Annotated in this window: 52 protein-coding genes (1 of these 52 only partly in view); 24 read left to right on the top strand and 28 right to left on the bottom strand. The window is 70.8% G+C overall.

The genetic code is table 11. From position 1 onward, the window contains the following. A protein-coding gene (rfbB, locus tag AB0M88_RS28435) for a dTDP-glucose 4,6-dehydratase (RefSeq protein ID WP_364107465.1) crosses the window boundary here: on the bottom strand, positions 1-177 show its 5' end (the start). The gene continues 801 nt to the left of window position 1, outside the view; only the first 177 of its 978 coding nucleotides appear in the window; the start codon lies at positions 175-177; the stop codon falls past the left edge of the window. Positions 178-223: 46 nt separating this feature from the next. On the opposite strand from rfbB, the gene rfbA reads away from it, so the two are divergent. The 3 genes from rfbA to AB0M88_RS28420 all read left to right on the top strand — a co-directional run bounded on the left by rfbA (position 224) and on the right by AB0M88_RS28420 (position 3,534). Beyond that, a complete protein-coding gene (rfbA, locus tag AB0M88_RS28430) occupies positions 224-1,108 on the top strand; it encodes a glucose-1-phosphate thymidylyltransferase RfbA (RefSeq protein ID WP_364107463.1) in 885 nt (294 codons plus the stop codon). Further along, complete coding sequence (locus AB0M88_RS28425) at positions 1,105-1,701, top strand: dTDP-4-dehydrorhamnose 3,5-epimerase family protein (RefSeq protein ID WP_364107461.1); 597 nt, start codon at positions 1,105-1,107, stop codon at positions 1,699-1,701. The genes rfbA and AB0M88_RS28425 overlap by 4 nt, the downstream gene beginning before the upstream one ends. A 327-nt stretch (positions 1,702-2,028) precedes the next feature. Further along, on the top strand, positions 2,029-3,534 hold the full coding sequence (locus AB0M88_RS28420; RefSeq protein ID WP_364107459.1) for a sugar transferase: 1,506 nt from the start codon (positions 2,029-2,031) through the stop codon (positions 3,532-3,534). A gap of 83 nt (positions 3,535-3,617) precedes the next feature. Here the strand turns inward: AB0M88_RS28420 and AB0M88_RS28415 are convergent, their stop codons facing one another. Both AB0M88_RS28415 and AB0M88_RS28410 read right to left on the bottom strand, forming a co-directional pair. Further along, a complete protein-coding gene (locus tag AB0M88_RS28415) occupies positions 3,618-4,598 on the bottom strand; it encodes a glycosyltransferase family 2 protein (protein ID WP_364107457.1) in 981 nt (326 codons plus the stop codon). Next, positions 4,595-5,251, bottom strand: a complete 657-nt coding sequence (locus AB0M88_RS28410) for a WecB/TagA/CpsF family glycosyltransferase (RefSeq protein WP_364107455.1) — start codon at positions 5,249-5,251, stop codon at positions 4,595-4,597. Before AB0M88_RS28410 ends, AB0M88_RS28415 begins: the two co-directional genes overlap by 4 nt. A 307-nt stretch (positions 5,252-5,558) precedes the next feature. On the opposite strand from AB0M88_RS28410, the gene AB0M88_RS28405 reads away from it, so the two are divergent. From AB0M88_RS28405 to AB0M88_RS28385, 5 genes are all read left to right on the top strand, one after another. Then, positions 5,559-6,464 (top strand): glycosyltransferase, encoded by a 906-nt coding sequence (locus tag AB0M88_RS28405; protein WP_364107495.1) that lies wholly within the window; start codon positions 5,559-5,561, stop codon positions 6,462-6,464. Between the two features lie 146 nt (positions 6,465-6,610). After that, positions 6,611-8,098, top strand: a complete 1,488-nt coding sequence (locus AB0M88_RS28400) for a hypothetical protein (RefSeq protein WP_364107453.1) — start codon at positions 6,611-6,613, stop codon at positions 8,096-8,098. Between the two features lie 312 nt (positions 8,099-8,410). Further along, positions 8,411-9,451, top strand: a complete 1,041-nt coding sequence (locus AB0M88_RS28395; protein ID WP_364107451.1) for an SDR family oxidoreductase — start codon at positions 8,411-8,413, stop codon at positions 9,449-9,451. Then, positions 9,448-10,449, top strand: a complete 1,002-nt coding sequence (locus AB0M88_RS28390) for a hypothetical protein (protein ID WP_364107449.1) — start codon at positions 9,448-9,450, stop codon at positions 10,447-10,449. The genes AB0M88_RS28395 and AB0M88_RS28390 overlap by 4 nt, the downstream gene beginning before the upstream one ends. 29 nt (positions 10,450-10,478) lie before the next feature. After that, positions 10,479-11,939 carry an oligosaccharide flippase family protein gene (locus AB0M88_RS28385; RefSeq protein WP_364107447.1) on the top strand — a complete coding sequence of 487 codons (1,461 nt, stop codon included), beginning with the start codon at positions 10,479-10,481 and terminating at the stop codon, positions 11,937-11,939. Between the two features lie 96 nt (positions 11,940-12,035). Here the strand turns inward: AB0M88_RS28385 and AB0M88_RS28380 are convergent, their stop codons facing one another. Then, a complete protein-coding gene (locus AB0M88_RS28380; protein ID WP_364107445.1) occupies positions 12,036-13,421 on the bottom strand; it encodes an O-antigen ligase family protein in 1,386 nt (461 codons plus the stop codon). Positions 13,422-13,791: 370 nt separating this feature from the next. Here AB0M88_RS28380 and AB0M88_RS28375 point away from each other — a divergent pair, with 370 nt between their 5' ends. Next, a complete protein-coding gene (locus tag AB0M88_RS28375) occupies positions 13,792-15,189 on the top strand; it encodes an acyltransferase (RefSeq protein WP_364107443.1) in 1,398 nt (465 codons plus the stop codon). Between the two features lie 229 nt (positions 15,190-15,418). Here the strand turns inward: AB0M88_RS28375 and AB0M88_RS28370 are convergent, their stop codons facing one another. Continuing rightward, positions 15,419-16,297: a glycosyltransferase family 2 protein gene (locus AB0M88_RS28370; RefSeq protein WP_364107441.1), complete on the bottom strand. Its 879-nt coding sequence runs from the start codon at positions 16,295-16,297 to the stop codon at positions 15,419-15,421. 465 nt (positions 16,298-16,762) lie between these two features. Here AB0M88_RS28370 and AB0M88_RS28365 point away from each other — a divergent pair, with 465 nt between their 5' ends. Together AB0M88_RS28365 and AB0M88_RS28360 are read left to right on the top strand one after the other, a co-directional pair. Then, complete coding sequence (locus AB0M88_RS28365) at positions 16,763-18,304, top strand: oligosaccharide flippase family protein (protein ID WP_364107438.1); 1,542 nt, start codon at positions 16,763-16,765, stop codon at positions 18,302-18,304. Positions 18,305-18,335: 31 nt separating this feature from the next. Then, entirely contained in the window at positions 18,336-19,511 is a 1,176-nt protein-coding gene (locus AB0M88_RS28360; protein ID WP_364107436.1) for a class I SAM-dependent methyltransferase, read from the top strand. 42 nt (positions 19,512-19,553) lie between these two features. Here AB0M88_RS28360 and AB0M88_RS28355 read toward each other — a convergent pair whose 3' ends face one another. The 6 genes from AB0M88_RS28355 to AB0M88_RS28330 form a co-directional block, all read right to left on the bottom strand. Continuing rightward, the gene (locus tag AB0M88_RS28355) at positions 19,554-20,564 is read right to left on the bottom strand and encodes an alcohol dehydrogenase catalytic domain-containing protein (RefSeq protein ID WP_364107434.1); all 1,011 of its coding nucleotides are present in this window, start codon (positions 20,562-20,564) and stop codon (positions 19,554-19,556) included. Between the two features lie 85 nt (positions 20,565-20,649). Then, positions 20,650-21,531, bottom strand: coding sequence for a phytanoyl-CoA dioxygenase family protein (locus AB0M88_RS28350; RefSeq protein WP_364107432.1), 882 nt, complete (start codon positions 21,529-21,531; stop codon positions 20,650-20,652). A 17-nt stretch (positions 21,532-21,548) separates the two neighbouring features. Beyond that, a complete protein-coding gene (locus AB0M88_RS28345; protein WP_364107430.1) occupies positions 21,549-22,193 on the bottom strand; it encodes a PIG-L family deacetylase in 645 nt (214 codons plus the stop codon). A gap of 4 nt (positions 22,194-22,197) precedes the next feature. Then, complete coding sequence (locus tag AB0M88_RS28340; RefSeq protein WP_364107428.1) at positions 22,198-23,022, bottom strand: glucose-1-phosphate cytidylyltransferase; 825 nt, start codon at positions 23,020-23,022, stop codon at positions 22,198-22,200. A gap of 2 nt (positions 23,023-23,024) precedes the next feature. After that, entirely contained in the window at positions 23,025-24,254 is a 1,230-nt protein-coding gene (locus tag AB0M88_RS28335) for a class I SAM-dependent methyltransferase (RefSeq protein WP_364107426.1), read from the bottom strand. Between the two features lie 207 nt (positions 24,255-24,461). After that, a complete protein-coding gene (locus tag AB0M88_RS28330) occupies positions 24,462-25,475 on the bottom strand; it encodes a hypothetical protein (RefSeq protein WP_364107423.1) in 1,014 nt (337 codons plus the stop codon). Positions 25,476-25,950: 475 nt separating this feature from the next. Here AB0M88_RS28330 and AB0M88_RS28325 point away from each other — a divergent pair, with 475 nt between their 5' ends. The 3 genes from AB0M88_RS28325 (at position 25,951) to AB0M88_RS28315 (ending at position 29,904) form a co-directional block, all read left to right on the top strand. Continuing rightward, a complete protein-coding gene (locus tag AB0M88_RS28325) occupies positions 25,951-27,600 on the top strand; it encodes a fatty acyl-AMP ligase (protein ID WP_364107421.1) in 1,650 nt (549 codons plus the stop codon). Next, positions 27,597-29,042, top strand: coding sequence for an alpha/beta fold hydrolase (locus AB0M88_RS28320; RefSeq protein WP_364107419.1), 1,446 nt, complete (start codon positions 27,597-27,599; stop codon positions 29,040-29,042). The genes AB0M88_RS28325 and AB0M88_RS28320 overlap by 4 nt, the downstream gene beginning before the upstream one ends. A gap of 79 nt (positions 29,043-29,121) precedes the next feature. Continuing rightward, on the top strand, positions 29,122-29,904 hold the full coding sequence (locus AB0M88_RS28315; protein ID WP_364107416.1) for a hypothetical protein: 783 nt from the start codon (positions 29,122-29,124) through the stop codon (positions 29,902-29,904). 26 nt (positions 29,905-29,930) lie between these two features. Here the strand turns inward: AB0M88_RS28315 and AB0M88_RS28310 are convergent, their stop codons facing one another. Beyond that, positions 29,931-30,533: a dihydrofolate reductase family protein gene (locus AB0M88_RS28310; RefSeq protein WP_364107414.1), complete on the bottom strand. Its 603-nt coding sequence runs from the start codon at positions 30,531-30,533 to the stop codon at positions 29,931-29,933. Beyond that, positions 30,521-31,267, bottom strand: coding sequence for a hypothetical protein (locus tag AB0M88_RS28305; RefSeq protein WP_364107412.1), 747 nt, complete (start codon positions 31,265-31,267; stop codon positions 30,521-30,523). The genes AB0M88_RS28310 and AB0M88_RS28305 overlap by 13 nt, the downstream gene beginning before the upstream one ends. 74 nt (positions 31,268-31,341) lie before the next feature. Between AB0M88_RS28305 and AB0M88_RS28300 the strand changes: the two genes are divergently transcribed. Next, positions 31,342-31,644 (top strand): LysR family transcriptional regulator, encoded by a 303-nt coding sequence (locus AB0M88_RS28300; protein WP_364107410.1) that lies wholly within the window; start codon positions 31,342-31,344, stop codon positions 31,642-31,644. Next, positions 31,623-32,249, top strand: a complete 627-nt coding sequence (locus AB0M88_RS28295; protein ID WP_364107408.1) for a LysR substrate-binding domain-containing protein — start codon at positions 31,623-31,625, stop codon at positions 32,247-32,249. Before AB0M88_RS28300 ends, AB0M88_RS28295 begins: the two co-directional genes overlap by 22 nt. 2 nt (positions 32,250-32,251) lie before the next feature. Here the strand turns inward: AB0M88_RS28295 and AB0M88_RS28290 are convergent, their stop codons facing one another. The 4 genes from AB0M88_RS28290 to AB0M88_RS28275 all read right to left on the bottom strand — a co-directional run bounded on the left by AB0M88_RS28290 (position 32,252) and on the right by AB0M88_RS28275 (position 37,068). Further along, the gene (locus tag AB0M88_RS28290) at positions 32,252-32,644 is read right to left on the bottom strand and encodes a hypothetical protein (RefSeq protein WP_364107406.1); all 393 of its coding nucleotides are present in this window, start codon (positions 32,642-32,644) and stop codon (positions 32,252-32,254) included. A gap of 1,835 nt (positions 32,645-34,479) precedes the next feature. Then, a complete protein-coding gene (locus tag AB0M88_RS28285; protein WP_364107404.1) occupies positions 34,480-35,046 on the bottom strand; it encodes a GNAT family N-acetyltransferase in 567 nt (188 codons plus the stop codon). Between the two features lie 14 nt (positions 35,047-35,060). Next, positions 35,061-35,831, bottom strand: coding sequence for an NAD-dependent epimerase/dehydratase family protein (locus tag AB0M88_RS28280; RefSeq protein WP_364107402.1), 771 nt, complete (start codon positions 35,829-35,831; stop codon positions 35,061-35,063). A 4-nt stretch (positions 35,832-35,835) separates the two neighbouring features. Next, positions 35,836-37,068 (bottom strand): MFS transporter, encoded by a 1,233-nt coding sequence (locus tag AB0M88_RS28275; RefSeq protein ID WP_364107400.1) that lies wholly within the window; start codon positions 37,066-37,068, stop codon positions 35,836-35,838. Between the two features lie 58 nt (positions 37,069-37,126). Here AB0M88_RS28275 and AB0M88_RS28270 point away from each other — a divergent pair, with 58 nt between their 5' ends. Genes AB0M88_RS28270 through AB0M88_RS28260 form a run of 3 tightly spaced genes read left to right on the top strand, consistent with a single transcriptional unit; the run spans position 37,127 to position 41,580 of the window. Beyond that, a complete protein-coding gene (locus AB0M88_RS28270; protein WP_364107398.1) occupies positions 37,127-38,128 on the top strand; it encodes a helix-turn-helix domain-containing protein in 1,002 nt (333 codons plus the stop codon). Further along, complete coding sequence (lexA, locus tag AB0M88_RS28265) at positions 38,112-38,747, top strand: transcriptional repressor LexA (protein ID WP_364107493.1); 636 nt, start codon at positions 38,112-38,114, stop codon at positions 38,745-38,747. Before AB0M88_RS28270 ends, lexA begins: the two co-directional genes overlap by 17 nt. A gap of 49 nt (positions 38,748-38,796) precedes the next feature. Further along, positions 38,797-41,580 (top strand): FAD-linked oxidase C-terminal domain-containing protein, encoded by a 2,784-nt coding sequence (locus AB0M88_RS28260; protein WP_364107396.1) that lies wholly within the window; start codon positions 38,797-38,799, stop codon positions 41,578-41,580. Here AB0M88_RS28260 and AB0M88_RS28255 read toward each other — a convergent pair. Beyond that, entirely contained in the window at positions 41,559-42,062 is a 504-nt protein-coding gene (locus tag AB0M88_RS28255; RefSeq protein ID WP_364107491.1) for an HlyD family efflux transporter periplasmic adaptor subunit, read from the bottom strand. The two genes, AB0M88_RS28260 and AB0M88_RS28255, sit on opposite strands and share 22 nt — an antisense overlap. On the opposite strand from AB0M88_RS28255, the gene AB0M88_RS28250 reads away from it, so the two are divergent. Next, positions 41,995-42,141 carry a hypothetical protein gene (locus AB0M88_RS28250; protein ID WP_364107502.1) on the top strand — a complete coding sequence of 49 codons (147 nt, stop codon included), beginning with the start codon at positions 41,995-41,997 and terminating at the stop codon, positions 42,139-42,141. The two genes, AB0M88_RS28255 and AB0M88_RS28250, sit on opposite strands and share 68 nt — an antisense overlap. 249 nt (positions 42,142-42,390) lie before the next feature. Here AB0M88_RS28250 and AB0M88_RS28245 read toward each other — a convergent pair whose 3' ends face one another. Beyond that, positions 42,391-42,789 carry a hypothetical protein gene (locus tag AB0M88_RS28245; RefSeq protein ID WP_364107500.1) on the bottom strand — a complete coding sequence of 133 codons (399 nt, stop codon included), beginning with the start codon at positions 42,787-42,789 and terminating at the stop codon, positions 42,391-42,393. Between the two features lie 219 nt (positions 42,790-43,008). Between AB0M88_RS28245 and AB0M88_RS28240 the strand changes: the two genes are divergently transcribed. Next, positions 43,009-43,167: a hypothetical protein gene (locus AB0M88_RS28240; RefSeq protein WP_364107497.1), complete on the top strand. Its 159-nt coding sequence runs from the start codon at positions 43,009-43,011 to the stop codon at positions 43,165-43,167. A 245-nt stretch (positions 43,168-43,412) separates the two neighbouring features. Here the strand turns inward: AB0M88_RS28240 and AB0M88_RS28235 are convergent, their stop codons facing one another. Both AB0M88_RS28235 and AB0M88_RS28230 read right to left on the bottom strand, forming a co-directional pair. Next, positions 43,413-44,309, bottom strand: coding sequence for an acetoacetate decarboxylase family protein (locus tag AB0M88_RS28235; RefSeq protein ID WP_364107394.1), 897 nt, complete (start codon positions 44,307-44,309; stop codon positions 43,413-43,415). A gap of 86 nt (positions 44,310-44,395) precedes the next feature. After that, entirely contained in the window at positions 44,396-45,778 is a 1,383-nt protein-coding gene (locus AB0M88_RS28230; protein WP_364107392.1) for a PLP-dependent aminotransferase family protein, read from the bottom strand. Positions 45,779-45,825: 47 nt separating this feature from the next. Here AB0M88_RS28230 and AB0M88_RS28225 point away from each other — a divergent pair, with 47 nt between their 5' ends. After that, a complete protein-coding gene (locus AB0M88_RS28225; protein ID WP_364107389.1) occupies positions 45,826-46,974 on the top strand; it encodes an MFS transporter in 1,149 nt (382 codons plus the stop codon). Here the strand turns inward: AB0M88_RS28225 and AB0M88_RS28220 are convergent. From AB0M88_RS28220 to AB0M88_RS28195, 6 genes are all read right to left on the bottom strand, one after another. After that, entirely contained in the window at positions 46,953-48,665 is a 1,713-nt protein-coding gene (locus tag AB0M88_RS28220; protein WP_364107387.1) for a hypothetical protein, read from the bottom strand. The genes AB0M88_RS28225 and AB0M88_RS28220 overlap by 22 nt on opposite strands. Further along, the gene (locus AB0M88_RS28215) at positions 48,647-50,629 is read right to left on the bottom strand and encodes a TIM-barrel domain-containing protein (RefSeq protein ID WP_364107385.1); all 1,983 of its coding nucleotides are present in this window, start codon (positions 50,627-50,629) and stop codon (positions 48,647-48,649) included. The genes AB0M88_RS28220 and AB0M88_RS28215 overlap by 19 nt, the downstream gene beginning before the upstream one ends. Before the next feature lie 11 nt (positions 50,630-50,640). Continuing rightward, positions 50,641-51,450: a carbohydrate ABC transporter permease gene (locus AB0M88_RS28210; protein ID WP_364107383.1), complete on the bottom strand. Its 810-nt coding sequence runs from the start codon at positions 51,448-51,450 to the stop codon at positions 50,641-50,643. After that, a complete protein-coding gene (locus AB0M88_RS28205; protein ID WP_364107381.1) occupies positions 51,447-52,385 on the bottom strand; it encodes a sugar ABC transporter permease in 939 nt (312 codons plus the stop codon). The genes AB0M88_RS28210 and AB0M88_RS28205 overlap by 4 nt, the downstream gene beginning before the upstream one ends. Before the next feature lie 2 nt (positions 52,386-52,387). Continuing rightward, positions 52,388-53,599 (bottom strand): extracellular solute-binding protein, encoded by a 1,212-nt coding sequence (locus tag AB0M88_RS28200; protein ID WP_364107379.1) that lies wholly within the window; start codon positions 53,597-53,599, stop codon positions 52,388-52,390. Between the two features lie 71 nt (positions 53,600-53,670). Continuing rightward, positions 53,671-54,615 (bottom strand): LacI family DNA-binding transcriptional regulator, encoded by a 945-nt coding sequence (locus AB0M88_RS28195; protein ID WP_364107377.1) that lies wholly within the window; start codon positions 54,613-54,615, stop codon positions 53,671-53,673. A 171-nt stretch (positions 54,616-54,786) separates the two neighbouring features. Between AB0M88_RS28195 and AB0M88_RS28190 the strand changes: the two genes are divergently transcribed. Then, positions 54,787-55,869, top strand: coding sequence for an EAL domain-containing protein (locus tag AB0M88_RS28190; protein WP_364107375.1), 1,083 nt, complete (start codon positions 54,787-54,789; stop codon positions 55,867-55,869). A gap of 93 nt (positions 55,870-55,962) precedes the next feature. Next, positions 55,963-56,406, top strand: coding sequence for a nitroreductase family deazaflavin-dependent oxidoreductase (locus tag AB0M88_RS28185; protein WP_364107373.1), 444 nt, complete (start codon positions 55,963-55,965; stop codon positions 56,404-56,406). A gap of 31 nt (positions 56,407-56,437) precedes the next feature. Here AB0M88_RS28185 and AB0M88_RS28180 read toward each other — a convergent pair. Beyond that, a partial coding sequence (locus AB0M88_RS28180; RefSeq protein WP_364107371.1) for an IS5 family transposase occupies positions 56,438-57,153 on the bottom strand: 716 nt, incomplete at its 5' end.

The following is a 57,153-nucleotide window of genomic DNA, read 5'->3' as shown; positions in this document are numbered from 1 at the left end:
CTGAACGAAGCGCAGTCGGGAATCCGTCAATGGAAGGTTCGCGCGATTGCCGGAATAGGACAACAGGTCCAGAACCGTCACGGAGGCCCCCACCGCGGCCGGATATTCGTCCTGCAAGAGGGCCCGGACATAGGCCGATCCGATGAATCCGGCACCGCCGGTCACGAAAATCTGCACGACTGGGCACTCTACCTGCTTTGCCACCCCTGTTTAGGGTTCCCTGGTGCGTGGAATCCTGCTTGCCGGTGGCACCGGCTCCCGCCTCTGGCCCATAACCCTCGCGATGTCGAAGCAGCTGATGCCGATCTTCGACAAGCCGATGATCTACTACCCGCTGACCACCCTCGTGTCGGCCGGGATCCGCGAGGTCCTGGTGATCACGACCCCCGAGGATCAGCCCCACTTCGAGCGACTGCTGGGCGACGGGAGCCGGTTCGGGCTCTCCCTGAGCTACGCCGAACAGCCGAAACCGGACGGGATCGCCCAGGCGTTCCGCATCGGTGCCGATTTCATCGGGGACCAGCCGGTCGCCCTGATCCTCGGCGACAACATCTTCCACGGCGTCGGCCTGGGCCGTCAGCTGACCGACTTCCAGCAGCCGGCCGGCGGGCGCATCTTCGCCTACCCGGTCGCCGACCCGGAGCGCTACGGCGTGGTCGAGTTCGACGCGAACGGCAAGGTCCTCTCGATCGAGGAGAAGCCGGCCCGCCCGAAGTCGACCTACGTCGTGCCGGGCCTCTACTTCTACGACGCCGACGTGGTGCGGATCGCCGAGAAGCTGGAGCCCAGCGCGCGCGGCGAGCTGGAGATCACCGCGGTCAACGAGGAGTACCGCAAGCAGGGCCGCCTCGACGTGACCCCGCTCGACCGGGGCACGGTCTGGCTCGACACCGGCACTTTTCAGTCGATGGTGCAGGCGTCGGAATACGTTCGGGTGATTGAGGAGCGCCAGGGCCTCAAGATCGGATGCGTCGAGGAGGCCGCCTGGCGTAACGGTTTCATCACCGACGACGAGTTGTCGCAGCTAGCGGAGCCGCTCCTGAAAAGTGGGTACGGCGGATACCTCGTGAGACTGCTGAGCACCGGAGAGTACGGTGTTGCTCGATGAAGATCCGCCCGCTCGCCATCCAGGGTGCCTTTGAGGTGACCCCGGTGCAGCACCGTGACCCGCGCGGCACCTTCATGGAGTGGTACCGGTTCGATGCGCTGGCGGCCGCGGTCGGCCATCCGCTCGACCTGGCCCAGGCCAACCTCTCCACCTCGGCCAAGGACGTCGTCCGCGGCGTGCATTTCGCCGACGTGCCGCCCGGGCAGGCGAAATACATCACCTGCGTGTCCGGGGCCGTGCTCGACGTGATCGTCGACCTCCGTGTCGGATCGCCGACGTTCGGCACCTGGGAGTCGGTGCGGCTGGACGACGAGGACCGCCGGGCCATCTACCTCGCCGAGGGTCTCGGCCACGGGTTCTGCGCGCTGACCGAGGGCGCCACGGTGGCCTATCTCTGCTCCAGCACCTACCGTCCGGGCCACGAGCACGGCATCGACCCGCTCGATCCGGAACTGGACATTGCCTGGCCTGTAACCGTCCCACTACTGTCCATCAAGGATGCCGAAGCGCCCTCGCTCGCCGAGGCGCGCTCCAGCGGTCTGCTCCCGGAATACGGAACATGTCTCGCGTACACCGAAGACCTCGATCGATAAAACGGTCGGATGTAATACATTCCCGTTTGTCCACGACCGATTGACCGACGCAGTTCGGTGGGGTATGAGTTTGCCGCCCCGGCGGCAATTCCCACACGTTGTGCTCCGAAGTATGCGGTGCATGGCGTTCGCCCGAATTGAACACCTTGCACCAGCTTGTGAATTGGCATCCTCCGATTCGTCACCCGAGTCGAACGGAAAGATGTAGCGCAAACGAGGGACCATTCAGCAGGATTCCCCGGGTGGGGTCTCCCGGCACGGCCGGGGAGGCCGTTCCCAACCGAGTCCAGCATCATGGTTGGCCGCAGTCGATGACGGAGGCTAGGCGTGCAGACGATCGAGTCAGGGTCGACCGTCGATATCAACCAGAAAAAGCGGCAGCTCAACACCCTCCAGGAGGAGGAGCTCCGCACTACACCGGCCCGTTCCGACTGGCGCGGCAGGTACGCGCTGGGCCTGATCTTCATCGACTGGATCGTGGGTCTGGCCGCCGCGTCGGCCGCCCTCGCCCTGCGATTCCGTGGATCCAACACGGAAACGTTCCTGTTGGACTACCGACTGTTGACGTTGGTATTTCCGCTGCCCTGGATCGCGGTCCTCGCGCTCAATCGGGCCTATGAGTCACGCCACCTTTTCGTCGGCACCGACGAATACGCACGGGTGGTCCGTTCCGGTCTCGGCCTGACCGCCGTCCTGGCCATTATCTCGTTCTCGTTCGACCTCCGCCTGGCCCGCGGTTACGTCATCATCGCGGTTCCCATGGCCACGGTCGTCGATGTGGCGGCACGGTACGTGTTCCGCCAGTTACTGCACCGTGCCTGGTCGCGCGGTGATCGATTGCACCGGGTGATCCTGGTCGGTCATGCGAAGGCGGTCGCCGACATGAGCCGGCGGATGAGACACGAGAGCCACCACGGTCTCGGCATCGTCGGCGCCTGCCTGCCACCGGGCACCCACAGCGAGCCGGCGAAGGGACTGCCACCCATCTACGGCAACTTCGATCAGGTGGCCGCGGCGGTGACCGAGGCCGGCGCCGACACGGTCGTCGTGCTCAGCTGTCCCGAGATCGACGGCGCCGAACTGCGCCGCCTGGCCTGGCAGCTGGAACGCGACGAGATCGACCTGATCGTGGCCAGCACGCTGGTCGACGTGGCCGGCGACCGCACCACGATCCGCCCGGTCGACGGCCTGCCGATGCTGCACGTCGAGCACCCGCGCCTCAAGGGCAGCGCCCGCCTGATCAAGAACGCCTTCGACCGGGTCGGCGCGTTCCTGCTCCTGCTGATGTTCTCGCCCCTGCTGATCGTGGTGGCGATGCTGGTGCGGTTCGGCGCGGGCGGTCGCGGGCCGGCCATCTTCCGGCAGGAACGGGTGGGCAAGGACGGCCGCCCGTTCGTGCTCTACAAGTTCCGCACGATGGTCGTCAACGCCGAGGCCCGGCTGCAGGAGCTGCGCAACCTCAACGACAGCGACGGCGAGCTGTTCAAGATGCGGTCCGATCCCCGGGTCACCCCGGTCGGCCGCTGGCTGCGCCGGCTCTCCCTCGACGAGCTGCCCCAGCTGATGAACGTGCTGAAGGGCGACATGTCGCTGGTCGGGCCGCGCCCGCCGCTGGCCCGCGAGGTGGCCGGCTACCCCGACGACATGCGCCGGCGCCTGGTCGTCAAGCCGGGCCTGACCGGTCTCTGGCAGGTCTCCGGCCGCTCCGACCTGTCGTGGGAGGATTCGATCCGCCTCGACCTGACGTACGTCGAGAACTGGTCGCTCGCCATGGACGTGGCGATCCTGGCCCGCACGGTCAGCGCGGTCATGCGGAGCTCCGGCGCGTACTGAAAAAGGCTCGCGCGTACGGAAAAGAGCAGGAAGAAGCCCTCGGTGCCGAGCACCGAGGGCTTTCTGGTTCGGGCGATCGGCCGTCAGGCCGACGGCGTCATCGCGTCGAGCGCGCTGTGCGGAGGGCGCGGCTCGTCGACCGCGGGCCAGCCGGCCGACCAGGTCCGGCGCTCACGCCACACGGCCGGCCAGTCGACGCCACGCGACCGCTCCCGGCCCAGAACCGTCTTGCCGGCGGCCCGCAGGCCGACCCCGGCTTTCATGAGCGTGAGGGCGAGCTGAGCGCGCGGGCGCGACCAGTGCCGCCGGACGTAGGTGGCCTTGCCGCGCAGAATCTTGATGCGCTGGCCCTCCGAGCTCGACGACGCCCCGCCGACGTGGACGACCGCCGCGCCGGGGACCACGACCGGCCGGGCGCCGAGCGCGGCCGCCCGGGCGCACAGGTCGATGTCGTCGCTGTAGAGGAAGAACACCGGGTCGAAACCGCCGAGCTGGTTGAACAGCTGGCGGTCGACGAGCATGCAGCACCCGGACACCGCGGGCACCTCGCGCACCGTGCGCCGGTCGTAGCCGGGCAGGTCCTCCGGGTTGAGCCAGGAGCTGTTCGGGAAGGCGGTCGACAGCCCGGTGGCGAAACCGAGGTAGCCGCGCAGGCTGGGCAGCCCCCAGCAGCAGTACATGTCGTCGGTGCCGTCGGCGTGCAGCGTGCGGCCGGTGTAGATGCCGTGCTCGGGGTGCTGCCGCGCGAACCGGGCCAGCTCGGCGACCGGGTGGCCGGCCGGAGCCGCGTCCGGGTTGAGGAACAGCACGTGCCGGCCGGAGCTCGCGACGACGCCCCGGTTGATGGCCCGGCCCCAGCCCACGTTGACGGGCAGCCGGATCAGCCGGACCTCGGGGAACCGTTCGGCGATCGCGTCGGCCGACCCGTCGGCCGAGGCGTTGTCGACGACGACGACGTCGAAGCTGATGTCGTCGGTGCGGCTGTCGAGCAGCTGCCCCAGGCAGCGCAGGGTCAGCTCGACGGTGTTGTACGAGACGATGACGACCGAGACGTCCGGGCTCACCGGGTTCCTCCGTTGCGGCTCAGCCGGGCGCGGGCACTGCCGGCGAGCAGGCCCAGGGCGTACGGCGCGTCATCGACGAGGTAGCGGCGGACCAGCCGCCGGGGCTCCAGGAGCAGCCGGTGCACCCATTCCAGGCCGCTGTGCTGCATCCAGCCGGGCGCCCGGGAGTGCACGCCGGCCACGAAGCCGATCGCCGCACCGCAGCCCATGAACCAGGTCTGCGGCAGCCGGGGGCGCAGCCGCGCGATGACCCGTTCCTGTTTCGGGAAGCCGAAGCCGACGAAGACCAGGTCGGGCGCGGCGCTGACGACGGCGTCGCACACCGCGTCGTATTCCTCGGCGCGGGTGTCGAACCCGAACGACGGGCTGAGGTGCCCGACCAGTTTGATGTCCGGGAACCGCTCGCGCAGCTTCTCCTCGGCCATCTCGGCGGTGCCCGGCTCGCCGCCGAGCAGGTAGACCGAGCGGCCGGCGCCGGCCATCCCGGCCGAGAGGCTCCAGATCAGGTCGGAGCCGGGGACCCGGGCCGGCAGCGCGGTGCCGGCGATCTTGCTCGCCCAGATGAGCGGCTTGCCGTCGGCCACGACGATCGACGACGCGTCGAGGTGGGCGCGGGCCTCCGGGTCGCGGGCGACCCGGTGGAGGATGTCCACATTGGGCGTGATGATCTGTCCACCGCGCCCAGCCGACAATTCCGCCAGAACCAGGTCTACTACTTCATTTTCCTCAAGTGGGTCAAATCCGACACCACCCATTATTACCCGATTTGGCCGTCCGACAACGGTTTCCGGCCCGCCCTTTGATACCTGCACACCGAGCAACCTACCGACACCGGGCCACCGGACAAGAGAACGAATGGACGCCGCCACTGTCGTCTACGGGATAGCTGCTCGTACTTTCGACCGGTTGTGAGAGTTCCGATCCGGACGGAAGTATCGCAGGGTGCAGATCAGCGTCATCATGCCGGCTTTCAACGAGGAAGCCGGAATCGCCAGTACGTTGCGCGCTTTGACTGAATCGCACGGATTCGGTCCGGATCTGGAGATCATTGTCGCTGCCAACGGATGCACCGACCGCACCGCCGAGGTGGCCCGCTCCTTCGGCGTGCGGGTAGCGGAGATCACCACTCCGTCCAAGACCGCGGCGCTCAACGCGGGCGACGAACTCGCCACCGGCGACGTACGGATCTACATGGACGCCGACGTCCCGGCCGACGTGAGCCTGATCCGGGCGCTGGCCGGCGCCGTCGCGCGGCCGGGCATCGAAGCCGCCGTGCCGCGCCTGGAGTCCGACGCGTCGGCGAGTACCTGGCCGGTCCGCTCCTATTACCGCATCAACGCGCGGCTGCCGGTGTTCCGCGGCCGGCTGTTCGGGCGCGGCATCATCGCGCTGTCCGGCACGGCGCGCGCCCGCTTCAAGCGGTTCCCGGAACTCACCGCCGACGACATGTTCCTGGACGCGATCGTGGAGGCGGACGAGAAGGCGGAGATCCCGCAGTCGATCCGGGTCGTCGCCCCGCGCACCATGAACAATCTGGTACGCCGGGTCGCCCGCGCCCGCGACGGCAACGACGAGTTCTGGCGGTTCGTCGAGTCCGCGCCGCCGGAATACGACCTGAACCGCGATCCCGTTCCGGGTTCCAGTGCGACATCGTGGATGCGCGACGTCGTGCTGCGCGCGCCGTGGCTGATGCCGTCGGCGGTCGTCTACGTGTCGGTGGTTCTGCGGGCCGAGCGCAAGCGGCGCTCGCCGGACTGGGACGTCCGTTCCGGCTGGGGCAGCCGCAGCACCGCACCGGCCACGGTTCCCGCACCGCGCGGCGCCGCCGACCAGGCCGTCCCGTCGGAGCCGGCCGTCCGCGATTAGTCATTCGCACGACGAAATGGATCTCGGCAGTTCTTGCGAGGGATTCTCCATAACCGTCGGCGCTTTGCGCCGGGTGGATAGGGTCAGCCGGGTGTCCGCTTTCCCAGGGACGGCGACGCGCCGGCCACCGAGGGGGGAAATAGCAGGTGGAAAGCCAGGAATTGTCCGGCAAAGAACCTGACGGCCGGGATGTGCGCCCGGGGCGGCGTCGCCGGAGGATCCTCATCACCAGCGTCGCCACACTTGCCGTGCTGGTGCTGGGCGGCTCGGTCGCCGCATATGCGATCAATTCCGGGTCGGATACCTTTTCCTTCTTCGGCAAGACCGATGTCTCCGGCACCCAGACGCCGGGCTCCGGCCAGAAAGGCGCCGCCGGCCCCTCCGCCAAGGCGAAGGGCGCGCCCAAGCAGAGCATCGCTCCTCCGGCCGACGTCGCCGCGCTCAATCTGCCGCGCATCCCCTGGGACGGCGGCCCCGCCTACTACTCGAAGTTCCCCAAGGCGGCCAACGCCGGCTGGACCGATCCGAACTTCTTCCCGATCGGCGTCTGGTACGAGAGCGTGCTCAGCCAGGACGACATCGACAAGGACAAGGCGGCCGGCCTCAACACGTACGTGGAGCTCACCGACGACTCCGACATGGGCCTGATCAATAGCAACGGCATGCACGCGATGACCTCGAAGGTCCACAAGGGCAGCGGCGGCGAGACCATCGGCTGGCTCGTCAACGACGAGGTCGACATGTGGGGCGGCGCCGGCACGAGCACCTGGAACGGGAAGTTCCCCGAGGCGGGCATCCCTTGCACCTCGGGCAAGTACGACTGCGGCTACGACGCGATGAAGAAGCTGACCGCCGCACTCCCGTCCGGCGACGGCCGCTTCCTGTACGCGAACTACGGCAAGGGCGTCATGTTCTGGCAGGAGGACGCCGACGCGAGCAGGTTCGTGAACAGCTACACGTCGGTGACGTCCAACGACGAGTACTGGTACACCGACCCGGATCTCTGTGAGGGCTCCGAGGGGCCGACCATCGGCATCAGGACGACCGCCGCCTGCCGCCGGGCCGCCAACTACGGCCGCACGATGGACAAGATGCGCCGGCTCGACGCGCTGGACGGCAAGCTTCAGGCGATCTACGCGTTCGTCGAGGTGGGCCACCCGTTCACCGACGCGAAGGCACCGACCATCACCGCCGACCAGATCGGCGGCGCGGTGATGAACTCGCTGATCCACGAGGCGCGCGGCATCCTCTACTTCAACCACAACTTCAGCGGGTCCTGCATCAGCCAGCACGTGCTGCGCGACCAGTGCGGCAAGGCGGTCCGCCCGGCGGTGTCCGAACTGGACCGCCACATCACCAGCCTGGCGCCGGTGCTCAACACCGAGTCGTACAAGTGGCAGTTCAACAAGCAGCTCGACACCATGCTCAAGGCGCACGACGGGTCGTACTACATCTTCGCGATGCCGGGCCGCACCGGCGGCACCGGGAAGCAGCGGCTGACCCTGCCCAAGGGTGTCGCGGGCTCCTCGGCCGAGGTGATGTTCGAGAACCGGTCCGTACCGATCAGCAACGGCGCGATCACGGACAGCTTCGCCAAGGAATACTCCTACCACATTTACAAGATCACCCCGTGACGGCGGCCGCCGGCCGGGCACCCAAGTTTGTCCGAACGGCGGCGCCCACCTGTAGGTCCGTCGCTCCCTGGTCGGCCTCCGGTCACAACCGTCCCGTGACCCTTCAGGCGGTCCCGCGCTCACGTCTAAAATCTGCCTGCCCTGACCCGCCGATCCACCGCTCGAGCCCGAGACGGCAATCCGACCACGGAAGTGGTCGTTCGTGCGGTTGTGCCGACCGGAACCGCCGTCAACCCTGTTTGTGTCCGCCGACGACCTCGGCCGCTGCGTAACATCCGTGCGCCTGCGGGCGCCAGCACCCAGGAGTACTGCATGCGAGTTCTCGTAACCGGCCACGAGGGTTACCTCGGAAGTGTGCTGGTACCCCGCCTGCTCGACGCCGGTCACGAGGTCTTGGGCCTCGATGTCGGCCTGTTCGCGGACGGCACGATCGGGCCGGTGCCCGAGGACGTTCCGGCGCTGCGGGTCGACCTGCGGGACGTGACCGCCGAACATCTGGCCGAGGTCGCCCCCGACGCGGTGATGCACCTGGCCGCGCTGTGCAACGACCCGCTGGGCGACCTCGACCCCGAACTCACGTACGACGTGAACCACCGCTCGACGATCCGGCTCGCCCAGGCGGCCAAGGACGCCGGGGTCACCCGGTTCCTGTTCTCCTCCTCGTGCAGCCTCTACGGCGCCGGCACCGACGACCGGCCGCTCGACGAGAACGCGGACTTCGCGCCGCTCACGCCGTACGGCGAGTCGAAGATCCTCTCCGAGCAGGACCTGGTCAAGCTGGCCGGCGACGACTTCTCGCCGATCTTCCTGCGCAACGCGACCGCGTACGGCTTCTCGCCGCGCCTGCGCGGCGACCTGGTGGTCAACGACCTGGTCGGGCACGCGCTGCTGGCCGGCAAGGTGGGCCTGCGCAGCAACGGCATGGCCTGGCGCCCGCTCGTCCACGCCGACGACATCGCCTCGGCCTTCATCGCGCTGCTCGAGGCGCCCCGCGAGACGGTGCACGCGCGGCCGTTCAACGTCGGCCACTCCGACGAGAACTACCTGATCCGCGACGTCGCCGAGCTGGTCCGCGACGTGGTCGGCGGCGAGGTGACGTTCGCCGAGGGCGCGGGCGCCGACGCCCGCAACTACCGCGTCTCGTGCGACCGGATCGCCGCCGAGGTGCCCGGTTTCAAGCCACAGTGGACGGTCCGTAAGGGCATCGAGCAGCTGGCGGAGCAATACCAGAAGTACGGCCTGACGCTCGAGGACCTGTTCGGCGAGCGCCACCAGCGACTGAAGAAGATCAACGCCCTGCACGCGGCCGGCCGCATCGGCTCCGACCTGCGCTGGACGGGACGGGCCTCATGACCTCAGCGGTGAACGCCGCCCTCGACCTGAGGGTGGGTGACGTTGTCGAGGTCCGCGGCCCGGCCGAGATCCTCGCCACCCTGGACGAGAACGGCGAGCTCGACGCGATGCCGTTCATGCCGGAGATGCTCAAGTACTGCGGCAAGCGGCTGACCGTCGGCAAGGTCGCCCACAAGGCCTGCGACACGATCAACCGCAGCGGCATCCACAAGCTGGAGAACGCCGTCCACCTGGCCGGCGTCCGCTGCGGCGGCGAGGAACACGGCGGCTGCCAGGCCACCTGCCTCATCTACTGGAAACACGCGTGGCTGCGCAAGGTCGAGCCGGGCACCCCGGCCGACGTGCCGGTCCCCGAATCCGGCGCGCCCCAGCTGCTGCCGCTGCTGACCATCACCAGCCGCCGGCCGGACGCCGAGGACGGCAGCCCCCGCTACCGCTGCCAGGCCACCGAGATGCTGCGGTCGACCCCGCGGCCGCTCCCCCTGCTCACCCTGAGCCAGTACACCGACGACGTGCGCTCCGGCAACGTCGGCGTGTTCCGGACCGCCGCGACATTCCTGGTCGGGCTCTACAACCGTCTCCAGGACGTGGCACCCCGGGGCCTGCGGCTCAAGGGCGGCAAGCACTGGGGTGACCTGGTCGGCCGGGCCACCGGCAAGACCCCGACCGGCGTCACCGGCATCCAGCCGGGCGACCTGGTGCGGGTCAAGTCCCGCGCCGAGATCGAGCTGACCCTCAACCCCGAGCTGCTCAACCGGGGCATGGGCTTCGACTCCGAGATGGCCCGCTTCTGCGGTCGCACCGCGCGGGTGGCCCGCCGGGTCGATCACATCATCGACGAGCACAGTGGCAAGATGCTGGTCATGCGCTCGCCCTGCCTCGTGCTCGAAGACATCATCTGTGAGGGCGTGCTCCACGCGAACTGCCCTCGCTCGATCACGCCGTACTGGCGTGAGATCTGGCTCGAAAAGGTAACGGAACCGGCGGGAGAGCAGTGACGAGCGAGGCGGCGATAACGGAACCCGTCGTGGGCGAGTCGCTCGGGCGCCGAGCCGGTCGTGGCCTCCGCTGGAGTCTGCTCGGCACCATGGTCACCAAGGTCGGCTCGTTCGCGATGGGCCTGGCCCTGGCCCGGATTCTGGCCCCGGCCGACTTCGGGGTCTACGCGATCGCGATGGCGGCCACCACCGTGCTCATGCACATCAACGACGGCGGCCTGATCGCCGCCACCGTGCAGTGGCGGGGCAAGCTCGAGGAGATGGCGCCCACCGCGGCCACCATGGCGATGGGCATGGCGTTCGGCCTCTACGGCCTGTTCTACGTGACGGCGCCGTTCTTCGCCGAGGCGGCCGGCAACCGGTCGGCGGTCGGCGTCGTGCGGCTGCTCGCCCTGGTCATCGTCATCGACGGGGTCACCGCGGTCCGCAGCGGCTCCCTCATGCGCAACTTCCAGCAGGGCAAGCTGGTGACCGCCAACTCGGTCGGCCTGGTGGCCAACGCGGCGCTGGCGATCAGCCTGGCCGTCGGCGGCGCCGGGCCGTACAGCTTCGCCTGGGGTCAGGTCGCCGGCGCGGCGGTCACCGGCGTGCTGGTCTTCTACTACGGCGACGTGCCCTTCCGCTACGGCCTGGATCGCGCGATCGCCCGCAAGCTGCTGGTCTTCGGCGTGCCCCTGGCGGTCAGCCTGGGCGTCGAGGCGATCGTCACCAACGCCCAGTTCACGATCATCGGTCACCTCACCGGTCCGGTCCTGGTCGGTTTCTACCTGCTCGCGTTCAACGTGGCGAGCTGGGCCCAGACCACGCTCGGCCAGGCCGTCCGGTACGTCTCGGTGGCCGGTTTCTCCCGGCTGTCGGAGCGGGACGGCGACGCGCTGTCGAACGGCGTACTGCGCACGATGCCGTTGCTGGTGACCGTGATGGCACCGATCATCGCGCTCACCGCGGTGCTGGCCACCCCGCTGGTCACGCTGCTCTACGGCGACCGCTGGGCGCCGGCCGCCTCGGTCCTGCAGATCCTGGTCGGGCTCACCCTGGTGCGCATGGCCACCGGGATGTGCACCGACGTGCTGACCGCGGCCGGCGCGACCCGGGCCACGCTGTGGCTCAACGTGGGCTGGGCCGTCGTGCTCTTCCCGGCCCTGTGGTTCGCCACCAAGGCCGGTGCCATCCACGGCGCGGCCCTGGCCCAGACCGGTGTGGGGCTGCTCGTGGCGGTGCCGCTCACGGCGGTCGCGCTCCGCCGCAGCAAGGTCGCGCTGCGGCCGCTCGCGCTGGCCATGGTCCGCCCGCTGTGTGCGGGCGTGCTGGCCGGCGCGGCCGCCTGGGTGGCGGTGCACTTCGCCGGCGGCCCCTACCCGTTCTTCCAGTTGCTGGTCGGCGGCGTCGTCGGCCTCCTGGTCTACGTCCCGGCCGCGATCCCGCGCGACCAGATGAAGCAGTGGGTGGCCCTGATTCGCCGCCAGCCGGCTCCGGCCGAGGCCGCCTGAGTCCTCCCGTACGGAGAAGGCCCCGAGTCCGGAGAGACGGACTCGGGGCCTTTTCCGTACGGCCGGACTCAGCGGCGCAGACTCGGAGGCGCGGACTCAGAGGCGGTGGTTCAGCGTCCGGGTGGCCGAGGTACGCACGACCCGCGCCGGGTGGGTCAGCCGCCACACCGTGCCGCACATCCCGATGGTCAGGGCGAGCGTGGTGGCGAAGGTCAGGAACGACAGCGAGTCGAACGTCGCCGCCACGACCAGCCCCATCACCTGCGTCGAGATCAGCGCCGCGCACAGGTGCTTCACCTCGCGGTTGGGCGCCCGCCGCATCGCCATCCAGGCCAGCGCGATCGCGGTGAGGTGCAGGGCGGCGTACGCCACCGTGCCGACGATGCCGTTGGCCAGCAGGTTGTCCAGCCACTGGTTGTCCATGATCTGGTACTGCGGGGACACCCAGGTGCCGGTGCCGCGGCCCAGCCACGGGCGCTCGGAGATGTAGCGGAACGCCAGCGGGTAGCGCTCGTACCGCGCGGTGATGGACGAGTTGTCGGTCGGGTTGTCGAACAGTTGGTACAGCGTGCGGACCAGGCCCGGCTTGGCGGCCATGGCGGCGGCGACGACCGCGGCGACGCAGGCGCCGATGTTGTACCGCATGCGCCACGTCCACAGTGGCATCAGCACCAGGAACATGACCCCCTCGGCCAGGATGCCGGTGCGGGAGATCGTCGAGGCGATGCCGGCCGCGATGACGACCGTCGCGACAACCGCCATCCAGCGCTGCTTGGAGCGGCTGAAGATGGCGAAGTGGAAGGCGAACGGCAGGATCAGCGCGAGGTAGGCCGCCATCTCGATGTAGTGGGAGGTCGTGCTCGCCACCCGGACGCCGGCGCCGCGGTCCTCCAGAACCGGGATCCAGCCCTTCTCCTGCAGCCCGGGAACCAGCAGATAGCCGCTGAGGTCGCGCCCGACCAGGTATTCGACGACGCCGAACGCGGCGACGAAGGTGGCCGAGGCCACCAGCACCTTGAGCAGCGTCCGCAGCCGGATCCAGTTGGGCAGGCCGTCGGCCGCGGTCAGCACGGCACCGCCGAAGACGCACAGGTAGAGCATGGCCCGGTCGGCGGCGTTCGCCTCCATCGACGTCAGGCCGCGCAGATATCCGACTGCGTACCCGATGAGAAGAACGCCGAAGTAGCCGATGAAGGCCCACCGGATGGGCTGAGGGCCGGTCATCACCAGGCGTGGGCTGAACCGCGTGCAGATCCACCAGAAGAACAGCAGGAAGCCGACGATCAGGGACGGCCGGCCGAGGTCGGTGGCCCCGGGCAGGACCAGCCGGGCCGGGATGATCGCGATCAGGATGAACATGAGGCTGAGCAGCACGGCCGCGTCTATGTACGTCGGTCGGCGGCGTGACGTGTATGTCCGCTCGTACAGCAGGGACGGTTCCAGGTCGGCCGGGTCGGCCAGACCGATCACGCTCGTCGTCACGTCGTTTCACACACCCTGTTCCGAGGACGTTTCCCGCCGGCAGGCGGCCGCGGGCACCCGGGGAAGAGCCCCGCAGCATTGGACCACGCACTCTCCGGCCCGACTACAGTAACCGCGTCCGGAAGCGGCCGCCGACCGCCGGACAGATATGCCTGGACGGTTGAGTCGTTATGCCGACACGCGACCGGGGTCGGCCGACCAGCACAGCGACGAAGGGGCATCCGGTCCGGCCGAACAACCGATGTGCCTGCCCGATCGGGCGTTTCAGGATGGCTTGCCAGCGACCCGATCAGCGCGCCCCCGGTCGTCACCCGCACCGTGCGCCGCCTTGGCACACTCGGCTGTGCCCTCGACCCGGGTGAGAGGAACCATGAGCACCGAAGTCACCGACGACCGCCGCGTGTCCGGTCTGGACGGCATCCGCGGCCTGGCCGCCCTGTTCGTCGTCCTGCACCACACATACCTTTTGTCGTACCCGGGCTTCCCGGCCAACACCGGTCCCCGGTGGCTCTCCTGGCTTCTGTACGGGCATCTCGCGGTCGTCGTGTTCATCACGCTGTCCGGCTTCTCGCTCGGCATCGGGCCGGCCCGGCGGGACTGGCAGCTCGGCGGACGGGCCCGGTTCGCCTACCGCCGGGCCTGGCGCATCCTGCCGCCGTACTGGGCCGCGCTGGTGTTCAGCCTGATCATCGCGTGGACCGTGGTTCCCCAGCCCGACGAGCTGGCGCCGACCGGCAAGTCGGTGGTCGCCTACGGCCTGCTGCTGCAGGACGTGATCGGCTCGCCCACGCCCAACGGCGCGTTCTGGTCGATCGCGGTCGAGGCCCAGCTCTACGTGGTCTTCCCGCTTATGCTGGTGCTGCTGCGCCGGGCCGGCACCGCGGTCATGGTGTCCGTGGTGACCGTGGCGGTGGCCGCGGTCGGCGTGCTCGCGCCGCACGTCGCGGCGGTCAACCTGCTCCTGCGGCTGACGCCGCAGTTCGCCCTCCTCTTCGCGGTCGGCCTGGCCGCCGCGGGCATCCTGCGGGCCACCGATCGCGTACGCCGGTTGCCATGGCAGTGGTTCGCGCTCGCGGCCGCCCTGCCGGTGCTGGCCTGGCTGGTGCTGCGCAGCACCAGCCGGTTCGCCGACGAGCTGTTCTGGGTCGACCTGGCCTGCGCGCCGGCCATCGCCCTGCTGCTGGCCGCCGTGGCGACCGGGCGGCCCCGTCCGCTGCGACGGCTGCTCGACACCCGCCCGATCCGCCGGCTGGGGACGTTCTCCTACAGCCTCTACCTGATCCACGCGCCGATCGTGGTGGCGGTCGGCGAGAAGATCGTCGCCCCGCACGTCCGGGCCGGGCTGCCCCGGTTCCTGGTGACGCTCGTCCTGGTGGTTCCGCTGTCGCTGGTCGCGGCCCGCTGGTTCGCCGCGGTGTTCGAGATCCCGTTCCAGCGCTACCGCAGCTGGAGCGCACTGCGCGAGGCCGTGCTGGCCCGCCGGCATCCGGCGCCCGTCGCCCCTCCCGCCGGTCCGGCCGCCGCCGAGCCGGCCGCTCAGCCCTGCACCCAGGCCGCCGCTCAAGCCGCCGCTCAGCCCGCCGCTCAGGCCGCCGCCCAGCCCGCCGCTCAGGCCGCCGCCCAGCCCGCCGCTCAGGCCGCCGCCCAGCCCGCCGCTCAGGCCGCCGCCCAACTCGTCGGCCGGCCGAAGACCGCGATCGGAGGGGCCGCGATCGGCCGGGCTCAGGTGCCGTCCATCTCGGTGGTGGCCATCGAGCCGGAATCCTGACGGCCCGGCTCCTAACGGCCCGGCTCCTAACGGCCCGGCTCCTGACGGCCCGGCTCCCGACGGCCCGGCTCCCGACGGCCCGGCTCCCGACGGCCCGGTGGATGAACGTCGGTCGATGAACGGCGCGGTGGATGAACGGCCCGGTGGATGAAACGGCGCGGTGGATGAAACGGCGCGGTGGATGAAACGGCGCGGTGGATGAACGGTCCGGGCGTTCGCCCGGACCCTCTCAACGACGGGTCGCGATGCGGACGATCTTCCGGCTGCGGCGCTCGATGACGTTCCACTGCCGGGCGAGGTAGAACCGGCGGACCGCGGCGACCGCCTGGCGGCGCTGCTCGTCGGTGAGGTCGGCCTGGTTGACCCACGCGATCGTCTCGCGCGCCTGCAACGCGTTGTGCATGCGCCACTGCCATTTCGGCACGTCGAGCCGCCGGCCCAGCGCGGACATCGAGTCGGGACGCCAGTTGCGGTGGGCGAGCACCTCCCCGACGTGGCCCCACGGCCCGGCGAGCGCGAGCTTCGACGCGAAGATCTCGTCCTCGTGCAGCATGTTGCGCCGGGGCAGGCCGATCACCACGTCGCGGCGCAGCAGGGCGTACATCGGGTCGAGCAGCAGGTGGCTGGCGTTGAGCAGCCGCATCCACTCGGCGAACCGGACGGCCGGGTCGTCCGAGCGCATCGCGGTGCCCGCGTAGGGCTCGGTGCCGGTCGTGCCGTCCGGCCCGGTGTATTCGATGCCGGTGGTGACGAGCACCAGCCGAGGGTCGGCCTCGAACTCCCGCAGGCACCGGCTGACCATGTGGGGCTCGAGCCGGTCGTCGTCGCCGATCCACCGGAAGTAGCTGCCCTTGGCCGCCCGGGAGGCGAAGACGAAGTTGTTGAAGAGGCCGATGTTCTCCGGCTGCCGGTGGTACGCGATGCGGCTGTCGCCGCGGGCGAGCTCGCGGCAGACGTCCTCGGTGTCGTCGGTCGACCCGTTGTCCGAGATGACCAGTTCGAGCTCCGGATGGTCCTGGGCCATCACCGAGCGCACCACCTCGGCTATCCGGGAGCCCGCGTTGCGGACCGGCAGACCGATGGACACCAGCGGCGTGGGGTTCGACATCCGGATTTCCTTCCTCGGGCCGTCCGGCGCACTTTACCGCATCGGGGCCATTGCACCCGCGGGGTGACCGCCGGGAAAGCTCGGATCCGCGCGCCGATAACCGCCCGGTAACCGGTCCGGGCGTCTATTAGAACAATCGGGTGCGCGCGGCAACCGCCAACGGGCCGGTAATTGGGCCCGAACCATCTGAAGCCTTTGCCTGTTCGGCGCTTCCGTCGGGAGCTTCGCCGGTCACGGTGCAGATGGCAGGCACCTGGACAGCTATCAGGAATACGACACAAACACGCCCGGAACACCGGCTTGACGCCTCTGGAATATCGCCCCACCTCGCACAAGAGCGACAATATCTCGCCGGTGCCGGTTGGACTCCCGACTCATTCGATGATCGAGACGAGAATGCATTCCGGTGATTCAGCTAGTCTGCCCGAGGCCAGTTCTCCCCGTCATAAAAAAGGCGAGGATCTCGTGAGCGAATCAGTCAGCACCGAACCGGTCCGGCCGGACGATCCGGGTCCCGTCCCCGACAGCGAGTCGCTCGGCCGCAAGGCCGGCCGAGGGCTCACCTGGGGGCTGCTGGGCAACGGGATCACCCGGATCGGCTCCTTCGCCACCAGCCTGGCCCTGGCCCGGTTGCTCGCGCCGCACGACTTCGGCGTCTACGCGGTCGCCCTGGCCGCCATGCAGTTCGTCATCCACATCAACGACATCGGGCTGATCCCGGCCACCATCCAGTGGCGGGGCCGGCTCGAGGACATGGCGGCGACCGCGTCCACGCTCGCGGCGTCGTGCAGCTTCCTGGTCTACGGCGTCACCTGGTTCCTCGCGCCGTCGTTCGCGCACTTCTCCGGGGTGCCCGAGGCGACCTGGGCGATCCGTCTCTACACGGCCAACGTCCTGATCGACGGCATCACCGCCGTCCGCAGCGCCTATCTGCTGCGCACCTTCCAGCAGCGCCGCTACGTGCTGGCGAACGCCGCCGGCGTGGTGGCCAACGGGGTCGTGGCGATCGGGCTCTCGTTCGCCGGGGCCGGCGCGATGGCGCTGGTCGGTGGGCAGCTCGCCAGCTCGGCGACGACCAGCATCCTGGTCTTCGCGTGGGCGCGCCTGCCGTTCCGCATCGGCATCGACCGGGCCGTGGCCCGCAAACTCCTGGCCTTCGGGCTGCCGCTGACGGTCAGCCTCGCCGTCCAGTCGATCCTCGAGCAGTCCGACAAGGTGGTCGTCGGCCGGGTGCTCGGGGCCGGCGTGCTCGGCCTGTACATGCTCGGGGTGAGCATCTCCGGGTGGACTCCGGGCATCATCGGCGGCGCCGTCCGGTTCGTGTCGCTGCCCGGCTTCGCCCGGCTGTCCGAGCGCGACGAGGACAGCCTGTCCAAGGGCGTCACCCGCAGCCTGTTCCTGCTCTTCCTGGCCGTCATACCGATCGCCGTGCTGATCGCCGTGCTGGCCGATCCCCTCATCATGTTCCTGTACGGGCCGAAGTGGCTGCCGGCCGCCACTCCCCTGCGGTTCCTGATGATCCTCATGGTCGTCCGCATGGTGACCGGCCTCTGCGAGGACATCCTGAACAGCACCGGCGCCACCCGCCTGACCCTGGCGGTCAACGTCGGCTGGCTGGTCGTCTGCGCGCCCGCGCTGTGGTTCGCGACCAAGGGCGGTGGCGCCGAAGGGGCGGCGTTCGCGCAGGGTGCGGTCGGCGTCCTGGTCGCGTTCCCCCTGATGGCGTACGCCGTGCACCGGGTCGGCGTCCCCGTGTCTCCGCTGGCCGGGCGGCTGATCCGGCCGCTGCTGGCGGGCACGCTCACCGCGCTGGTGGCCCTGCTGCTCAGCCATTCGGTCGCCGGGGCCGGTTCCTTCGTCCAGCTCGCCGTCGGCGGCAGCGGTGGCATGCTGGCGTACGTGTTCACCGCGGTGCCCCGCAGTGAACGGCGGGCGTGGGTCGACGCCCTCCGGCGGGCCCGCAGGCCGCTCAAACCCGCATCCGGTCCAGTGGCCGGCACCGACTAGGTTCGTTCTCGCACCCGATCGAGGAGATGTCTTGTCCCGCCTTTGTGACGCCTGCGCGCAGGCCACGCTCGTCCCGTTCGCCGATCTGGGTGACATCCCGGTGCTGTGCGGCGTGCACTGGGCCGACGCGACGGCCGCCGCCGAGAGCCCGGTCGGCCGGATGACGATGGCGTACTGCCCGGAGTGTGCGTACGTCCGCAACGTGGCGTTCGACCCGGAGCTGATGGTCTACGACACCACGATGGACACCAACCTCCACCACTCCCCGGCCTTCCAGGCGTTCTCGGCCGAGCTGGTCAAGCACCTGGCCGGCCGGTTCCCGCTGGCCGGCCGGCGGGTGCTCGACATCGGTTGCGGTCAGGGCGAGTTCCTGCGCGAGCTGTGCCACCACACCGGGGCGAAGGGCATCGGCTACGACGCGATGTACGCGGGCGCCGAGGGCCCCGATCCGTCCGGCGCCGAGTTCCACTCCGGTTACGCCCCGCGCGGTTCGGCGCTGCCCGAGTTCGACATGTTCACCTCACGGCACTGGTTCGAGCACATCGCCGACCCGTACGAATTCCTGGCCGACCTGCGCGAGCAGGCCGGCAACCGCCGGGTCTACGGCTACATCGAGGTGCCCGACGCGGTCTACGACCTGTCAACGGCCGGCTGGGAGGTCATCTACCCGCACGTCTCCTATTTCGACGCCTATTCGCTGGTCCGCATCGCCGAGCGGGCCGGCTGGCGGGTCGAGGACACGGGTACGCTGTTCGGCGGGATGTTCCGGTTCCTCGAGATCTCGGTCAACGCCGGCGACCAGCCCCGGCTCGGCGACCAGCCGATTCCCGGGCCGGCCGAGCGGGAACGCCAGCTGGCCGCGGTGGACACCTTCGCCGAGCGCAACGCGGCCGAGCAGACGGCGTGGCGGACGCGGATCGCCGAACTGGTCGAGCGGGGCGCCAACCCGGTGCTGTGGGGGGCCGGCTCGCGCGGCGTGCAGTTCCTGACCTTCGCCGACGCCGACAAGCGGCTGGCCGCGGTGGTCGACGTCAACCCGCGCAAGTGGGGTCGCTACCTGCCGGTCACCGCCCACCGGGTGGACGCGCCGGAGACGCTGGCCGAGCTCAAGCCGGGCGCGGTCATCATCACGAATCCGTCGTACCAGAAGGAGATCGCGGCCGCGCTGCGCGACCTCGGCGTGGACGCCGAGCTCCTGATCGCCTGACCAACTCGCCTGTGCCCTCGGCCGGCGCCGGCCGCCGAGGGTTCAGCCGATGCCGAGCACCGCCTTGACCGGACGGTCGGGGCGCCTCGAGCACAGGTCGTCGAGCGCCTGCGGCAGCCCGTCGAGCGGATAGCGGTGCCCGGCGTACGGCTTGGCCCAGTCGCTGTGGCCGGCCAGGAAGTCGAGCCCGAGCCGGAAGTCGTCGCCGCCCTTGCGGCAGAAGGTGAACGACCCGACGACGGTCAGCCCGCGCCGGATCGGCTCGCGCAGATCCCGCGTCAGGCGCACCCCCGGGTGGTAGGTGGTCTGCACGACGATGCGCCCGCCGTCGCGAACCGCGTCGAGGGCGGCCACGAACGCCGTGTCGTCCTTGCCGCCGGCCGCGTCGACGATCGCGTCGTACTCCCCCGGGCGGACCGAGCCGAGCGGGCGGATCGTGGCGTCGAGGATGCCCGCCACCGACGCCAGTCGCGACGTGTCGCGCACCAGCACGTCGGTGCGCCAGCCCCGGGCGGCCGCGTAGGCGGCGCTGGCGACACCCAGCGCCCCACCACCGATCACGCCGAGCCGGCCGGCCGGTGGGCCGAGGCCGCACCGGATGCCGTGGACGGCGACCGCCATGGGGTCGGCCAGCACCGCGACCGAGTCGTCCAGGCCGTCCGGCAGCGAGACCACGCCGGCGCGGGGCACCTCGACGAACGGCGCGAAGCCGCCCGGCAGCGCCCAGCCGATCAGGCGGAGATGCGGGCAGACGTTGATCTCGCCCGCCCGGCACCGGTCGCACGCACCACACGGCACGAGCGTGTTGATCGCCACCGGGCGCTCCCGGCCGTACGCGTCGGCGGCGTAGCCGACGATCTCGTGTCCGGGCCGCCACGGTTGCCCGGGCGGCGTCGGTATCACCTCTTTGGTCAACTTCGCAACGTCGCTGGCGCACACACCGGCCGAGACGACCCGGACCACCGACGTGTCTCCGCCGGCCTCCGGTTTCTCGACAGTGTGCAGGTCAAGGCGCCCGTCCCGTACTTCCCAGGCCTGCATCGCTTCCGGCATCACGCCATCATGCCCGCACCGGCTGGACAAACGCTGAATACGCTGATCGGCCGACAAATGGCAATTAAACTGACTAAAAGTCAGCTCAGGCCGGCGCGGTGTCGTACTCGCCGACCAGCTCGGCCGGAAGCCGCTGAAGATCGGTGGCCCGCATGAAGTCACCGAGGTTGGTGCCGGTGCAGTCGGAGTCGACGTTCGCCGCGCCCTGGTGCGCCTCGACGTCGCGCCGGTTGACCACCCGGAAGTCGATCGAGAAGCGGGTGCGGCCGGACGTGTTCGGCACCGTGGTGTGCAGCTGGGCCCCGGAGAAGATGAGGATGCCGCCGGGCGGCGTGATGACCCGGATGTCGGGTCGCCGCTCGACCTCCTCCTCGGCCTCGGGCTGCTTGCGGGTCTCCATGTCGATCTGGGAGGCCGCCGCGGCCCGGCTGTTCGCCACCCACTCGGCGTAGTTGTAGTCGCGGGAGGTGTTGCGCACGCCGTTGTCGAAGTACCGCGGGTGGAACGCCATCGCGTTGTCCTCGGCGACGTCGTACACCGGGATCCAGTAGTTGAGCTGCGAGAACGGCGCCGAGAACCAGGTGTCGCGGTGCGCGTCGAACTGCAGCGTCAGACCGGCGTTCAGGTATTCACTGGTCATCGTGCGCAACCGCGGCACGTCGAGGTAGGCCTCCTCGAGCTTGACGCCGAGGTCGGCCAGGATGCCGGCGACGAGTTCCTTGCTGCGCGCGTGGTTGATGAACGTCGGCTTCAGGTCGGCCAGGACGTCCACGTACGCCTGCTTGTCCATGTGGTGCTGGGCATCCGGCGGGAAGTGGGGCGCCAGGGCCGTCTCGGCCATCTCACGCGCGAAGGCGACCAGTTCCATCGAGTGCGCGGTGGGCGAGTAGACGAACAGGTCGCCACCGAACAGTTTCTGCCGGCGCTCGTCGTCCGGCATGGTCGAGTCGTAGTAGAGAACGGTCACGATCCCCCCTCGGATCTTTACGCGAGTCTCAGAGATGCTTTGTTGCAGTCGTACGCCTCGGCGTAACGCGAACGGCACTCCATGCCCCGCAGGCGCGCCAGCCCCAGGAACACCTCGTCGTCCCACCAGTCCCGGCCCTTCTGGGACGGGAACGACGCGTGCAGCAGCTCGACCTTGCGCCGGGCCGCCTCGTCGGAGAGCGGCACGTAGATGTTGCGCCGGTACAGGTCGCCGTCCCACTTCGGGATCTCGTAGTGCAGCACCAACTGGTCGCGGAAGACCGTCGGGGCGAGCTCGGCGAGCAGCCGGTGATCCTGGTGGGCGTCGTTGCGGGCCGGGCAGATCACGAGCTCGGCGCCCGGCAGCGCGGCCGCCGCCTCGTGCACGATGTCCTTCGTCGCGTTCCAGTGCGCGGGCAGGCGGCTGTCCGGCAGGTCGTGCAGGGCGAAGGTCAGCTCGGCGCCGGGCAGGAAGGCGGCCGCGGCCACGCGGGCCTCGGCCTGGCGGTCCGGGGTGCCGGTGCAGAGCACATAGTGGACCCGCAGGCCCGGGTTGGCCGCGGCCAGCGTCAGCAGCAGGCCGCCGGCCGCGATTTCGATGTCGTCGGGGTGCGCTCCGACCGCGATCATGGACCGCACCCCGGTGAGCGGGAAGTCGAGCATGTCCTCAGCCGACGAGTTCGGAGACGGTCAGCGCGGCCCGGCCGTTGTGGTTGGGGTCCCACAGCATCCACGGGCACTGTCCACGATGGAACATGTCTTCCAGCTCGGCCCGGTCCTTGAACGTGTCGGCCGCGCGCCAGAAACCCTCGTAGCGGTTGGCGAACAGCTTGCGCCGCGGGATCAGGCGGTCGAACGCGTACGGCACCATGTCCTCGCCGTCGCGCAGCTCGTCGAAGATCGTCGGCCGCATGACGAAGTAGCCGCCGTTCTCGTACTGCATGAGCTCGGCGACCGCGCGGACGCCGGTGACCTCGCCGCCGTCGGCCACCTCGACCACGTGGTGGGTCGAGACCGGGGGCACCGCCAGCATGCTGACCACCGCCTCGGGCGCCCGCTGGAATCGCTCGATCATCTCGTCGAGCGGCGCGTCGGTGAGCGTGTCGGCGTAGTTGGCCAGGAAGATCTCCTCGTCCTGGACCAGCGGGCGCACCTTCATCAGCCGCTCGCCGATCGACGCGTTGAGCCCGGTGTCGATGAACGAGATGTTCCAGTCGTTGATGTCGGTGCTGTGCAGTTTGATGTCGCGGCCACCGGCCGTCATCGTGAAGTCGTTGGACTGGGCCTCGTCGTAGTGCAGGAAGTAGTCCTTCACCACGGACGCGCCGTAACCCAGGCAGAGGATGAAGTCCTTGTGGCCGAAGTGCGCGTAGTAGCGCATCACGTGCCAGAGCAGGGGTCGGTCGCCGATCATGTTCATCGGCTTGGGCGCGCTCGCCGGCCCCTCACGCATCCGCATGCCGAGGCCGCCGCAGAACAGCACCACCTTCATGGTCACACCACCTCGAGCGTCGGGATGGGGAACACCAGCCGGCCGCCCCACTCGCGCACGTAGCTCAGCTGCTCGCTGATCTCGGTGCGCAGGTTCCAGGGCAGCACGAGGACGTAGTCGGGACGGTCCTGGGCGATCCGGTCCGGGTGGTGGATCGGGATGTGCGTGCCCGGAAGGAACCAGCCCTGCTTGTGCGGGCTGCGGTCGACCGTGTAGCTCAGCAGGTCGGACCGGATGCCGCAGTGGTTGAGAAGCGTGTTGCCCTTGCCCGGGGCGCCGTAGCCGACCACGGTCTTGCCCTCGGCCCGGGCCTTCATCAGGAAGGTGACGAGATCACGCTTGATGCCGAAGACCGCCTCGGCGAACCCGGCGTGCCCCTCGAGCGTGTGCAGCCCGGCCGCCTCTTCGGCGGCCAGGACGGCCTTGACGTTCGCCGACGGCTCCCCGGCGGATTCCGCCGGGCGAGCGTGTACGCGCAGGGACCCGCCGTGCGTGCTCAGCTCGTCGACGTCGACCACGACCAGGTTGCTCGTGGCCAGCGCCCGCGACGCGGTCAGCAGCGACAGGTACTGGTAGTGCTCGTGATAGATCGTGTCGTACTGGTTGCGCTCCATGAGCCGCAGCAGGTGCGGGAACTCGAGCGTCACCAGGCCGGTCGGCTTGACCAGGGCGGCCAGTCCGGCGGTGAAGTCGACGATGTCGGGGACGTGGGCGTACACGTTGTTGCCGGCCACCAGGTCGGCCCGTCCGTACTGCGCGGCCACCTTGGCGCCGGTGTCGGCGCCGAGGAACTCGACCTCGGTGCGGATGCCCTTCTCCCGGGCCACCACGGCGATGTTGCCGGCCGGCTCGACGCCGACCACCGGGATGCCGGCCGCGACGAAGTGCTGCAGAAGGTAGCCGTCGTTGCTGGCCACCTCGGCGACGAGCGAGTCGGGGCCGAGGCCCAGCCGCTCGGTCATGTCGTCGGCGTAGCGCCGGGCGTGCTCGACCCACGACGTCGAATACGACGAGAAGTAGAGGTAGTCGGAGAAGATGTCCTCGCCCGCCACGTACGCCGGCAGCTGCACCAGAAGGCAGTTGCCGCAGATGCGTACGTGCAACGGGTAGAACGACTCCTGTCCGTCCACCTTGTCGGCCGGCACGTAGCTCTCGCACAGCGGCGACATGCCCAGGTCGACGAAAGTCTCGGTCAGTGGTTCACCGCACAGTCGGCAGGTAACCGCGGTCATCTGGCCCCCTCCATCTACCGGGTCGTCGCCCAACCTAGTGGCACCGATCGACCCGTTGGCCGCAGCTGCAAGTAAGCCGACAACGGCCACTCAGCTGCCTTCCGGCAAAGGATGTACGTACGCCCGTTCGGCGCGCGGCCAGGATATGGCCGGGCCGGGACGCCGGTCTGTCGGACGTTCAGACAGTCACGACAGACCGACGAACGGTTACTTCGGCTTATTGCCGTTCTCGCTGCTGACCCATTCGGACGGGGATTCGGCCCGAACGTCGGAGGAGTCGGCCGGAGTGTCCGCGGCCTCGTCGGCCGGGGCGGTGGTCGTGGGCTCCTCCGGCTGGTCCTCGCCCTCCGCGCTCTGCGCGTTGGCCGAGCGGTAGGTGGCGGCCGGCGACCGGCGCTGCTTGGGCGGCGGCGGTTTCACCACCGACGAGGTGCGCTTGATGATGATGGCGGTGCGTTCGATCGAATCGGGCAGGGTGTTGCGCGGCATGCCGTCGGCCGTGCCGTTGAGCGCACCGCCGCCCACGACGGCCGACTCGCGGCCGTTGACACCGAACGCGCCCTTGTTGCCGGCGGCGCCGGTCTCGGGGCTCGGCGGCCCGTCGTCGGCGTCACCCGCGAGCTCGTTGCGCTTGCGCGCCCGGCGGCGCAGTAGCGCGTCGATGCCGACCGTGCCGCCCGCGGTCAGGATGAGGCCGGCCGCGGCCACGGCCGCGACCGCCCGCTTCACCTTGCTCGTCGAGGGCTTGACGTTCGACCCCTGGTCGAGTCGCTGGGTCGCGATGATGTCGGCGTCCTTGACCCCGGTGTTGCGCTGCAGCGACTCGGCCGCACCGCGGAGCCGGCTGAGGATGAGCGAGGAGGTGTCCAGCGCGTCAGCCTTGGTCTTACCGACGACCTCGATCGTGATGATCGGGTTCGGGTACGTCATGGTCAGCGTGAAGTTGTCGGTGTGGTGGGCCGCCTTCAGCGCGTCGAGGAAGCTCTGGTCCTGCGTCGCGTAGATGGAAGCCTGACCCAGCGTGTTGGCCCCGAGCTGGTTCCACGGGTTTCGCAGCGTTGCCGCGGCCGGGTCGTCGGTCGCAGCGATCTTGGCCGGAATGAACTGCACGTAGGCGGTCATCGTGTAGTCCGGCTTGGCGGTGAGCCCGACGAAAAGCGTTGCCCCGACCGCTATCAGCAGTAGTGGCAGCGAAACCTTCCACCGGCGAAAGATCAGCACAGTCAGATCCCAAAAGTCCAATTTGCGTCTCTCTCCGGGAAGGTTCACCTTGCCGCGATGGCGATCCGACATCCGCAGGAGATGCTAACCATCGTCGTCCGAGGAGCCATCGTGTTCCGGGGTCGAGGATACGACCCGGCCCAGGGTAACTCCGCCCCCATACATCAGGGACAAACGGATCATCGCGGTCTCGGGCAGCGGACGGCACCGGCAGCCCGGGCACAGCCCGGGGGCCATACGGGTGACCGAGGATGGCCCGAGCGGTCCGGACGGCCTGTGGTCAGGGGCCGTTCCCGCCCTCCGACCGGGGTGTATGTCGGGGATGCCGGATCTTGAAGGGACCCTTTGCGGAACCTTAAGACTGAGTCAAATATCTGACACGGAAAGAAGTCGATCTACTACACTGCCTCGGCTCGACCTACACCCCGGCGAGATCCCCTAGTCTGAACCGGTCAAACCGCCCGCGGGAGGTCCGATGAGCCGATTCGTCGACGACGTGAGTGCCATAGCCGCCCGCGCCCGCACCGGCATGGTGACGGGCGAACCCGGCGAGCCGTTCCGTCGCACGTGGACCGAACTGCACGCGCTCGCCCGCCGGATCGCCGGCCGGCTGGCCCGATCCGGTCTGCGGCCCGGCCAGGCGGTGGCCGTGCTGGCCGGGGCGCCGGTCGAGATCGCGCCGGTGGCCCAGGCCATCTGGCTGGCCGGCGGCAGCATGACGATGCTGCACCAGCCGACCGCCCGCACCGACCTCGAGGTCTGGCGCGACGACACCCTGCGGGTCCTCAAGATGATCGACGCCCGCGTGGTCGTCATCGGCTCCCCGTTCGAGCCGATGGCCCCGGTGCTCGAGGCCCACGGCATCGCGTACCACCTGGCGGCCGGCCTGATGGCCGACCCGGCGGCCGGCGGCCCGGCCGACTTCACCCCGGTCGACGCACCGGAGGACTTCCCCGCCCTGCTCCAGCTCACCAGCGGCTCGACCGCCGAGCCCAAGGCCGTGCGCATCACCCACCGCAACCTCTGGTCCAACCTCCACGACGCGGCCACCCACCTGCGCTCGGACGAGAGCGGCGTGATGGTGTCGTGGCTGCCGATGTTCCACGACATGGGCATGGTCGGCTGCCTGCTGCTGCCGATGATCAGCGGGATGGAACTGGTCAGCGTCACCCCGGCCGACTTCCTCGGCCGCCCGCTGCTGTGGGCCGAACTGATGAGCCGCCACCACGCGACCATCACCACCGCGCCCAACTTCGCGTGGGCGGTGCTCACCCGCCAACTCGCCCGGGTGCCCGACGGCACGCTCGACTTCTCCACGCTCCAGATCGCCGGCAACGGCGCCGAGCCGATCGACCCTTCGACGATGGAGGCGTTCATCGCGGCCGGGGCCCGGTTCGGCATGCGGCCGGAGGCGATCCAGTGCTGCTACGGCGCGGCCGAGAGCACGCTGGTCATCTCCCTGTCCGAGATGGCCGACTCGATGCTGCTCGACGTGGTCGACGCCCCCGCCCTGGAGTCGGACCGCCGGGCGGTCCCGTCCGGCGCCTCGGCCGGGGTCCGCCGGCTGCCCAAGCTCGGGCGCCCGTGCTCCACCGTCGAGGTGCGGGTGGCGGGCGAGGACGGCCGCACGCTCGGCGACCGTGAGGTCGGCCGCATCATGCTGCGCGGCGACTCGGTCACCGAGGGCTACCTCACCCCGGCCGGCTACGAACCGGCCCGCGACGCGGACGGCTGGCTCGACATCGGCGACGAGGGCTACCTGGTCGACGGCCAGGTCGTGGTCTGCGGCCGCCGCAAAGACGTGATCATCATGGGCGGCCGCAACATCTACCCGACCGACATCGAACGGGCCGCGGCCACGGTGCCCGACGTGCGCAGCGGAAACGTCGCCGCCGTCCGCCTGACCGCCGGCGACGACCGCGCCCGGGAGTCGTTCGCGGTTCTGGTCGAGTCGCGCGCGGCCGGCGACCCGGAGGCCGAGGAGCGGGTCGGCCGGGAGGTAATCTCCCGGATCGTGGCCGAGATCGAAGTTCGTCCCGCGGCGGTCAAGGTGCTGCCGCCCGGCTCCCTGCCCAAGACACCGTCGGGCAAGCTGCGCCGGGCCGCCGCCCGCAGCCTCCTTTGAGGCGATGGCTGATCGCGCTGACGCTGGTCGCGGCGGCGCTCGGAGCCCTCCTGCTGGCCGGCGACGGCCACGGCCTTCGCCGGACGCACGTGACGGCCGACGGCGTACCCCTGACCGAGGTGCACCCGGCCGGAACCGGGCGACGGCCCGGTGTGGTGGTGGCCCATGGGTTTTCCGGGTCGGCCGAGCTGATGGCACCGTTCGGTGATTCGCTGGCCACCCAGGGCTATGTGGTCGTGCTGCTCGACTTCGCGGGCCACGGCGCCAACACCTCTCCCCTGCCGGACGACGCGGCCGCGACCGACGCCTCGGTGAACGCGTTGCAGCACGACCTCGACGTGGCGCTGGCCCACCTGCGCTCGCTGCCCGACGTCGATCCGGCGCGGGTCGCCCTGGTCGGGCACTCGATGGGGGCGACCGAGGTGACGCGCTACGCGGCCGCCCATCCGTCGGTGAAGGCGACGGTCGCGTTGTCGCTGCCGGGATCGTCGGTCGCCGAGACGGACCGGCCGGCCCATCTGCTGTTGCTGTACGGCGGCCTGGAGTTCCCCGGGTTCAAGGCGGCGGCGGCCGACGCCCTCGCCCACGGCGGGCCGGACCGGCGGGCGTCGGAGGTGCCCGGGGTCGAGCACATCTCGATCCTGTATGCGCCGCGCGCCCACCGGGAGACCGTCGAATGGCTCGACCGGAATCTGGGCGGTCCGTTCGCTGGTCGGCCGTTGCCGTCGCCGTTGCGCCGGATCAGCGGGACGGCGCTGCTGACGTTGGCGTTCCTGGTGGGGCTCTTTCCGCTCGCCGGCGTGCTCGTGACCGGGCCCGCCAGAACGGAGAAGACGGAACGGCCGGCGGCGGTCTGGGCAGTGGGTGTGGCCATCGGCGCGGCGGCCATAGCGGTCCTCCTGGCCCCCCGGCTGCCGACCAACCAGCTGCCGATCGCCATCGGCGGGTTCATCGTCGGCTACACCTCGGTGATCGGGCTGCTCCTGGCGGCATACGGAACCTGGCGGAGGCGGGCACAGACGAACGGTCACGGCTGGCGTCTGGTTCCGCTCATCCCGTACGCGGTGGCGGCCATCGCCGTGCCGACGAGCCTCGGGCTGACCCACGCGGTGCCGGTCGGAGCCCGGTGGTGGCTGGTGCCGGTGTTGTGGGCGGGGTTCGCGGTGCTCGCGTACGGGACCGAAAGGGCGACCGGCGGCAACCCGCTCGCCGTGCTGGCCGTCTCGGCGGTGGTGGTGGCCGCGCTCACCGGGGCCGCCGTGACCGGGCTGACCCACGGGTTCGTGCTGCTGGCGGTGCCGCCGCTGGTACTGCTGTTCGGGTGGCAGGCGCTGTGGAGCGCGGCCCTCAACCGCCTCGGCGCGCCGCCCTGGCTGATCGCGGCCGTCGGCTCGGTGGTCGTCGCCTGGCCGCTCGGCATCGCCCTGCCCCTCATCGGATAGCGCCGGCGAAAACTCGCCCTCAGCGGATCTGCGGCCCGGCCGATCGGATGGTCGGATCTGGTTGACGAGGGGGAGAAACGTGATCGATTACGACCGGCGCAATCACCCGGCGGCGTGGTGGGCTCAGTTCGACGAGAGCTCGAACCGGCTCGACGCGGGGACGCTGACCGACGCGCTCAGTGACGTGATCACGCCTACCATCCCGTCGGCGCTGCTGCGGCGGGAGGCCGAGATCGCCACCGAGACGGTGCTGCGGCACCTGAACCGGCCGGGCAGCGAGGAGGCGGCCGAGGCCGCGAGCCGGGCCACCGCCCGCCTCGTCGCCACCGTCGAGCGCATCAACGAGCGGTCGACCGGCGACGACGCCGGCACCGCCGAGGCGTACGCGCAGTGCCTGCTGCTGCAGGGCATGTGGGCCGAGGCGGCGGCCGAGATCGAGCCGCTGACCGGCACGGTGCCGCTGATCCGGGCGTTCGTGTCGGCCCTGCGGCTGGACGGGTTCGGCATCGAGCTGACCCTGCGGCTGCTCAAGGCCGGCCAGGACCCGGCCGTCGCGGTACGGTCGAGCCTCGCGGTCGGGCGGTACAGCTGGTGGCCGGAGTGGCTGCTGACCATCGTCACCGAGCGGGTCATCGCCGGGACGGTCGACGCCGAGACCATCAACGCGTTGCAGCGGTGCGCGTTCGCCGAGCTGAGCCCGTCGCAGGCGCGGATGGCGAAACGGCTGTTCAACGCCGAGCCGCAGCTGGTCGAGGCGGCCGCGGCCCGGCTCGAGAACCTGGGCGAGCACCCGGCGGCCCGGTTGCTGCGCGACGGCGACCTCGGCACGGTCGCGTTCGCGGCCCGCCTGATCCCGGTCTAGGCCAGGGATCAGCCCGGCTCTGACGGTCACCGCACCACCGGGAACACGAGGTGCGTGACCCGGTCGCCCTGGACGCAGACGGTCGGGTTGGCGAGCAGGACGTCCTGCGCGGAGAGGGGCCCGAAGAACGGGCGGTTGCCCTCGCCCATCACGACCGGGACGAGATCGACGGCCACCTCGTCGAGCAACCCCAGTTCGAGGCACTGCCGGGCGATGGTGCCGCCGGTGACCGCGACGTCGCGGTCACCGGCGAGCGTCCGCGCATGACCGACCGCGGCGGCGACACCGTCGGTCACGAAGGTGAACGGTGCCTCGGGGTGTGCTTCGACCCAGTCCGAAGGGACGTGGTGCGTCACCACGACCACAGGGACGTCCAGCGTGTGGCGGCCCTGCCAGCCCTGCGCCATTTCGAACAGCGCGCGGCCGCACACCAGCGCGCCGATCGAGGACACCCACCGCCGCCAGTGTTCCGCGCTCGGCGGCGTCAGGTGGACGGCGAAGTCGCCGGCGGGAGTCGGAATCTCGATCTCCCCGTTCTGCAGCCAGTCGAACAGCCGGCCGATGGTGTTGTCCTGCTTGGCGACATACCCGTCGAGCGACATGATCGCTTGCGCCACTACCTTGCCCATGATGCCTCCTCCTCAGTTGCCTGATCGTCGAACAACATTCCGAACCCTCCGACCGCCGGCAGTGCGCCGGCACTTTCGAGGACCGACCACAGTAGAACCTGGTTCGCCTCCAGAACGAGGCGTCCGGTCCGGCGTTCCAGAGGCTGGATGGCACGAGCGGCCCGGAAGCCGTTCCCGCCGAGGAAGACCGCTTCGGCGCGGTGGCTGAGGTGCCGCGCGACCCACTCGACGACCATGGCCGGCTCGACTCGGCGCGGATCCTCGGGGAGGTCCGCCAGCTGAGCATCGACGACCTCGAAGCCCTGGCTGCGGAAATACCCGGCGCCGAGCGCGTTGAGCGAGGGCCCGAACCACGGCGGGTGGACGAGACTCACCCGCTTGATGTGCCGGGACCGCAGCGCCGACACCGCGGACCGGGACGCGGCGCACACCGGCACTCCCCACCGCTCGTGGAGTCGCTCGACGAGGGCGAACTCCTCTTCGTGGCCCAAGGCGTACCCCGAGGTCGTCGACGCGTAGGCGAGCACGTCCACGGCGGCCACCGGCACCTCGCCGAGGACCGCCGCCCGCGCCAGTGCGCGCAGGCCGTCCGGTGAGGCCGACCCGGCCGCGCCGGAGATCCTTGAGACCCCGACACGGATCCGCCCGCGCGCCATGTCGGGCATCTCGACCTCCGCACCGGGCGCCGCGTGAGGCGTGAGCACGCCCACCGTGAGCATTCCGCCGGGATCCATGGCCCAACCCTCGCCGAGGGGACAGGCGGCATCAACAGCGATCAGCTACGCGCACCGTGTAGCATCGCTTAACGATGCCGGACGTGGACCTGCGTGAGCTGCGCCTGTTCCTCGTTCTCGCCGAGGAACTGCACTTCGGGCGCACGGCCGAGCGGCTTGGTCTCACCCCCGCGCGCGTCAGCCAGACCATGCGGGCGCTTGAGCGCAAGCTCGGCGGTCAACAGCTGTTCCACCGTACGAGCCGGGTGGTCGAACTCACCGAGGCCGGGCGGACCCTGCACGCCGAACTCGTCCCCGCAGTCGCCGGCCTCGACCGGGTGCTGCGGGCAGCCGCCTTCCGGGGCCCGGGCCGGGCGTGGTCCGGGTCGGGCTGCTGAACGCGGCCTCCGGGGTGGACATCCTGAGCCGCGCCATCGAGCGCTTCGAGACGACGTACGCCGGCGCCACAGTGCAGCTGAGCACCACGCCGTTCGGCGACCGCCTCGGTCCCCTGCGCCGCCGCGAGGTCGACCTCGTCGTGACGCGCCTGCCGCTCGACCAGCCGGACATCGTCGTCGGCCCGGTGTTGAGCGCCGGCGACCAGCGCGTCGTGATGCTCGGCCGGACCCATCCGCTCGCCGACCGCGCCCATCTGTCCATCGAGGACCTGGCCGGCCACGACGTCCGGCGACCGTACGGCCTGACCCCGGAGCAGGCCGAAGCGACCTGCCCGGCCACCACACCGTCCGGCCGCCCGATCCGGTTCGTCGACGCACCGGTCGACGACAACGCCGAGCTCTTCTACCTCCTGGCGCGGGGCCGCCTCGCGCACCCGACGGTCGCGCCGTTCGCGGAGCATTTCCAGCACCCCGATGTGGTCGCCATCCCCCTGAGTGACCTGCCACCCTCCGCATGTGCGCTGGCCCACCTGAGGGACGTCACCGACCCCGACCGCGACGCCCTGCTCGACATCGTCGAGGACCTTTCCACAAGCTGGCCCTGACCTCAGCGGCGTCGAACCGCATTCCACAGGCGTCGTCGCCAACGGGCACGCCCAAGATCTCGATATCCTCCAACCCGTCGGCGGCTGTCCCGCCGATGTGCGGAACCGGCCGTTTCCGGCGCAGCGCGTCCACCACCCCGGGCCTCGTCCAGCTGACGGTGCACTCTCGCCAGATGCCCCAGACACGTCGCGGCAAGAGCACTGACCTGCCGGTCATCGTGCTCGAGCAACCGGAGATAGAGTTCCTGCGGCTCATGCCAGTCGCCGCGTTCGTACAGCGCGGTGCCGACCATGGCGTCGAGCGCGGCGGACAGGTCACCGCAACCGAGCGCCGCGTCCACGTCGGCCGACGTCGCCGGCGGCGGATTGCGAAAGACCCGATATTCATGAGGCACAGACCCATCATCCGCTCCCACCGGCCGGCACCCACCCACACGGCTCGCCACTGCGCCGCATATCGCTCGAATCCCGGGCCGGAATCGCTTCGTGCCGGCCGCACATCCGACGATCCTTTTGCCGCACCGGATTTGGCATGATCGACACGCCGGTAGGGCTGACATTTCTTCATCCGAACGCGGGAAAATAGCTTATGCCGCAGCTCGAGTTCTTTCCCCGGTCGCAAGTGGCATCCTGGCGGGACCGAACCGCGGCGCCCAATTATTCGCCCGAGGCCGAGCAGTTTCGCCGCGAGCACAAACGGCATCGCGAATGGGGTCTGCGGCAACGTCATGGCCGCCGGGCGATGAACCTGCGCCTGCACGGTGATGTCGCTCCACCGTCCGACCGCACCAGCAGTTGCCGGGCGGCATCCGAGCCGTCTGTCCCGGTGACCGACGCCGAGCGGTTGCCGGTCCAACCTTCGACCGGAAACGTTCCCCGCGGTCGAGACCTGGCCTGTGCCCATCACGGCGAGACCGGCAAGGCCAGCGTGGCCGGCGAGACCGACAAAGCCAGCGAGTCCGGCGGCGCCAGCGAGACCGACAAAGCCAGCGGGTCCGGCAGGGCCAGCCGGGCCGACAAGGCCAACCGGGCCGACAAGGCCAACCGGGCCGACAAGGCCAACCGGGCCGACAAGGCCAACCGGGCCGATCCGGCCGATCCGGCCGATGAGACCGCTCCTACCGGAACCGCCGCATCCGCCGACCAGAACGTACTCCCTGGTCAATCCGAGCCTGTCGACCAGACGGCCCGCGCTGACCAGGCAGCCTCCGCTGACCGGTCCGTCCCCGCTGACCAGTCCACCTCCGCTGAGCGCTCCACCCCCACTCAGCGCTCCACCCCCACTCAGCGCTCCACCCCCACTCAGCGCTCCACCCCCGCTGAGCGGTCCACCCCCGCTGAGCGGTCGGCCTCTACTGGACGTGCCGATCCGGCCGGCGGTGCCGACCCCGCTGATCAGGTCGAACACAGCGAGCGGGCAGATAAGGCGGTACCCAGCCAGGTCGGCCAGGCCGATCACGGCGGGGCGGTCGGCCCTAACCTGCGGTCAGGCCGCGCAGCGCCTTGGACCGGATGTCTCCGCCGATCGAGCCGGCCCCGCCGGTCAGGTCAGGCAAGTCCTCTCGGCCGGCCATGCCGGCTCAGCCAAGCGATCCGGTCAGCGCCGACCGGCGACCGGGCGCCACCGTCCGCCCTGGCAGCACCCCCACCCTGCAGCACCCCCCACCCTGGCAGCACCCCCACCCTGGCAGCATCACCCACCCTGCAACATCACCCACCCTGCAACACCACCCACCCTGGCAGCACCACCCACCCTGGGCGCTCTGGCCGGCCGGGATCGGTCAGACCTCACCTGCGGGGCATGGTGGGCGGGACGGACCTCGGTCCAGACCGCAACGGTTACCGAATATGCAACACTGCGCCTTCAGAAATCGTCGCGGCAATGGATTCCCATTTGGCCTGGAGGAATTGCAAAATTTGTCATCAAGCAGGTGAGGGTGCGGCTCTATTTCGGTGTTGCGACGGCAATCGATCTTGCAGCGCAGGCGGCGGTGGGGCTGGGCGAGAACGGCGTCGTTGTCCGGGGAGACACGAAGACTCCAGAGTGAGGCCGTTTGATGGGTGCTGACGGCAGAAACGTGCATAGAAGAACGCGTGCGGGCAGGCTCGCTTCGTGGGGAGGGGAGGCCGCGAACGAGTAGGGCAGGCGAAGACGACGGGCGGGTGAGCCGTCACCGGCCGTGTGCGCGATGGGTGGACCGCCGTTGAGGAGCGGATGCGGGGAACCTGCCTAGGCCCTCGCCAGGCGTCCGGACAGGCGTGCCTTCGTTGCCGGCCACTCCGTTCGGGGCATTGAGTACACCAGCAAGCCTGGCTCGCGGCCGGTCAGGGTGGCGCCGACGCGGGTGATTGCCTCCTGGGAGCGGAGGTTGTCCGGGTGGATGCGCCAGGCGATGGCCGCGTAGCCGAGCGTTTCGAAGGCGTAGGTCATGGTCAGGAGTTTTGTTTCGGTGTTCGCCGCGGTGCGCCACCATTTTCGGCCGAACCACGTGCCTCCGATCTCTATGCGGCCGTCGGCGTGGTGCCAGCTGTGCAGATTCGTGGTACCTATCGCTGTCCCCTCGGCGCGGGCCAGCACGGCGAACGCGACTCGCTTCTCGTCGTCGACGTCCTTGAGGCGTCGGGACACGATCTCGCGTAGGTCCGCTTCGGTGTGCGGGGTGGGTGCGCTCAGCCAGCGCCAGACCTCGTCGTCTCGGCCGCCGGCGGCGAACAGGGCGGGCACATGAGATTCGGCCAGGGGCTCGAGACGTACGTGGCGGCCTTCGAGGACTGTCGGGCGGGGCGGTCGCGGCATGGTGCGGACGCTACCTAGGGAGCGGTGGCGTGGCCGTCCGGTGAGGACAGCCACTCGGCGTACGGGATTTTGCCGATGAGGACCTCGCCGCGCGGCAGCAGGCCGCCGTTCGCCTGCTCGCGGCCGGCCTTGCCCGGGAAGCGGAGCGGGACCGCGATGCGGCGCAGGCCGCGGGTTTTGATGACCTGCCGGACGAGTTTGTCGAGGCGCAGTTCCTCGGGGCCGGCCATCTGCTCGATTTTGTCGCCCTGCGGTGGTCCGGCCGCGATCCGCACCAGCTCGGCCGCCACCTCGCGGGCCGAGACCGGCTGGGTGAGCAGGCGCGGCGCGGGTACGAACGGGCCGACCGCGTGGTCGGTCATCTGCACCGCGAATTCGAAGAACTGGGTCGCCCGCAGGATCGACACCGGGACCGGGCCGGCCAGCGCGACCTCCTCCTGGTGGCGTTTGGCCTCGTAGTAACCGACGGCGACCCGGTCGACCGCGACGATCGACAGGATCACGTGGTGCCCGACGCCGGCCTCCGCCTCGGCCGCGAGCAGGTTGCGGGTGGCGGTCTCGAAGAACGCCGTCGCCTTGGCCCCGCGGTTGGAGTTGAGGTTGGCCACGTCGATCACGACGTCGGCGCCGCGCAGCGCCTCGGCCAGCCCACGGCCGGTGATCAGGTCGACGCCGGTCGAGCGGGCGAGCACGACGGCGTCGTGGCCGGCGTCGTGGGCGGCCGCGACCACCAGCCGGCCGATCCAGCCGGTTCCACCGGCCACCGCGATACGCAACTGAGTCATGTGGTCAGGACGAAACAGATTCCGATTTCGTGACCGGGCCGGGAGCACCGGCCGGGCCCGCAGCACCGGCCGGGCCCAGGTCGCGGACCGCCCGCAGGCTCAGCGGGGCGAGTTTCGAGACCGCGTAGCCGATGCCCGAAATCAGGGCGACCCGCCGCGCGCCGACCAGGGCCGCGAACGGGCCGGTGAGCAACTGGCCGAGCGGGATCGCGGCGTACGAGATGAGGTCGTCGATGCTGGCGACCCGTGACAGCGCTTCCCGGGGCACGTGGGTCTGGAGTGTGGTCTCCCAGGTGATGTCGGTGAGCGTGAAGCCGAGCGCCCCGACGAACACCGCCGCCAGCAGCACCGGCAGCGAGGCGCCCAGCCCGAGCGCGAGCAGCGGCAGCGCGGCCACGACCCCGAACAGTGAGCCGGCCCGCAGCGGGTGCCGGAACGTGAGCCGGTAGAGCAGCGCGCTCATCACCAGCAGGCCGGCCGCCCGCACGCTGAGCACGACGCCCCAGGCCGCCTCGCCGCTGCGGGCCTGCGTCAGGGCCGGGCCGAGGATGTTCCACGGGCCGACGTTGACCAGGTTGAGCATCCCGAACGAGATCGCGCCGGCGGCCAGCCAGGGCAGGCCGCGGAAGACCGCCCAGCCGTCCCGAAAACCGCCCCTGGAATCGACGCGGCCGACGACGACCGAGCCGACCCGCAGCCGGGCCAGCAGCGCCGCGGCGACGAAGAACGACGCCGCGTCGAGCGCGATGGACCAGCCCGCCCCGATCGTGACGACCAGCAGCCCGGACACGGTCGGCCCGGCGATCCGGCAGGCGTTGCGGGCGGCCGCGAGCATCGCGTTCGCCCGCTGGACCGACTCGGGCGGCACCAGGTCGGGCAGGATGCCGCGCAGGGCGGGCGACGCGAACGCCTCGGCGACGCCGTTTCCGGCCGCGAGGGCGGCCACCAGGGCGAGGTGGTAGTGGCCGGTGACGATCACGGTGGCCACCGCGGCCTGGGTGACGCCGGCGCCGAGGTGCGAGCCGAGCAGCACGACGCGGCGCGGGAACCGGTCCGCCGCCACTCCCCCGACCAGCAGAAACATCAGCTGGGGGACGATCTGGCCGGCCAGCACGACACCGAGGTCGGTCGGCCGGCGGGACGCGTCGAGGACGGCGAAGGCGAGCGCGACCGGGGTCATGGCGCTGCCCAGGAGCGAGATCAGGCGGCCGGCGAAGAAGAGGCGGAAGGGTGGCACATCAGGCAGCTTCCGGCCGGCCCGCAAAAGCGCAAAACCTTGCGCCTACAGTCGCAAGGTGACTCTGCTGAGGCTCAGCGCGCGGGCGCTGACGCGCTGCCGGTTCGCGGTGTCGCCGCTCGCCGAGACGGTGGGCACGCTGCTCGATCTCGAACGCCGGGCGGATCCGCGCTTCCGGCGCTGGCGCGACCGGTCACCCCTGCGGCGCGGCCTCTTCGACCTGTCGGCCCGCACGAAATACCTGCCCGACCCCCTCGCGGTGCCGCCGGACGGCGGCATGAGAACCAGGCTCACCGATGAACTCGCGCTGGTTGCCGGGTTCAGCGATGCGGACGTACGCGATTCGGTGCGCCTCGCGGTCGACGCGTCCTGGGGTGAACGCCCGGAGACGTCCTGGGTTCAGGATGATTCGCTCGCGCCCCGGATCGCCGGGGACCTCGCAGACGCCTGGGAACGTTTCGTCCGCCCGGACTGGCCGCGCCGCCGGGCGATCATCGAGCGTGACATCGCCTACCGCACCGAACTGCTGGCCGCCGGAGGGTGGCGCGCGGTCGTCGCCACGATCGCCAAGAACACGTCGTGGGCGACCGACGACGTCATCTCGTTCGGCCGTCCCGGCCACCCCGACCGGATCATCGACGACGGCATCGTCTTCGCGCCCCACACCGAGGGCACCGGCACCTGGACGTGCGAGTTCCCGCCGCCCCGGTTCGCGATGACCTATCCGGCCCGGGGCCGGGCGGCCGAGGTCGACCCGGCGGCCGGCGCCGACCTCGCGCGGCTGGTCGGCGCCGGGCGGGCCCGGGTGCTGCTCGAACTCCGGGTGCCCGCGACCAGCACCGAACTGGCCCGGATCCTCGGCGTCTCGCTCGGCACGGTCAGCGCCCACCTGGCCGGGCTGCGGTCGGCCGGGACGATCGCCGGGGTGCGCAGCGGGCGTACGGTCCGTTACCGGCTCGACCCCCGGGGGTGGGACCTTCTGGCCGCGTTCGGCGTGCCGATTTCGCCCAACGGCCATGATCAGGCAGGATTCCCGGGTGCAGATGGATTCCGATCTTGATACGTCGAGGCTCACCGAACGCCAGCGGCAGGTCCTGTCGGTGATCCACAAGTGGGCGGTCCGCTTCGGTTACTCACCGTCCACCCGGGAGATCGCCGACGAGCTGGGCCTCGCCTCGGCCTCCTCGATCGGACGCCATCTGCGGGTGCTCGAGGATCTCGGCTTCCTGCGCCGCGGCCCTCGCACCACCCGGCCGGTCGACGTGCGGATGTTCCTGTCGGTCGACGAGGCGCCACCCCCGCCGGACACCGTGGGCGTGCCGCTGCTCGGCGACATCGCGGCCGGCGCGCCGATCCTGGCCGAGCAGACCTCCGACGAGACGCTCCAGCTGCCGCGCGACCTGGTCGGCAAGGGCACCCTGTTCTGCCTGCGCGTACGCGGTGACTCGATGATCGACGCGGCGATCTGCGACGGGGACATCGTCGTGGTCAAGCAGCAGCCCGAGGCGTACAACGGCGACATCGTGGCCGCCATGATCGACGACGAGGCGACCGTGAAGGTCTTCCGCCGCACCCGGGGCCACGTGGTGCTCGAGCCGCGCAACCCGGCGTACGGGAACATCGACGGTGACCACGCAGTGGTCCTCGGGAAGGTCGTCTCGGTCCTGCGCCGGACCTGAGATCTAGGATGGGCTGCTGCCCAACTAGCTCAGGAACAGATCGCGGGACATGACTGACACCGACCTGACCACCCGGCTGCGCAAGGCGGGCGTCGGCGACGTCCTCGTCGACGACGCCCACCGGTCCGCCTACGCGAGCGACGCCTCCCTCTACCGGGTGGTGCCCCGCGCGATCGTCCGGCCGCGCGCCGACGACGAGGTCGCGGCGACGCTCGCGGTCTGCCGCGAGCTGGGCGTGCCGATCACGGCCCGCGGCGCCGGCACGTCGATCGCCGGCAACGCCATCGGCCCGGGTGTCGTGATCGACTTCAGCCGGCACATGAACCGGGTGCTGTCCATCGACGCGACGTCGAAGTCGGCGCGGGTGCAGGCAGGCACCGTCCAGGCGACCCTGCAGGCGGCGGCCAAGCCGCACGGGCTGCGCTTCGGCCCCGACCCGTCGACCCACACCCGCTGCACGATCGGCGGCATGATCGGCAACAACTCCTGCGGCGCCCGCACCCTGGGCTACGGCCGGACCGTCGACAACGTGCTCGATCTGGCCGGGTTCCTGGCCTCCGGCGAGCGCCTCCCGGACGACATGCCCGCTCTGCGCGACATCATCGGCGCCAACCTGGCCGTCGCCCGCACCGAGTTCGCCCGCTTCGGGCGCCAGGTCTCCGGCTACGCGGTCGAACACCTGCTCCCCGAGCGGGGCTTCGACCTGACGAAGTTCCTGGTCGGCAGCGAAGGCACCCTCGCCGTCCTCACCGAGGCCACGGTGCGGCTGGTCGCCGACCCGGCCCACCGGGTGCTGATCGTGCTCGGCTACCCCGACTTCGGCACCGCCGGTGACATCATCCCGGCGATCCTCGAGTTCTCCCCCACCGCCTGCGAGGGCATCGACTCCCGCATCTGCGACATCGTCCGCTCCCGGCGCGGGCCCGGCGCCGTGCCGCCGCTGCCCGGCGGCACCGCCTGGCTGATGGTGGAACTGGCCGGCGACGACCTCGACCTGGTCCGCTCGCAGGCCTCGGCGCTGGTCAAGGCGGCCGAGGCGGTCGACTCGATGATCGTCGAGGACCCGGCCGCGGCGGCCCCGCTGTGGCGCATCCGCGAGGACGGCGCCGGGCTGGCCGGACGGGCCCCCTCCGGGAAGCCGGCCCACGCCGGCTGGGAAGACTCGGCGGTGCCGCCGGCGAGGATCGGCGCCTATCTGCGCGACTTCGACCAGCTGGTCGACCGGCACGGGCTCACCGCGATGCCTTACGGCCATCTCGGTGACGGCTGCCTTCACGTACGCCTCGACTTCCCACTCGACCAGCCCGGCGGCCCGGCGGCGTTCCGCTCGTTCCTCTCCGACGCGGCCGACCTCGTGGTCGGCTACGGCGGCTCACTGTCGGGCGAGCACGGCGACGGGCGGGCCCGCAGCGAACTGCTGCCCAAGATGTACTCCCCCGCCGCCATCGATCTGTTCCGTCAGATCAAGGGCGCGTTCGATCCGTCCAACCTGCTCAACCCGGGAAACCTCGTCGACCCCGATCCGCTCGACGCCAACATCCGGGTCGCGCAGTCCCGGCCCGTACGCGAAAAGCTGGCCCTGGCCTATCACAGTGACCACGGCGATTTTTCCCAGGCCGTGCACCGGTGCACCGGCGTCGGCAAGTGCCGGGCGTCGCACGCCGGCACGACCAACGTGATGTGCCCGTCCTACCTGGCCACCAGGGACGAGAAGGACTCGACCCGCGGCCGCGCCCGGGCCCTGCAGGAGATGCTCGACGGCGACCTGGCCCCGTCGTGGCGCTCCCCGGCCGTGCACGACGCGCTCGACCTGTGCCTGTCCTGCAAGGGCTGCGCGTCGGACTGCCCGACCGGCATCGACATGGCGGCCTACAAGTCCGAGGTGCTGCACCAGTCGTACAAGGGCCGGCTGCGACCCCGGTCGCACTACTCGCTGGGTCGCCTCCCGCGGTGGTCGCGGATCGCGTCCCGGATGCCGCGGCTGGCCAACCGGATGACCCGCCTGCCCGGCATCCGCGGGTTGGCGTTGTGGGCGGCCGGGGTCGACTCGCGGCGGTCCGTGCCCGCGTTCGCCGCCCGGACCTTCCGCAGCTGGTTCGCCGCCCAGCCCGTGGTCTCGTCGGGCAAGCCAGTGGTGCTGTTCGTCGACAGCTTCACCAACCACTTCTCGCCGTCGGTCGCCGAGGCGGCCGTGACCGTCCTGCGCTCGGCCGGCTACGCGCCGACGATCACCTCGGAGTCGGCCTGCTGCGGGCTCACCTGGATCAGCACCGGCCAGCTCACGGCGGCCCGCCGGATCCTGTCCGGGACGGCGGCTGAGTTGCGCTCGGCGGCCGCCACCGGGGTGCCGATCGTCGGCCTGGAGCCGTCCTGCACGGGCGTGTTGCGCTCGGACATCGTGGAACTGCTCGACAACGACGACGCCCGGCTGATCGCGGCTTCCGTCAAAACCGTGGCCGAGCTGCTGGCGGCGACACCGGACTGGCAGCCGCCCTCGCTCGCCGGCCTCAGCGTGATCGCCCAGCCGCACTGCCACCACCACGCGGTGATGGGCTGGGAGGCCGACGCGGCGCTGCTCAAGTCGACCGGCGCGACCGTGAAGCGGCTGGGCGGCTGCTGCGGGCTGGCCGGCAACTTCGGCGTCGAAAAGGGCCACTACGAGGTGTCGGTGCAGGTGGCCGAACAGCAGCTGCTGCCGGCCCTGCGCGACGCGGCCCCGGACGACATCTTCCTGGCCGACGGGTTCTCCTGCCGCACCCAGTCGTCCGACCTGGCCGGCGTCCCCGGCACCCACCTGGTCGAACTGCTGGCTCACCAGCTGCGGGCAACCTGATCGCCCGCGGCCAGGCCACCGGTGATCTCGGTGTACTGGTCGCCCCGCAGCCCGACGCCGACCGTGGTCCTCACGCCGTTCCGCAGAACGGTGCCGGTGGTGCCGGCCACGTCGTGAACCGACGTGCTCGGCACCCGGAGCACGCCGGACTTCGAGCCGGTGGTGACGGTGACCGTGGCGCTCTGCCCGACCAGCAGGCCCGCGGGCGGATCGGCGAAGGTCAGCACCACCCCGAACCGGACCAGCGTGCCGTCGCTGGTGCCGGTCGGGTCGACCTGCACGACGGTCGCGTCGAAGGTCGAACCGTCCTGGGCCGGAAGGGCGACGGTCGCGGACTGCCCGACCGCGAGGTGGTCGGCGTCGGCCTCCGGGAAGTCGGCCTCGATCCGCATGTCACCGGTATCGGCCAGCGTGATGAAGGCCGAACCGGCGTCGACCGGGCTGCCGACCGTCCCGCCGACGCTCAGAATCTTCCCGGCGATCGGCGCGGTCAGGGTGGCGCCGGCGAGGGCGTCCTCGGCGTCCTCGAGCGCGGTGTCGGCCGAGATGACCCGCTGCTGAGCCGACAGAATCCGGTCCGCACCGCCGCCCTGGTCTCCGCTCGCGCTGCCACCCGCCCCGCCGCCGCTGAACCCGGTGGCGCTGCCCGTGCCGCCGCTGCCTGTCCCGCCGCCGCTGCCTGTCCCGCCGCCGCTGCCTGTCCCGCCGCCGCTGCCTGCTCCGCCGCCTGTGCCGTCACTGCCTGTGCTGCCACCGACGCAGGCGCCGCCGCGTCCGTCCCCGGTCCGGCCGGGCGGCGTAGTGGTGGGGTTAGCGGCCGGCTTTGACGCCGTCGCCGTAGGAGTCGGCTTGGCGGTCCGGCTGAGGTTGGGCGACAGTGTCGGCCTGTTTGACTCGCTGGGGCTCGGAGTCGGGCGGGCTGACTCGCTCGGGGTTGGGGTTGCGCCGGCTGAGAGGGTCCCGCCGGGCGAGGGCGTAGCGCTGGGTGATTCGCTCAGGCTCGGCGAACCGCTCACGCTCGGCGAACCGCTCACGCTCGGCGAACCGCTCACGCTCGGCGAACCGCTCACGCTCGGCGAACCGCTCACGCTCGGCGAACCGCTCTGGGTCGGGGACGGCGTCGGGATCGTGGACCGGCTCGGAGACTGCGTCGGGCTCGGCGAGTGGGTCGGGCTGGCCGTCCGCAAGGGCGGCGAGGGCGAGACGCATACGGTAGCCGCAGCCGCCGTTTTCCCTCCGGCGGCGGAGCCGGAGCCGGCGGATGGCGTGCCGGCGGGATTCTCGCGGGCGTCGGTCAGCTGCTGGTCGGCGACATCCGCGGCTTTTTGATCCTCGGTGACCGTTTTGGCGGCGGCGGTGCGGCCGACCTCGGCCAGCGTCTGCCCGGCCTGAACCGTGTCGCCGGGCCGGACCGAGATGCTGGTCACCGTGCTCGAGACGGTGAAGGAGAGGCTACGGGTGTCGGCCGGTTCGACCGAGCCGACCGTGCCGACAGCGGTTGTCACGGCGCCTCGGTCGACCGCTACCGTGACCGGCGCCTTCGCCTTCGACGACGCGCCGGCGGTCGCCGCGTACATCTCGGTGTAGGCGACCAGACCGAACGCCATCACGGCCCCCGCGCCTGCCCGCAGCAGCCGCCGACGACCCCCGGACTCCCCGACCATGAGAGGCAGTCTGACTGGCCGAACTCGCCGCAGACTGGGCTTCACCTGGGAGTTTCTTCGGAATCGGACACGAAAGGGCGACCCGGCCGCGGTGGAGGAGCCCTCTCCACCGCGACCGGACCGCCCGGCGCGCCCACCGCAACGGGGGTCGCCCCCAGGTAGGTCCGGTCAGAGGATCTTCAGGTCGTTGACCGTGTAGGAGAGGGAGCCGCGGAAGCCGACGCCGACCCGGGTCGGGCCGAGGTCGGCCAGTTCCTCGCGCGGGGCCGGGAAGAAGTGCAGGTCGCCGGTGCCGACCCAGGTGTTGGCCATTTTCAGGTTGTCGAGCACCGACATCGTCAGCTCGTGGACCGGCGGGTTGTCCTGGCCGGCCAGCGCCAGCTGCGGGAAGTGCCGCAGGTTGACGATCGGCCGGGTCAGGGCGGGCAGCCGGTCGGCGGTGTGGTCGAGGGTGACCGTGGTTTCGGCGAGGCGGCGGCCGCCGGCCGACATGGTCGCGGCGAATTTGCCGCCCTTGCCGACGACCGGGCCGGCCAGGCTGTCGACCGCGAACGCGCGGGTCTGCTTGATCTGGCCCATCTTCTTCGGGAAGCCCTGCACCCAGCCGCGGGCCAGCGAGGCGTCGTTGTCGACCCAGATGAACGGGCACCAGGCGACCGGGGTGCCCTGCCACTGGGCGTCCATCAGCAGCAGGAACTCGGAGTACTGGCTGAACGGCGGGTCCAGGTAGTCGTCGGCGGTGGCCGCGAACTGCCAGTCGATGAAGACGGCGTACCCGTGGCCCGGGTTGGCCGGGTCGGGGTCGAGGCCGGTCGGCAGGGAGGCCGCGGCGGCGTCCGGGCGGGTCCAGAACTCGGCGCCGACCGCGTCGCCGACGTAGTTCCACGGCGGCTTGCCGGCCAGGTTGGCCACGCCGCGCGCGCTGAGCGGCAGCGTGTAACCCTTCAACCTCTCGGGCGCGGTGGCGGCCGGTGCGGCCAGGGCCGGTCCGCCGCCGGTCGCGGCGGCGACGGTTCCGCCGGCCATCGCGGCGAGCACGGTACGCCGCTGGAGGTTCTTTTCCATCGCTGTCTTCTCTCCTCAGCAAGTGGTGCTGTGTCTACTGAGGAGGACGCGGTCACCCGGACAGTGTTCACGAACAGGGATGTGGATCACGTTTTGCCAAGAGCCCCGAGCAGGTCGGCGATGGCGGCGATGCCGGGCTCGATGCGGCCGCGCGGGGTGTTGCCGAAGCCGAGGATGAGCCGCGGCGGGGCGGGTCGGGCGCAGAGGCCGGCCATGCCGTAGAGGCCGACCCCGCGGGCGACCGCGGACGAGACCACCTGGTCCTCCGTGGTGCCGGGCGGCAGGTGGAGCACGGCGTGGAAGCCGGCGGCCAGGCCGGTGACGGCGAGGTGCGGGGCGTGCCGGGTCAGGGCGCCGACGAGGGTTTCGCGGCGGGCGGCGTACTCGGAACGCACCCGCCGCAGGTGGCGGTCGTAGCGTCCGGATTCGATCAGCGTGGCCAGGGCCAGCTGGTCGATGCCGGGGCTGCCGCGGTCGGCGAGCCATTTGGCCCGGGCGAGCGGCTCGAACAGGCGCGGTGGGACGACGATCCAGCCGAGCCGCAGCGCGGGCGCGAGTGACTTGCTGACCGTGCCGAGCGAGACCACGTGGTCGGGGGCGAGGCCCTGCAGCGAGCCGACCGGGTCGCGGTCGTAACGGAATTCGGCGTCGTAGTCGTCCTCGATGATGATGCCGTCGCACTCGCGGGCCCAGGCGATGAGTTGCCGGCGCCGCGGGCCGCTGAGGACGACGCCGGTCGGCCACTGGTGGGCCGGGGTGACCAGCACGGCGCGGGCTCCGGTGCGCCGCAAGGCCTCGACGTCGAGGCCTTCCTCGTCGACCGGGACCGGAATGCCCCGGCGCGCGGGCAGGCCCGGGCCCGGGTTCTCGAAGGCGACCGGCGAAGCGTCCACTGTGGCGAGCACGAGGTTGAGGGACTGCTGCATTCCCGAGCAGACGATCAGGTCGTCGGGCGTCACGGCGGCCGCCCGCACCCGGCCGAGATAGGCCGCCAGCACCTCGCGGAGCGGGCGCGCACCGGCCGGTTCGCCGTAGCCGAACGCGCTGTCGGGCGCTGACCGGCAGGCCTCGCGGACCGCCCAGGCCCAGTCGTCGCGGGGCACCAGTCCGAGGTCGGGCACGCCGTGGGCGAAGTCGGCGATCGCGTGTCCCGTCGTCCGGCCCGGCTTCGGCGGCGGCGTGCCGGGGCCGCGGGAGGCGGTCGCCGCGACCCGGGTCGCCGAGCCGGCCCGGCTGGTGAGGTAGCCCTCGGCCTGCAGCTGGGCGTAGCAGTCCTGGACCAGGCCGCGGGACAGGCCCAGGGTCCGGGCGAGCACGCGGGAGGAGGGCAACGGCTCGCCGCCGGCCAGTCGGCCGGCGCGGATCGCCGTACGCAGTTGCTCCTCCAGCTGCGCGCGCAGGCCGGCCCCGCTCGCGCGGTCGATCGTCACGAGCAGTTCGGGCCCCGAACCGGCCCACTCGACGGGCATGAAACTGGACCTTACCAGTGGGCTGGTCGGGCCCTAGCGTCGTACGCATGAGCAGCTTCGTCTCGCGTCCGCTCCTGGTCCGCTCGGTGTCGATCCTGGGCGGGGCCATCGGCTTCTACCTGCCGCTGTCGGTGGTCCCGCTCTTCAACGAGCGGTCGGCCGGCTCGGCCACGGTCGCCCTGCTGGTGGCCACGGTCGCCGGCGAACTCGGTACGCCCCGGCTGGTCGCCCGCGCCGGCTACCGGTGGGCGCTGACGATCGGGCTGACCCTGCTCGGCCTGCCGACCCTGCTCCTGCTCCTCGGGCCGGATCCGGCGCTGATCCTGGCCGTGTCGGTCGTGCGCGGCCTCGGCTTCGCGATCTGCACGGTCGCCGGCGGGGCCCTGACCGCCACGTTGATCCCGCCCGACCGGCGCGGCGAAGGGCTGGCCTTCGTCGGCCTGGTGAGCGGCGTCTCGGGGCTGCTGGCGCTGCCGGCCGGGGTGTGGGCGGCGCAGCGCTGGGGGTTCTCGCCGGTCTTCGTGGTCACCACGGTCGCCACCCTGCTCGCGCTGGTCTCGGTGCCGGCCCTGCCCACGCGCGCCGCGGTCGCCCCGGAATCGGCCGGGATCCTGGCCGGGCTGCGCCAACCGTCGCTGAACCGTCCGGCGGCCCTGTTCGCGACCTCGACCGCGGCTGTCGGCGTGCTCGTCACGTACCTCCCGCTGGCCGGCGCCGGAAGGCCCGGCTGGACCGTCGCTCTCGCTCTGCTGGTGCAGCCGGCCGCCGCGACCGTCACCCGGTGGATCGCCGGCCGCCTCGGCGACCGGCACGGCCTGCGCCGCCTGCTCGCTCCCGGCCTGGTCCTGAGCGCCGCGGGCATGGCCGCCCTGGCCCTCACGGATTCCACGGCGGCCGTCGTCGGGGGCGCGCTGCTGTTCGGGGCCGGCTTCGGCGTCCTGCAGAACACGACGCTCGCCCTGATGTACGCCGAGGCCCCGGCCGGCTGCGAGGACACGGTCAGCGCGGTCTGGAACATCGCCTACGACCTCGGGATGGCGGCCGGCGCCTTCGTGGCCGGGCTGACGGTCACGTCGATCGGCTACGGCGGGACGTTCCTGTTGGCGGGTGTGGCGATGCTACCGGCACTGCTGCTGATTCCGGCGCCCGCGGTCGCCCGCGGGCGCCGGGCCGTTCAGCCGGTCACGACGGCGTAGTCGAGGGCCACCACCGTGCCCGCGCTGGACGGGTTGCGGTTGCCGGTCACGCGAACGGTCAGGGTGTGGTCGCCGGCCGGCAGGGTGCCGCTGCTCCAGACCGTGCCGGACGCGTTGCGGGTGGCCGAGTAGTCGTCGACCGCCGTCTCGGCCGCGTTGTCGACGTGGACGGCCAGGATGCCCTGGTCGGCGTCCTTCACCGCGTGGAGCGCGACCGACGTGCCGGTGAAGTGCAGGACCGCGGTCGAGCCGGGTGTCGTGCTCCAGTTGGCGGTGCCGCCGAACATGTCCGGGATGCCGTTGGCCTGGCCCCAGGTCCCGTTGTAGGTGAAGCCCGGACCGTCGATCGTCACCGGCTGGCCGGAACCCGGAGGCGTCTGCTTCTGCGGGCTCAGCACCAGCGAGTACGCGTCGGTCCCGGCGACCCGGTCCACTCCGACGGTGACCGTCCCGCCCGATACCGTCAGCTGGCTGTTGCCGACCGTGACCGGGGACGCCGTGGTGAGGCGCTGGACCGAGACCCAGACCTTGCCGCCCGAGGTGAGCGCGGCCGGGATGCCGTTGACGGTCACCGTGGCCGGGCCGGTCTGGGCCGTGCTGGTGCCGAGCAGCACGCCCGCCCGCGACGAGTCGAGGGCGGCGACCCCGAAGGTGGCCGGGTCGCTGGAGGTCACGGCCGCGAGGCGCCCGGTCAGGGCGGCGTACGCCTGGTAGGTCCACCACTCCCCGGTCGGCTGGGGGTTCGGGCCGGCGGTCAGGACCGTGTCGAGGGTGCCGGCGGTGCAGCAGTCGGACCAGATGGCGTGGGCGGCCGCGGTGACCGTGGAGACACTGAGCCGGCCCAGATACCAGGCCAGGTCGGCCGGGTTCTGCTGGTCCGAGAAGAGGTACTCGTTGATGGTCATCGGCAGCGGGCCGACGCCGGCGTCGCGCTGGATGCGGGCCGCGTCGGCCGCGTCGGCCGCCGGATCGGTGCCGAAATGCCAGTTGAGGACGGTCGGCAGGGTGCCGTTGTCGCGGGTGTGGGCGACGAACTGGGTCAGCCACGTGCCGTTGTAGCCGCTGTAGGACGGTCCGACGACCGGCGCGCCCGGGTCGATCGAGCGGATCGTGCGGACCGCGGTGTCCCACATCTGGAAGTACTGGGCGCTGTTGACGCCACGCTTCCAGAAGCCGGTGCCGTCGGGCTCGTTCCAGATGTCGTAACTGACCCTCACCCCGGAGGCCCGGACGTCGTTGACCAGCTGGCGCAGGAAGTTCTGCCAGTTGGTGCAGTCGCCGTTGTCGCACGGGTAGACCGTGCTGTCGGGCTGCTCGGTGTCGGCTCCCCAGACGTCGGAGACGAGCAGGTGGTAGGTCGCGTTGTAGGGCGCCGCGGTGACCCGGCGGGCCTGGCCGAGAGCCGAGTCGACGCGGACGCGGTAGCCGTTCCCGGCCGCGTAGCCGTCGCCGAGCCAGCCGTGCCCGGCGATCCGCGCGCCGCCACCGCGGAACAGCGTGGGCCGCAACGGCTGCATCAGCGCGTCGGCGGGCGCGGACCCGTCCTGGCTCAGGCCGTAGAGGAAGCCGGCACCGGCCCGGTTCGGGGCGCTTCCTAGTGCGGCGAGGTTGACGGTCACGGCCGGTCCGGCGGCCGGGACGGCGGCGGCCGGGACGACCGCGAGGATCAGGGTCAGCAGGGATCTGAACATGGGAGCTCCTCGGGGAAAAGGGGCAGGTCCGCGCCGTCGCGCAGGAACAGGGGGACGGCATCGAGCGGCGCGGCGACGGTCGTGGACGACCCGCCGTCGAACCTCTCCCCGGTGGCGGCGTGCGTCCACGTCGCTCCGGACGGCAGATAGACCCGGCGTTCCCGCGCGCCGGCCTCGAGCACCGGCGCGACGAGCAGATCGGGTCCGAAGAGGAACTGGTCCTCGATCTCCCACGCCGCGGGGTCGCCGGGAAACTCGAGGAGCAGAGGCCTCATCAGGGGAAGGCCGGGGGCGGCGGCGAGCGCCGCGTGGAGGTACGGCCGAAGCCGCTCCCGCAGCCGCATGACCGCGGTGATGGCCGCGTACGCCTCGTCGCCGAACGACCAGACCTCGTTCGGTCCGCCCTCCGAGCCGATGAAGCCCCGCTCGGTCCGCGGCTCGCGGTGCCCGTGCAGCCGGAACACCGGGCAGAACGCGCCGAACTGGAACCAGCGCACCACCAGTTCGCGATAGTCGTCATCGCCCGGGTCGCCACCGTGGAAGCCGCCGATGTCCGTCGTCCACCACGGAATGCCGCTCATCGCCACGTTCAGCCCGGACCGCACCGAGGCGGCCAGGGCGGGGAAAGTGGCCGGGATGTCGCCCGACCAGAGAACCACGCCGTAGCGCTGGGATCCGGCCCACGCCGACCGCACCAGGTTCGCGACGTCGCCCGCCGAGTGCTCGAAGACGCCCCGGGCGTGCTCGCGCGGATAGAGGTTCGCGACCTCGCTTCCGGGCCCGGCGAAGTAGCTGAGGTTCCGCGGATGCCCCGGCCGCATCTCGGGCTCGCACGCGTCGAGCCAGAAGGACCGGATCCCGTGCCGCCCGTAGCCCTCGTGGAGCCGCCGGGCCAGGTAGTCACGCGCCTCGGGCGACGTGGCGTCGTAGAAGGCGACTCCCTCCGGAACGCCGTCGGAATCGGGCCAGGAGGCGTGCAGCTCGACGCCCTGCGCGGTACCGATCAGGTGGCCCGCGGCCGACATCGGCGCGAAGTTCGGCGAGGCCGGGCTGACCGACGGCCACACCGACACGGCCGGCTCGACGCCGAGCGCCCGCAGCTCGGCGACCATCGCGGCCGGGTCGGGCCACGCGACCGGGTCGAACGACCAGTCGCCGATCTCCTTCCAGTGCAGGTAGTCCACGACGATGACCGACAGCGGCAGGCCGCGCCGGTGATGCTCGCGCGCGACCGCCAGCAGTTCCTCCTGGTCGCGGTAGCGGAGTTTGCTCTGCCAGAAGCCGGACGCCCACGCGGGCAGCGCCGGCGCGAACCCGGTCGCGGCGGCGTAACGCCGCAGGATCTCGGCGGGGGTGTCGGCGGCGGTCAGCCAGTAGTCGATCTGCCGCGCCCGGTCGGCGACCCAGCGGGTGCCGTTGACCGCGAGCTCGACGCGCCCGACCGCCGGGTTGTTCCACAGCAGACCGTAGCCCCGCGACGACACCACGAACGGGATCGTCACCTCGCCGTTGCGCTGCTGGAGTTCGAGCACCATCCCCTTCTGGTCGAACCGTCCGTGCCCGTGCTGACCCAGTCCGTACAGCCGCTCGCCGGGGTAGGCGGCGAACCGCTGTTCCAGCCGGCCGTCGTCGAGCAGCCGGGCCGGCGGCCACCAGAAGTGGGCCGGCTCCTCGCTCAGCAGTTCCGCCCCGGTGTCCGCGCGCGAGGCCGTGAGCAGGCCGTCCCCGCGTACGGAAATCCGCAGTGACCCGGTCGTCAGGACCGCGCCCTCCGGTCCGATCTTGATCTGGACGCCGGGGTCCGGCGCGGGCGATTCGAGCAGGGCGCCGGGAAGGCCGGCCTGGATCGAATGCCGGCCGGCGCGGACGCGGACGCTGCCGGCACCCCACGGCTCGACGGCGAGCACCTCGTGCCCGGAGCGCCAGATCAGCTGGTCGTCGTTCTGGTGGAAAGGGTTGGGCAAGGGAATGAACCTCAGTCCTTCACGGCGCCGCCGGTGATTCCGGCGGCGACATAGCGCTGGGCGATGACCAGCAGCAGGGCGGCGGGCAGGGCGGCGATCACGCCGGTGGCCATCACGCTGTTCCAGTCGCTCAGATGGGCGCCGATGAACCGGTAGATGCCGACCGTCACGGGGGCATGGGAGTCGCTCGTCGTCAGCGTCACGCCGAACAGGAAATCGGCCCAGGCGAACAGAAACGAGAACAGCCCGGCGGTGATGAGCGAATTGCGGCTCAGCGGCAGGATCACCGACCGGAGCACGCGCAGCGGCGAAGCCCCGTCGACCCACGCCGCCTCGCTCAGCTCGGCCGGGATCTCGCGGAGGAACGCCTGCAGGGTCAGCGTCGCGAACGGCACGCACAGCGTCGAGTCGGCCAGGATCAGAGCGAGGGGATTGTCGATCAGGCCGAGCCTGTCGGCCATCTGGAAGAACGCGTCGGCCATCACGATGCCCGGGATCATCTGGGCGACCAGAAGGGCGAACATCAGCACGCGCCGGCCCGGCGCGTGCAGCTGCGCCATTCCGTACGCCGCGGGCAGCGCGATCAGCAGCGTCAGCACCACGGTCCCGCTCGACACGAGCAGGCTGACCAGAAGGTGACCGCCCTGAGTGGACAGTGCGTGGCGATAGCCGGCCAGGCTGCCGTGGACCGGTAGCCACGTGGGCGTGCGGCTGATCAGCTCGTCGCTGGGCAGCACCGAGGCGTTGAGCATCCAGTAGAGCGAGAACAACAGGACGGCCGTGACGACCAGGCCGGCACCCGTGCGGATCCAGCCTCTCATCGTGACCTCCGCAGCCCGCGCAGATAGGCGAACGCGAAGACGACCGCGACGACGATGAGCAGGTTGCCGACCGCGGCACCCCGGCCGAACGTCAGGTCGTGGAAGGACAGTTGATAGGACCACGTGGTCAGGGTCTGCGACGAGCCGGCCGGGCCGCCCTGGGTCAACACCATGATCACGTCGAACACCTTGATCGTGTAGATCAGCCCCAGCGTCAGCACGATCGCGGTGACCGGCCGCAGCATCGGCCACGTGATGCGGCGGAACTGCTGCCATCGCGTCGCCCCGTCGAGCGACGCGGCCTCGTAGAGCTGTTCCGGGATCGCCTGCAGCCCGCCGTAGAGGATCACCATGTTGAACGGGATGCCGACCCAGATGTTGACCAGCGTGACCGCGATCAGGGCCATCCGGGTGCTGGCCAGCCACGGCGTCGCGGTGTGGGTGAGGTGCAGCGCGAGCAGGGTCTGGTTGAGCACGCCGTTGTCGGTGTCGAGAATCCAGCGCCAGGCCGTGCCGGAGACGACCAGCGGGAGGAGCCAGGGCACGAGCAGGAGCGCCCGGAGCACCCCGGCGAGCGGGAAGTGCCGGTGGAAGAACACGGCCAGGGCTAGCCCGATGGTGAACTGGAAGGCCAGCGACCCGGCGGTGAAACCGGCGGTGTTGAGCACAGTGCGGGTCATGTGCGAGTCGGCGAACACCGACCGGTAGTTGTCGAGCCCGACGAACGGCGCCAGCCCGGTGTAGAAGCTCGAGACCGAGTAGTCGAGGAAGCTCATCCGCACGTTGGTGACGAGCGGATAGACGTAGAAGGCCGCCACGTACAGCCAGAGCGGGCCGGTGAATCCCAGCGCGACCCAACCGGACCGGCGCCGCCGCCGCGCGGGCGGCGGGGCCGGTCGGCGCGTCGCCCGGGGCCGGGACAACGTCGAGGTCATGGTCAGGAAGCGTCCTGCTGGGCCTTGGCCAGAGCCTCCCCCGGAGGTGTGCCGCCGGCCAGCGACGATTGCAGCGCGGTGTACAGCGCCGCACTCACCTTGGGGTACGCCGTGCCCAGCTCGGCCGTGCGCGCCCGCGCGGTTCCCAGCTCGGCGACGAACGCGGCCAGGTTCGGGTCGTCCCGGCCCTGCTGCGCCGCCGTTTCGACGTTGCTCGACAGGTAGCCCGCCGCCTTCGACCACTGCAGGCTCTTCTCGCCGCTCAGCAGGCACTTGAGCACCTCGACCGCCTTGGCCTCGCGGGCCGGGCTGCTGTGCCCGACCGTCCACACCTCGCCGCCGAGCGGGGTGACCGGCTTGTCGTTCACGGTCGGGCCGGGGATCGGGACGATGCCGAAGTGCAGGGCCTTCTTCCCGGTCAGCACCGGAAGCTGCCACGGGCCGTTCACCATCATGGCCGCGTTGCCGGCGACGAACTGGTCGTTGACGTCGGCCTGGGTCCAGTTGACGACCGACTTGCTGGCCTGCCCGCTCTTCACGAAACCGGTGACCAGGCTGAGCGCCCGCACGGCCGGCGGCGAGTCGAGCTGCTTCAGATCGGCGCCCGCGGTCCAGAAGAAGGGCTCGAACTGGAAGCTGCCCTCCTCGGTGCCGACGGCCGAGAACGCGATGCCGTACTGCTTGCCGTGGGTGAGCTTCGCGGCCGCGGCGGTCAGCTCGGGCCAGGTCGTCGGCGGTTGCACACCGGCCGCGGCGAACAGGTCCTTGTTGTAGTAGAGGGCCAGGCCGTTGACGCCGGGCGCGATGCCGTAGACCTTGCCCTGGTACCGGCCGGCGTCCACGATCGACGGATAGAGGCCCTCGGTGCTCAGGCCGGCGCCGTCGAGCGCGACCAGCGCGCCGCTGGTGGCGAACTGCTGCAGGTCGGGGTTGTCGATGAGTGCCAGATCGGGCAGTTTGCGGGCGCCCGCCTGCTGGAGCAGCTTGGGCATGAACTGGTCGCGCGGCACCTGCTGGTGCTGGACGGTGACGCCGGCCTGCCGCCCGCACGCGTCCAGGATCTTCGGCAGCTCGGTGTTCTGCGGGGCGGCCTCGTAGTAGTCCATCTCGGTCAGGGTCGTCGGGGCCGCGTCGTCCGCCTTGCTGTCGTTGCCGCAGGCGGCGACTCCGGCGAGCAGGCAGGCCGTGGCGGCCAGGGCAAGAAGGGGTTTCATCCGGGGCTCCTCGGTTGTCGAACTGATTCGACGATGCGCGCGTGCTGGGGACGGGTGGGGTGAGGTCGGGGTCAGCCTTCGACGAGGCGGGGCGGGAGGATGGTGACGGCCGGGCCGGGCCGGCCGGTGATGAGATCGACCAGGCGGTCGACGGCGGTGCGGGCCAGATCCTCGGCCGGCAACGGGACGGCGGTGAGCGGCACCACGCGCCGCTCCAGCTCCTCGGGCGGGCAGATCGCCACCACCTCGAGATGGTCCGGCAGCGGGCGGCCGAGGGCGCGCTCGTTGTAGACGACGAGCCCGGTGATGTCGTCGCCCAGCCTGGCGAGGGCCTTGGCGACCCCGGCCGCGGTGCCGTCGCACGACGCCCAGCTCGCCTTGGCTCCGCCCGCGCGCAGAGTGCTCAGCGCGGCGTCGCGCGCGTGTATCGCGTACCCCGAACGGAGCTGGAACGCCCGCCGGGGGTGACCGAGATAGCCCACGCTGGTGTGCCCGTTCTTCAGGAGATGCTCGGCGCAGAGCCGGCCGGCGGCGGTGAAGTCGAAGTCGACGACCGGCAGGTTCCGCGCGTCGGCCGGCGTGCCGACCAGCACCGCCGGGCACTTGAGCTCGCTCAGCAACTCCACGCGCGGGTCACGCTCCTGCACCTCCATCACCATGACGCCGTCGACCATGGCGCTGGTGACGACGTGCCGGATGGCGGCCTCGCCGTCGTCGTCGGTCAGCATGAGCAGCTTGTAGCCGGCCTTCTGGGCGGCGCCCATCGCCGCCCAGACATAGGGCATCTGCACCTGGTTGTGGGGGCCGTAGACCAGCGGAAGGGCCATCGCGATGACGCCGGTGCGGCGGGTTCGGATCGATCGCGCGCCGGCGTGCGGCGTGAACTTCAGCTCCTCGATGCTCAGCTCGACCTTTTTGATGGTCTCGGGCGAGATCGAGCGGTTGCCGCTCAGCACGTAGGAAACGGTGCTGCGGGAGACGCCGGCGTGCTTGGCGACGTCGCCGATCGTGACCACCGCCCGCACCCCCGATTTGTCGAACTGATTCGAATGACGGGACGGTAACACCCGGGTTTCCCGTGCACAACGGGCGGCGCCCGGCGGGAATCCGGGTATCCTCGGCACTCAACAAACGCCTCCGGCTGTCGATCCAAGACCTGACCTAAACGGGGAACAGGGGAGGCGCAGATGGGGACCATTGCGGTTGCGGAGGCCGGCCAGGCGCTCATGGTGCAGAGATCGGGGCCTGATCCCCAGCTCGACCGGCTGCTGGCGCTGGCGTGCAAACACCTCGGGGCCGACGTGGCCTGGCTCGTCTTCGGCGACCAGGTCGTCGTCTCCGGGGGCCCCGTCGAGCCTCCCCCGCAGTCCGCGCTTCCGGCCGTCGTCCCCGATGCCCGCCATCTCGGGCTCGGCTGGTTCGCCGGCGTTCCGCTGCTCGACCTCGACGGCATGGTGGGCTGCGCCGGCCTGCTGCCCGACCTGTCGCTCGACGCGAGTGCGCTGCGGCCGCTCGGGCTCGTCGCCGACCTGATCGCCGAGCACCTGGGCAGCCCGGCCGCGCAGGCCCGCCAGGAAGCGACCCGCAACGAGACCGCGGTGCGGCACACCCTCGCCACCGGCGCGGTCCGGTCGGTGGTGCAGCCGGTCGTACGCCTCAAGGACGGCGTCACCGTGGCCTACGAGGCGCTGGCCCGGTTCGACCCGGCGGTGTTCGCGACGCCCGACCGCGCGTTCGCGGCCGCCGAGGCGTGCGGTCTCGGCCTCGAACTCGAGCTGCTCGCCCTGTCGACGGCGCTCGGCAAGCTCGACACCCTGCCGCCCGGCATCTGGCTCGGGCTCAACCTGTCGGCGTCCGCGGTCGCCGACCCGCGCACTCAGGAGCTGCTGCTGCAGCACTCCGACTGCAACCTCGGGGTGGAGATCACCGAGCACACGCCGATCGCCGACTACCAGCAGCTCAACGCCGACCTGCAGCCGCTGCGCCGGGCCGGCATCAACATCGTGGTCGACGACGCGGGCGCCGGGTTCGCCAGCCTGAGCCACATCCTGCAGCTGCGGCCCGACACCATCAAGCTCGACATCTCGCTGGTCCGGGGCATCCAGGGCGACCCGGTGCGGCGGGCGCTGGCCCGCTCGTTGGTCGGCTTCGCGCACGAGATCGGGGCGGCCCTGATCGCCGAGGGCGTCGAGACCGAGGCCGAACGGGAGACGCTGGCGTCGCTGGGCGCGACCTACGGCCAGGGCTACCTCTGGGGCAAGCCGTTCTAAAGAGAGAGCACTGCTCTTGACTCGGAACGCCGGTCGGTGTTCACTGAACCCGACAGAGAGCACTGCTCTCGCTTGGGATCACTAGGAGTCGTCATGCGCTATCTCGCCCCGGACCGCACCGCCGAGATCTTCAACGCCGTCACCAAGTGGCTCACCGCCCGCGGCATCAGCCTGCTCGGCAGCCGCGTGCTGGCGGTGCGCGGCCGCAAAAGCGGGCAGACACGCACCACGATCATCAACATGTTCAGCTACGAGGGTTCGCAATACCTGCTCGCGCCCCGCGGCCACACGGAATGGGTCCGCAACCTGCGGGCCGCCGGCGAGGGCGAGTTGCGCCTGGGCCGCCGGGTCGAACGTTTCACCCCGGTCGAGATCCCGGACGCCGACAAGGAGCCGCTGATCCGCCTCTACCTGCGCAAGTGGGCGTGGGAGACGGGCGCCTTCTTCGACGGGCTGAAGGCCGACTCCCCCACCGCCGACATCGAGGCGGCGGCACCCGGCTTCCCGGTCTTCCGCATCGTGTCGAAGCCGGCCTGAGAGAGGGCGTCTGATTCACGTACTTTGTACGTTATGGCGGTTTAGGTGTCTCGCCAGTTGGGGTGGTTTCGTCGGTGGCTCGTCGGGTGAGGTTGTCGATCATCGCGATGCGGATCATGGTGGCGGAGGTTTCCGGGAGGGTTTCGTAGTCGCGGGCGAGCCGGCGGTGTTGCATGAGCCAGCCGATGGTGCGTTCGACGACCCAGCGTCGTTTGATGACGGAGAAGCCTTTGACCTGCGGGTCTTTGGTGACGACTTCGACGTCGATGCCGAGTGCGGCGCCGTGCTCAACGACTTTTTTGCGGAATCCCGCGTCGACCCAGGCCTTGCTGAGAGTGGGGTAGATGGCGGTCGCCCGGTCGAGCAGCGCAAGGCCGATGGTGTTGTCGCTGACCGAGGCCGCGGTGACGATGACGGCGAGCAGCAGGCCGAGGGTGTCGGTGATGATGCCGCGTTTGCGGCCCACGATGCGCTTGCCGGCGTCGATGCCTTGCGTAGCAATGGGAACGCTGGTGGAGGTCTTGACGCTCTGACTGTCCATGATGGATGCCGATGGTTCGGCTTGGCGGCCGGTTTTGGTGCGTACCAAGCCGTTCAGGGCGTAATTGAGGTCAGTGAAGATACCGTCGTCTTTCCAGGTTTTGAAGTACCAGTAGACCGTTTGCCACGGCGGGAGGTCGTGGGGCAGGTAGCGCCAGGCGATGCCGGTGCGGTTGAGGTAGAGGATCGCGTTGAAGATTTCCCGCA

This window comes from Actinoplanes sp. NPDC051411, assembly GCF_040682075.1.
Taxonomy (GTDB): Bacteria; Actinomycetota; Actinomycetes; order Mycobacteriales; family Micromonosporaceae; genus Actinoplanes.
This window is presented reverse-complemented; position numbering and strand designations above follow the sequence as displayed.

Excerpts from the sequence above, each read along its gene's own strand:
- AB0M88_RS28425 (WP_364107461.1), top strand. The coding sequence starts at position 1,105 with ATGAAGATCCGCCCGCTCGCCATCCAGGGTGCCTTTGAGGTGACCCCG.
- AB0M88_RS28405 (WP_364107495.1), top strand. The coding sequence starts at position 5,559 with ATGCCGGCTTTCAACGAGGAAGCCGGAATCGCCAGTACGTTGCGCGCT.
- AB0M88_RS28395 (WP_364107451.1), top strand. The coding sequence starts at position 8,411 with ATGCGAGTTCTCGTAACCGGCCACGAGGGTTACCTCGGAAGTGTGCTG.
- AB0M88_RS28390 (WP_364107449.1), top strand. The coding sequence starts at position 9,448 with ATGACCTCAGCGGTGAACGCCGCCCTCGACCTGAGGGTGGGTGACGTT.
- AB0M88_RS28375 (WP_364107443.1), top strand. The coding sequence starts at position 13,792 with ATGAGCACCGAAGTCACCGACGACCGCCGCGTGTCCGGTCTGGACGGC.
- AB0M88_RS28370 (WP_364107441.1), bottom strand. The coding sequence starts at position 16,297 with ATGTCGAACCCCACGCCGCTGGTGTCCATCGGTCTGCCGGTCCGCAAC.
- AB0M88_RS28355 (WP_364107434.1), bottom strand. The coding sequence starts at position 20,564 with ATGCCGGAAGCGATGCAGGCCTGGGAAGTACGGGACGGGCGCCTTGAC.
- AB0M88_RS28345 (WP_364107430.1), bottom strand. The coding sequence starts at position 22,193 with ATGCTCGACTTCCCGCTCACCGGGGTGCGGTCCATGATCGCGGTCGGA.
- AB0M88_RS28340 (WP_364107428.1), bottom strand. The coding sequence starts at position 23,022 with ATGAAGGTGGTGCTGTTCTGCGGCGGCCTCGGCATGCGGATGCGTGAG.
- AB0M88_RS28335 (WP_364107426.1), bottom strand. The coding sequence starts at position 24,254 with ATGACCGCGGTTACCTGCCGACTGTGCGGTGAACCACTGACCGAGACT.
- AB0M88_RS28325 (WP_364107421.1), top strand. The coding sequence starts at position 25,951 with ATGAGCCGATTCGTCGACGACGTGAGTGCCATAGCCGCCCGCGCCCGC.
- AB0M88_RS28310 (WP_364107414.1), bottom strand. The coding sequence starts at position 30,533 with ATGGGCAAGGTAGTGGCGCAAGCGATCATGTCGCTCGACGGGTATGTC.
- AB0M88_RS28305 (WP_364107412.1), bottom strand. The coding sequence starts at position 31,267 with ATGGATCCCGGCGGAATGCTCACGGTGGGCGTGCTCACGCCTCACGCG.
- AB0M88_RS28300 (WP_364107410.1), top strand. The coding sequence starts at position 31,342 with ATGCCGGACGTGGACCTGCGTGAGCTGCGCCTGTTCCTCGTTCTCGCC.
- AB0M88_RS28285 (WP_364107404.1), bottom strand. The coding sequence starts at position 35,046 with ATGCCGCGACCGCCCCGCCCGACAGTCCTCGAAGGCCGCCACGTACGT.
- AB0M88_RS28280 (WP_364107402.1), bottom strand. The coding sequence starts at position 35,831 with ATGACTCAGTTGCGTATCGCGGTGGCCGGTGGAACCGGCTGGATCGGC.
- lexA (WP_364107493.1), top strand. The coding sequence starts at position 38,112 with ATGGATTCCGATCTTGATACGTCGAGGCTCACCGAACGCCAGCGGCAG.
- AB0M88_RS28260 (WP_364107396.1), top strand. The coding sequence starts at position 38,797 with ATGACTGACACCGACCTGACCACCCGGCTGCGCAAGGCGGGCGTCGGC.
- AB0M88_RS28250 (WP_364107502.1), top strand. The coding sequence starts at position 41,995 with ATGAAGGCCGAACCGGCGTCGACCGGGCTGCCGACCGTCCCGCCGACG.
- AB0M88_RS28245 (WP_364107500.1), bottom strand. The coding sequence starts at position 42,789 with ATGCGTCTCGCCCTCGCCGCCCTTGCGGACGGCCAGCCCGACCCACTC.
- AB0M88_RS28235 (WP_364107394.1), bottom strand. The coding sequence starts at position 44,309 with ATGGAAAAGAACCTCCAGCGGCGTACCGTGCTCGCCGCGATGGCCGGC.
- AB0M88_RS28230 (WP_364107392.1), bottom strand. The coding sequence starts at position 45,778 with ATGCCCGTCGAGTGGGCCGGTTCGGGGCCCGAACTGCTCGTGACGATC.
- AB0M88_RS28225 (WP_364107389.1), top strand. The coding sequence starts at position 45,826 with ATGAGCAGCTTCGTCTCGCGTCCGCTCCTGGTCCGCTCGGTGTCGATC.
- AB0M88_RS28220 (WP_364107387.1), bottom strand. The coding sequence starts at position 48,665 with ATGTTCAGATCCCTGCTGACCCTGATCCTCGCGGTCGTCCCGGCCGCC.
- AB0M88_RS28210 (WP_364107383.1), bottom strand. The coding sequence starts at position 51,450 with ATGAGAGGCTGGATCCGCACGGGTGCCGGCCTGGTCGTCACGGCCGTC.
- AB0M88_RS28205 (WP_364107381.1), bottom strand. The coding sequence starts at position 52,385 with ATGACCTCGACGTTGTCCCGGCCCCGGGCGACGCGCCGACCGGCCCCG.
- AB0M88_RS28200 (WP_364107379.1), bottom strand. The coding sequence starts at position 53,599 with ATGAAACCCCTTCTTGCCCTGGCCGCCACGGCCTGCCTGCTCGCCGGA.
- AB0M88_RS28190 (WP_364107375.1), top strand. The coding sequence starts at position 54,787 with ATGGGGACCATTGCGGTTGCGGAGGCCGGCCAGGCGCTCATGGTGCAG.
- AB0M88_RS28185 (WP_364107373.1), top strand. The coding sequence starts at position 55,963 with ATGCGCTATCTCGCCCCGGACCGCACCGCCGAGATCTTCAACGCCGTC.